Origin of the sequence: Tenacibaculum sp. Bg11-29, assembly GCF_002836595.1 — a bacterium.
Lineage (GTDB): Bacteria > Bacteroidota > Bacteroidia > Flavobacteriales > Flavobacteriaceae > Polaribacter.
In genome coordinates this window covers 2,959,075-3,016,745 of record NZ_PJBB01000003.1, presented here as the reverse complement: position 1 = coordinate 3,016,745, position 57,671 = coordinate 2,959,075, and the positions used below count along the sequence as shown (strand labels likewise).

Sequence of the window (57,671 nt, the reverse complement as noted above, 5' to 3'; positions counted from 1 at the left end):
TGAATTGTTAATGTAGCTAAAGCAAATAAACCTAAAAGAGAAATTAAAATTACCAATATAGATAATATTAAAAACATTGTCTGTTGCTTTTGATATTTATCATAAGTTTCTGCAAAGTTTTTATCTAAAAACTTATACGAAAAAGGATGTTTGGCGTCTACATTTTGTTTCCAAAAAGTTTCGATTTCTGCAATTGTTTGGTCAATATTATTTTTTTTTATTTTAAATTGAATTGCAGGCATCCACGTTTTTCCAAATTCAAAAGTATTCCATAATCCTAAAAACATTGGTGCAATTTTAGCATCAAAACCCTCAAAATGATAATCTTCAACTACTCCAATAATTTCAAAATTTACGTTATCAGACCAACCAACATCTACAATCTCACCAATTGGTTTTTTAGAAATACCCAACTTTTTTGCAGCTGTTTCATTTATAATTAACTTATTTATAGAATCTGATGCAATGTTTTTTGAAAAATTTCGTCCTTTTAAAACCTTTATTTTTGCAAAATCTATATAGTTATAATCTACTAGATTAGAGGCAGCGTTAAAACCAATGTCATTAATTTTATGGTTTAAAGAAGTTCCATTCACAAAACCATCTCCTGGCACAAACATACTAGATGTAACTGCTATTATATTTTCATTTTTTGATAAAACTTGTTGTGTTAATAAGAATTTTTCATACTCATTTTCGATACTAAATACTTCTACAGAAAGTACTTGCTCTTTATCGAAGCCAAGATCTTTTTGCATCATATAATTAATTTGATTTCCTACAATTAACATACTAATAATAAAAAATCCTGATATTAAAAATTGAAAACCAAGCATTATATTTCTTGCAAAATTTCCTTTCTTACTTTTAGAAATACTTCCTTTTAAAACTTCTATTGCTTTAAAATTCGATAAGTAGATTGCAGGAATACTTCCAACAAAAAATGAAGTAAGTACGGCTACTAAAAATAACGTAAATAATGAACTCGTATGCAAAATTGAAATATCTTTATCTACAAATTGATTAAAAAAAGGCAATACCAACTCTACAATTACAAGCGCAATAACAAAAGAAATGATTCCTTGAAAAACAATTTCAAATACATATTCAAATAATAATTGCTTTTTTGATAAACCTAATGTTTTCTTTACTCCAACTTCTTTAGCTCTCTGACTTGCAGATGCTATTGATAAATTGATGAAATTTACACAAGAAATTACAATTAACAAAACTGATAAACTTAACAAAACCATTAATAATTGATAATTTCCGGTTCCACTTGGTCCTGCTTTTTTTGCAGAACTGTGCAAATAAATAGTATCTAATTTATCTAAAAGAACTGTTGGTATTCCATAACGGTTATCAAATTCCTCTATTGAAATACCAGCCTCATTAGCATAGGGTTTATATGCATTTATAAAAATTTGATTCATCTTTAACTTTAAAGCAGCTAAATCTGTACCTTCTGTAATTCTACAAAACAATTCGTTATTATGGTTTCCCCAGTTAACTTCAAAAGCTTCAGAAAACTGCATCAATAATTCTGGCTCTTGATGTGTATTTTTTGGCAGTTCGTAAACACAAGTTATTGCATAATCTTTACCATTAATTTTAACCAAATTACCAATTGCTTTCTCACCTTTAAAAAGACGATCTGCATACTTTTTTGACAATGCTATATTTGTTCTTGTTTCCGCAAATTTCCCAGCAGAACCTTCTAAAATTTTAAATGGAAAAAATTCAAAAAACTGTGGCTCTGTAAAAATTAATTTATCTGTAAATTCAAACGCATCTTTAAATTGTAAAACTCTACTTCTATAATGTAAACCCACCATTAAAGCTTCTGTAACTTCTGGTAATTCTTTAGGATATGTAAGATACATTCCAGCATTTACAGAGTTCCAAACTTCGCCAGATTTTGGTTGTTTTATATTTACTCTATAAACATCTTCCTTATTTGGGTTCCATTGATTGTAACTCTTTTCTTCATTTAGATATAATAAAATGATTAATAAACCTGCCAAACCAAGCGTTAATCCGCTAATGTTAATTAATGCATTAAGCCAGTTTTTCTTACTATTTCTAAAAAATATTTTAAACCAAATCTGTAACATAATTTTTGCTTTTTATAATGACTTATTGAACTAAAATATCAACTTTATGCTCGTTTGTTTTTTCTGAAATTATTTCTCCATCTTTTAAAGTAATAATTCTTGATGAAAATTGAGCATCGTAAGAAGAATGAGTTACCATTACAATAGTGGCTCCTGTTGCATGTAATTCAGTTAATAATTCCATTACATCATTACCACTTTTACTATCTAAATTACCTGTAGGTTCATCAGCTAAGATTAATTTTGGGTTTGTTATCAAAGCTCTAGCCACAGCAACACGTTGTTGTTGACCTCCAGATAATTGTAACGGAAAGTGTTTTGCTCGATGTGCTATACCAATTCGTTCTAAAATCTCATTAACACGTTGTTTTCTTTCTGATGCTTCTACCTTATTGTAAATTAATGGCAACTCTACATTTTCGTATACTGTTAATTCATCAATTAAATTAAAATTTTGAAACACAAAACCAATATTAGCTTTACGTAAACCCGCTCGTTGTTTTTCATTAAAACGTGCAACTTCAGTTCCATCAAAAAGATAACTTCCGTCATTTGGAGCGTCTAATAAACCTATAATATTTAATAAGGTAGATTTTCCGCAACCTGAAGCTCCCATAATAGATACAAATTCTCCTTCTTTTACTTCTAAACTTAAGCTGTTTAATGCTGTAGTTTCAACTTCTTCTGTTTTATATACTTTTACTAAATTTGTTATTTTAATCATTTTGTATGTTTTAAATTTTGTTTTTATAATTGTTCTCGATACAATTTTTCTTCCTACGTCATAAAAATTACTCGAACTGACATTAGCTTTGCTACTTTGAGACTCTTTTGCTTTGAAACTTTTTTTCTTATTCAATATTTATTTCTTCTACTTTTTTATAATCATCATAACTAGATGTTATTATCCTATCTCCTTCTTTTAATCCCTCTAAAATTTCGTAATAAAAAGGGTTTTCTCTACCAATTTTAATAGTACGTTTTACCGCTTTATTTTTTGTGCTTAATACAAAAACCCAAATCCCATTGGTACTTTGATAAAACTGACCTTTAGGTATTAACAAAGCTTTACTGTTATTAGATAAAAAGACTTTTGTTTTTAAAGACATTCCTCTTTTAATACTCTTAGGAAGTGAATCATTCCTAAAAAGAAGCTCAACTTCAAATTGCCCACTTACAACTTCTGACAATACTTTTGATAATACAATATCGTAATTTTTAGTATTTACAGTAACACTTCCATTTATGTCTTTCTTTAATTTTGAAATGTAATACTCATCTACTCTTGCAGTTAATTTATAACCATCTAAAACATCCATTTTTCCAATTGGTTGACCTTGATTATAACTTTCTCCTAAAATTGGATTGAATGATGATAACAAACCGTCTACTGGAGCTTTCACTACAAAATTCTCTTTATTCTTGCGTAATAATTCTAAACTTTTTTGCATATTAGTAATAGAAACATCTATTCTAGCTAATTGTACATCTCTGCTCTTTTTTTCCTCTGAAACACTTCTTTTAATAACTCCGCTTCTTTCTTTTTGAAACGTATATTCTTGATTCGATTTTTGATAATCATTCTTTGCTACCACTTCTTTCGTGTACAAGGTTGAATCTAATTTATATTGGCGTTTTGCACTTCTAAAATCATTACCAATTCTTAACAATTGTTGATCTAAATTTAATTGTTGGTTCTTAATATTTACTCTAATATTTCTCAAATTATTAATTTGTTCAACAATAACTGTTTCTTGAGTTAAGTAATTTAGTTCAGCATTCGGATTGTATACCTTTAATAATGGTGTTCCCTTTTTTATCATCTGTCCACTTTCAACAAAAATTTCTGAAACAGAACCGCCTTGAATTACATTTACTAAGACTGAAGTTTTTGGCTCTACAGTAGCATTAAATAAAATAACATCTTCAAAGTTTCCACGAGTGACTTCTCTAATACTTAAATTATCTTTTTTTATGTTTGTTTGCTTTTTACGTGTTAAATTCATTAAAATAACACTTAATAATAACACGATTGGAATTCCCCACAATAACATCTTTTTAGTTGTTTTATTCTTTGTTTGTATCTGCTTATCCATTATAGTTTGTCTTCGTTTGGCATAGTTAAGTCCATAAATATGCCAATAGAAAACAAATACCTAAAACACTGATAATTAATTAATTAAATTTAACGTGTTTTTTTAAGGTGTTCAAAAACGAACATTTTTTTGTTCATATTCAAACAATTGATTAACTATGTCGTATGAGAAAAAAAGAAGCTACCATATTAATAGTTGACGATGATGATGATATTTTATTTTCTGCAAGAATAAGTTTGAAAAAATATTTTACTGAAATTACCACCGCTAATAATCCGAAGAAAATAAGTAATCATTTAACCACTGCAACTATAGATGTTGTTTTGTTAGATATGAATTATCGTATTGGATATGAAGACGGTAAAGAAGGTTTATATTGGTTAAACCATATTAAAGAAATTAGTCCAGAGACTACTGTTATTTTAATGACCGCTTTTGGTAGTGTAAATTTAGCTGTTGATGCCATAAAAAAAGGAGCAACTGATTTTATTTTAAAACCTTGGAACACTGAAAAATTATATGGAATTGTAAATGCCGGTGTAGAATTGGCTCGCTCTAAACGAAAAAATACGCAATTAGAAACTGTTCAAAAACTAAATGACAAAGATTTTCATCAACAAACAGAACATATTATTGGTAATTCTTTAGCAATGAAATCTGCTGTTGGTTTAGCTAAAAAAGTAGCTCCAACTGATGCTACTATTTTAATTTTAGGTGAAAACGGAACAGGGAAATATGTTTTTGCTAAAGAAATACATTTGAATTCAGAACGTAAAAATCATCCTTTTATTCACGTTGATTTAGGTTCTTTAAATGAAAATTTATTTGAAAGTGAGTTATTTGGTTATACAAAAGGAGCGTTTACAGATGCGCATAAAGATACTATTGGACGATTTGAATTGGCAAAAGGAGGAACCATTTTCTTAGATGAAATAGGCAACCTTCCACTCCATTTACAATCAAAATTATTAACAGTTGTTCAAAATAGAAAAGTAACTCGTTTAGGTGAAGGGAATGAACGTGCTATAGATGTCCGTATTATTTGTGCTACAAATGCGAATATTCATAAAATGGTAGATGAGCAAACCTTTCGTCAAGATTTATTATTTAGAATAAATACTATTGAGTTGAATTTACCACCTCTTAGAGACAGGGTTGGTGATGTTGAGTTACTAGCCAGCCATTTCTTAAAAAAACTAAATCAGAAATACAGAAAAAAAATAGACGGATTTAGTAAACAAGCTCTCAGTGGATTAAAGAAATATCATTGGCCAGGAAATATTAGAGAAATTGAACACATAATTGAACGTGCCGTTATTATTACTGACAACATTCAAATTCAAACTGAAGACTTACATTTTTCAACTAAAAAATTAGATATATCATTATCTACAAGTCTAAATTTAGAAGAAACAGAGAAATTATTAATTGAACAAGCATTACAAAAACATCAAGGTAATATTTCTAGAGCAGCTAAAGACCTAGGTTTAACTCGTGCTGCTTTGTATAGACGATTAGAAAAACATCAATTATAAATGGGGAAAGCTCAATTTATTCAGATACTTATTAGAATACTGTTATTAATAGTTAACGCTATTTTAATTTTCTTTACCTATACTAAAGGATACGCTATCAATGCTATTGGGTGTTCTCTTTTATTTTTATTTCAATTATTTTTATTTTTTGACTATTTAAAAAAAAAATTTGCTGATATAGAAAAATCGATAGATTGCTTATTATATGATGATTATTCTAATACCATTTCTTCAAAAAAAAGAAAAAACTCATTACACAACAAAACCGCTTTGTTATTAGAAAAACACAGAAAACAAAGTCTTTTAAATACTTCTGAGGCTTTAATTCTTACAAATATTATAGAAAGTTTAAGTATTGGGATGCTTATATTAAGAAAAGATGCGAATCAACAAATTGAAGTTTTTCAAATTAATAAAGCTTTTACTGATTTTTTAAAAATTCCTAAGTTTTATAATTGGGGATTATTAAAAAATAAAATTGGAAATCTTTTAGATTTTATTTCAAAATGGGATGCTATAAAACATACTATTAGTATTGATGTAAACGATACTGAAGAAAGTTTTTTCTTAAAAACATCAGTAACGCAAACAAATGAATACGAATACTTAATTCTTTCTTTAGAAACTATTCAACAATTAATTGATAAAAAGGAAAAAGAAGCTTGGTATAAGTTAATGAATGTAATGTCTCATGAAATTATAAATACCATTACTCCTATTAGTAGTTTAGCCGAAAATTTAGATTCACTTTTACAAGAAAATGAAACAGATGAAGAAACTATTCAAGAATTATCTCAAGGATTACAAATAATAAAAAGACGATCATACCACTTAACTTCGTTTGTTGATACTTATAGAAAATTAGCTGAATTACCATTACCTCAAAAAGAAAACATCAATTTAACACAGGTATTGCAAAACACTTTACTCTTATTTGAACAAGAATTAAAATTAAAGGGTATTATAATAGTATTTAATGCAAATGATAGTATAATTGTAAATGCTGATAAAAAACAGATAGAACAGGTTATTATAAACTTACTCTCTAATTGTTTATATGCTTTAACAGCTATTGAGAATCCTAAAATTAAAATTGAGCTTATAAAAGAAAAAAATAGGACTCATTTTTCTATTACCGATAATGGCATTGGTATTTTAAATGAAATAAAAGACAATATATTTATTCCTTATTTTACTACACGTAAAGATGGTTCTGGTATAGGCTTAACTTTAAGTAAGAGTATTATAGAATCACATAATGGTAGTATTAAATTTACTTCAAAACCACAAAAAACTTGTTTTACTGTTACTTTTTATTAATTTACAATTGTAAACTTATTTGTTTATTCATAATTATTTGTTTAAAAATCAATGGTCTCGTAAATAATATCTTTGATATGTCTTTTAATAAAAAGAGCTGTTTAATAAATCATTAATTATGCTATTTATATCTTTTTAAAGTGCTTATAGAGGTTAATAACTTATAAAATTAGCTATAAATGAAGAGTTTTTACTTCAATAGTGTAGTTTACATTTGTAAATGATTTATATTTTAAGGAATATATTACTTTATCTATTATGATTTCCATAATATGGGAGATTTATGCTTTAATAGACCTATATAATCCATGATTTAAGCTGTTTACATCTTATATTGAGACAATAACCTAATATTTTGATCTTATTAAACAAATTACAATACTCCCCCTATTCTTCATGTAAGGTAGTTAACAAATGTAAATAATGTTTTATCATTACTTCTAATTGACATTTGTACTCACTGCAAACAGGTGTTTATTTCAATTAGTTTTATCACTTACAATAGCTTTTTATTATAATAAACACTTAATTACCTATACTAGAGGGTGTTACATTGACTTATCTACATCTTTAATTCACTTAAAAAGTAATATATTTACTTAAAAACACAATGATTTCACTCTTGCTTATTAATTTACAATTGTATATCTTTGTATTAAATAACCTTAGTTTACAATTGTAACATTTATGGAGCTATTACCAAGATTAAAAAGAATTATTGAACACTATAATTTAACATCATCAACATTTGCAGATACTATTGATGTGCAACGCTCTAGTATATCTCACCTGCTCTCTGGTAGAAATAAACCGAGTCTTGATTTTGTTATGAAAATAATAAACAAATTTCCTGAAGTAGATTTGTACTGGCTATTATACGGAAAAGGTAGTTTTCCTAAAATTGAAGGAATTATTGAACCTAAAAATCAAAATGATATTATTAAAGAAAAAAAGACAGCTCCTTCTCTTTTTTCTGAAAATGAAACATCTGAACAAGAGCCTGAAATAAAATCAAATATGCAATTCTCAGCGGTTGAAAATAAGCAAGCAAATACAAAAAAAATAAGTAGAATTATTCTATTTTTTGAAGATGGAAGCTTTGAAGCTTATAACCAATAATTTTATTAATTTACTTTTTCAACTAAAAAAGTAGTTCGTGTAAACTCTAATAATTCTTAATAATTATATTTTTTGTATATCTCATCTACTCTGTGATAGAAATAAACCGAATCTTTATTTTGTTAAAAAATTAATAAACAAATTTCCTGAAGTAGATTTGTACTGGCTATTATACTTAAAAGGTAATTTCCCTAAATTGAAGGAATTATTCAACCTAAAATAAAAATGATGTCATTAAAGGAAAAGACAACTCCTTCTCTTTTTTCTTAAAATGAAACATATCAACAAGAGCCTGAAGTAAAATCAAATACGCAATTCTCAGCGATTGAAAATAAGCAAGCTAATGCAAAAAAATAAGTAGAATTATTCTATTTTTTGAAAATGGAAACTTTGGAGCTTGCAACCAATAATTTTATTAATTTACTTTTTACTAAAAAAAGTTACTGTAAACTTTAATTACTTTTAAAAATTATCCCTTTTTTTCTTTAAAAATTTGTTAACCAAAAAGTAATAAAAAAAACTATTGTTATAATAATAATAGATTTGAGCTCAATCATGAAAAGGATATATAAATTTTTATAAATAACAAAACCCTGCTATTTAATAATAGCAGGGTTTTATTGTAAAAATATATTTTTGAATATCTTACGTTAACATTCCTCCATCAACAGATAAAGTTTGTCCAGTAATATATGCACTCATATCAGATGCTAAAAACACACAAGCATTTGCAATGTCTTCTGGAGTTCCTCCTCTTTTTAGAGGAATTTCATTACGCCATCCTTCAACTACTTTTTCATCTAATTTTGCTGTCATTTCAGTTTCAATAAATCCAGGAGCAACTACGTTACTTCTAATATTTCTTGAACCTAACTCTAAAGCCACCGATTTAGAAAAACCAATAATACCAGCTTTTGAAGCTGCATAATTTGCTTGACCTGCATTTCCTTTTAATCCAACAACCGAACTCATATTAATAATTGAACCTTTGCGTTGTTTCATCATCGGACGAATAACTGCTTTAGTTAAATTAAAAACAGATTTTAAGTTTACTTCAATAACCTTATCAAAATCATCTTCAGAAATACGCATTAATAAATTATCTTTTGTAATACCTGCATTGTTTATCAATACATCAATACTTCCAAACTCAGTATGTACTTCTTTCGCTAATTCTTGAGCTGCATCGAAATCAGCTGCATTTGATTGATATCCTTTGGCTTTTACACCTAAATCTGTCAATTCTTTTTCTAAAGCATTTGCCGCATCAACAGAAGAACTATATGTAAAAGCAATATTTGCTCCTTGTTTTGCAAACTCTAAAGCTATTCCTCTACCAATACCTCTTGAGGCACCTGTTATAATAGCTGTTTTATTTTCTAATAATTTCATTATCTAGTTGTTTTGATAGTTCAAATATAAAAAGAAAAATCCTGCTAAAGAATACTCTTTAGCAGGATTTTAAATAGTTGTAAAGATATCTTATTAAGATTTTATCTTTTTCTCATTTACATAGTTAAATAAGTAATCAACATCTAATTCTTTAATCTTACCTAATTTTTGTAAAGACTTAATATCTAGATCTTTCTTGTTACCAATAACCATAACATTATAAGATTCTCCTTTTACATTTTTATCAAAGAAAGCTTTTAAATCTTCTATTGTCATTTCTTTAATCGTGTTATACATTTGCTCACGATTATCGTTGTCAATTCCTAATTTCTTTAATCTTTCATAAGACCAAAAAATACTAGATTTTGTAATACGCTGTGCAGCTATCTTTTTTAATGTAGATTCTTTTGCTGCATTAAATTGCTTTTCAGCTTCTGGCATGTTATTCATTAACTCTAACATTGCATCAACAGCTTGCGTTAGCTTATTTGCTTGCGTACCAACATAAGCCATAACGTAATTATTACCATCTTTTTTACGAGCATTGCTATATGATGCAAATGCTGAATAAGCTAATGATTTACTTTCACGAATTTCTTGAAATACAATTGATGATAATCCGCTACCAAAATAGGTATTAAATAATGTTGAAGCTGCTAAGTTTTCTGGTTTAAAAGGTTCACCTTTTGCTAAAAATAATAATTCAGATTGAACCATATCGTAGTTTGTAAAAAACACGTTACCTCCTGTTTCTGTTTCAATATATTTTTTTGCTTCAGGATATTCTTTTAACTCTCCATATATTTTATGATGTGTGTCTAAAGCACTAACCGCAGATTTTACATCTTTACCGTAGTAAAAAACACGTTGCTTATAGTTTTTTAAATCTTTAAGAATACTCACTAACTCAACTGGATCAATTGCTTTTAACTCATCAACTTGCATTATGTTACGTAAACGAGAATCTTCACCATACTTACCATAATTCATTAAACCATTCCAAAGAATATTTTCTTTTTGAGTTTTTCCGTTTTGACGGCCTTTAAAAATCTTCTCTACATATTTATCAAATGCTCTTTGATCTGCTTTTGCATTATCCCATAAATGTTCTAATAACTCTAATCCTTTAGGTAAGTTTTCTTTTAAACCTCTTAAACCTACATACGTTTTATCATCTTGAGCACTTACATAATAATCTACTCCTAATTTATAAAACTCTTTTTTGATGTCTTCAGCTGAATATTTATCAGTCCCTAAAAATTCTAAATAACCAGCAGCAAGACTTAACTTTTTATCGTTGTCTTTACCCATGTCAAAAATAATATTTAAATCAAATAAATCATTATTCTTATTTTCAACATAAGATACTGAAATATCATTTTTAGTTTTCAACTCTTTAATCGCTGTTTTATAGTCAACAAATTTAGGCGCTAATGGAGCCGATTTTTGTTTGTTAAATTCAGTAATAAATTCAGAGCTTTTACCTCTATTTAAATTAACAGGTGTAATTCCTGGGTTTTTAACCTTTACAATATTTTTATCTTCTCCTTTACGCTTGTAGGTTACAACATAGTTATTTTGATAAAATGTATTAGCAAAATCAACTAATTCTACTTTTGTGATTTTCTTTAAATCATCTAAAAATTTAACTTTATCATTCCAATTTTCATGGTGAATAAATGCATTAAAATAAGCGCTTGCTAATGCAGTGTTACTTTCATACTGGCGAGTTTGACTTAATTTTAAATCATTTACCACTGCTTCAATCATCCATTCGTCAAATTCACCTTTCTTTAATTTTTCAATCTGTTCTAATAACAAATCTTTAACCTCGTCTAAAGTTTGACCAGTTTTTGGAGAACCATTAAAAGAGTGATATCCATAATCATTTAAAAATGTTGGCGAACAACCAGCTCTTTGTACCGCTTGCTTTTGATTTAAATTTAAATCAATTAAACCTGCATTACCATTTGCCATAATCATATCGCAAAGTGTAACCATTTTTTCCTCTTTAGTATTTACACCTTTTGAACGGAAAGCTATAGAAATACTTTCTGATGTTGGCCCAAATACTTCTTTAACTATTGATTCTGTAATTGGAGACTCTTTTGGTAAAACAGGATGTGCTAATTCTTTTCTTTCAAATTTACCAAAAGCAGCATTCACTTCTTTAATAGTAGCTTCAAAATCTAAATCTCCAACCAATACAACAGCCATATTATTTGGTACATAGTATTTATCGAAATAATTATGAATATCGATCATTGAAGGATTCTTTAAATGCTCCGCTTTACCAATAGTTGATTGTTGACCATAAGGATGATTAGGAAATAAACCTTTTAACATTGCAGCATAACTCTTTCTGAAATCACTATCCTGACCACGGTTAAATTCTTCAAAAACAGCTTCTAACTCAGTATGAAATAAACGTAATACTAACGAACTAAAACGTTCTGATTCTAAATCTAACCATTTATTTAACTCATTAGCAGGAATTTTGTTTTTATAGACTGTTTCTTCAAACCAAGTATGTGCATTAGTACCTGTAGCACCTAGTGATTCTATAATTTTTTTATATTCACCTGAAGAACCATGTTTAGAAGCTTCTAAAGAAACTTTATCAATTTCTTTATAAAGAACTAATTTTTTGGCTTCGTCTTTTTCTGCTCTATGTTTTTCATATAAATCAGATATTTTATCCAAGAAAACTTTCTCTTTATCCCAATCAAGAGCTCCTATTTTATCCGTTCCTTTAAATAACATATGCTCTAAATAGTGTGCTAAACCTGTAGATTCTTTAGGATCGTAATTTGAGCCTGCTCTTACCGCAATATAAGTTTGAATTTTTGGTTCGTCTGTATTTTTACTTAAATACACTTTTAAACCATTATCTAAAGTATATAAACGTAAGCCTGTTGGATCATTTGTAACAGTTTCGTATTTAAAACCGTCCACACTTTTATGTTCTTCTGTCTTCACTTCATCATTTGAAGTTGCTGATTTCTTACAACTGACAACAGAAATAAGTAACATGCTTACTAAGAGTAATTTAATTTTTTTCATTTTATTTTATTTAGTTAAATTAAAAAACCCGTTGAATTAGCAATTCAACGGATTTTAAAGAAATATATTTTGATATTTTAACAGTTTTTTCCAATCCAAGATATCTATTTATCAGTTCCCTTAAAATACTCTAAATATCAAATTATTCTATTGATTTTTAAGCTCTTTAGTTTTGAACTTTCACAAACTGTAATACATATTTTATTTTTGGGTTTATCAGTGCTTTTATTTTTTATATACTTTTAAACCATTGTCTAATAGTATATAAACAATACGAAACAAACTTATAAAATTTAACAATTAAGTTTAGAATCCTTTAAAAAAATAAAGAACATAGTCTTTATTTTTTTTAGCACACTGATTTTTATAACTTAAAATTATTAAAAAGGTACAGGCCCACCATCTGTTGGTTCTGAAGTAGCTTCGCTTCCTTTAACATATGTTATAAAACCTCCTCCAAGGCCACAAGCATTAGCTATTTCTTGACCAAAATTAGTAGTTAATGAATTACCTCTAATTGATCCACTTCCTCCTCTTGTACAACTATAATAAATAATTAAGTCACCTCCTTTAACTAAATTTAATTCCTCTTTCGTTAATTCTTTTCCTAAATTTTTAATTTGATTCAATTTCATTTTTTTAATTTTATGTTAATAATTTAGCTAATCTAATAAAAAAAGCCTTAATCTTTTAAAAGATTAAGGCTTTTTTTATTAGATTATATTATAAAACTATGCTAAAACTTTTGCTACCATTTCACCAATTTTAGCTGGTGATTCAACAACATGAACTCCATTTTCTGCCAAAATCTTCATTTTTGCTTGAGCAGTATCATCATCACCACCTACAATTGCACCTGCATGCCCCATTGTTCTACCAGCTGGTGCAGTTTGACCTGCAATAAAACCAATTACTGGTTTACGATTACCATCAGCTTTAATCCAACGAGCAGCTTCTGCTTCTAAGTTTCCTCCGATTTCACCAATCATTACGATTGCTTCAGTTTCATCATCATTCATTAATAACTCAACAGCTTCTTTTGTTGTAGTTCCAATAATTGGATCTCCACCAATACCAATTGCTGTGGTTATACCAAATCCTTGTTTTACAACTTGATCAGCAGCTTCATAAGTTAAAGTACCTGATTTAGAAACAATACCTATTTTACCTTTTTTAAAGATAAACCCTGGCATAATACCAACTTTAGCTTCATCTGGAGTAATTACTCCAGGACAATTAGGTCCTACTAAAGTACAATCTAATTGATCTACGTAAGCTTTTACTTTTACCATATCAGCAGTAGGAATTCCTTCAGTAATACAAATAATTACTTTAATTCCTGCTTCAGCAGATTCCATAATAGCATCAGCAGCAAATGCTGGTGGTACAAAAATAATAGAAGTATCTGCTCCTACTTTTTGTACAGCTTCATCAACTGTATTAAAAACTGGTTTACCTATGTGTTCTTGCCCTCCTTTACCTGGTGTTACACCTCCTACGACGTTTGTACCGTAATCGATCATTTGACCAGCGTGAAAAGTACCTTCACTACCTGTAAAACCTTGAACTATAATTTTTGAATCTTTATTTACTAAAACACTCATTGGTATATTTTTATTTAATTTTAAGCTTCACAAAAATAGTTTTTTGTAATTGATTTGTGAAACTTTTATATCTTTTTTTGTTCTTTTACTAATCGTTTTATTTCAGCTAATTCTTTTAACTTACTTCTAGATTCTGAAACTGGTGTTCCGAAATACGATTTACCCCCTTCTACAGATTTTGTAACACCTGTTTGACCGAGTATTACAGCTCCTTTACCTATAGTAATTCCACTGTTTGTTCCAACCTGCCCCCATATAGTTACTTCGTCCTCAATAATAACACAACCAGCAATACCAGTTTGTGATGCTATTAAACACTTTTTACCTATTACAGTATCATGCCCTACATGAACCTGATTATCAATTTTTGTTCCTGCACCAATAGTAGTATTACCTGTTACACCTTTATCAATAGTACAAGAAGCTCCTAAATCTACATTATCTTCTAAAATAACGCTTCCTCCAGAAATTAATTTATCAAAAGCATCAGGCCTGTTTTTATAATAAAAAGCATCAGCTCCTAAAACGGTATTCGCATGAATTGTAACATTATTACCAATAATAGCATTGCTATAAATAGTAACGTTAGGATGAATCACACAGTTTTTACCTATAGATACATTATCGCCTATAAAAACATTTGGCTGAATAATGGTTCCTTCTCCAATAATTGCACTTTCAGAAATACTTTCTTTTGATGCTATAAACGGATTAAAATGTTTTGTTATTTTATTAAAATCTCTAAAAGGATCCTCTGATATTAATAATGACTTTCCTTCTGGACAAGCTACTTCTTTATTAATTAAAATAGTCGTTGCTGCCGAGTTTAAAGCTTTACTATAATACTTGGGGTGATCTACAAAAACAATATCCCCCTTTTCTACAACATGAATTTCATTAATCCCTGTAATAGAAAAAGAAGATTTACCAACAAATTCACAACTTAAAAGTTGCGATATTTGTTGTAATGTTTGTGTTTTTTTGAATTTCATATTTTAGAATTGTCATTGCGAACATAGTGAATCAATCTGTTTCCTTAAGAAGAGATTACTTCGTATATACAAAGCTATCGCTTTGAAACTCTTCGTAATGACGAAATTTATTCTTTAACACGTTCTTGATACGTACCTTTTGTCGTTTCGACTTTAATTTTATCTCCCTCATTTATAAAAAGAGGTACATTTACGATTGCTCCAGACTCAACAGTAGCTGGTTTTGTTGCATTCGTTGCTGTATTTCCTTTTATACCTGGTTCTGTATGAGTAACTTCTAAAACTACACTTGCAGGCATATCAACTGATAAAGGCATATCATCTTCAGAATTGATAATAATTGTTACCACTTCTCCTTCTTTCATTAATTCAGGTGAATCTAAAGCACTTTTTTCTAATGTAATTTGAGAATAATCTACTTCGTTCATAAAGTGATACGTTTCTCCTTCTTTGTATAAATATTGAAATTTATGTGTTTCAACTCTAACATCATCAATTTTTCTTCCTGAAGGGAAAGTATTATCTACTACTTTACCATTAGTAACACTTTTTAATTTTGTTCTTACAAAAGCAGGTCCTTTTCCTGGTTTTACATGTAAAAATTCAACGACCTTATATATGTCATTGTTGTATTTCATGCATAATCCGTTTTTAATATCTGATGTTGTAGCCATTGTATGTATTTCTTTATATTTTTATTTATTAAAACGCGAGCTTATTAAACTATTTACTAGTTTAAGTCTATAATTAATTTGATTTGAAGTATCCTTTCATGATACCACGATGTGAGTCTTTTATAAATTGAATAATTTCATCACGTTCTGAAGTTGCACTCATTTCCGCTTCAATAATATCAATCGCTTGAGTGTTATTAAAGTTTTGCTGGAATAAAATTCTAAATATATCTTGAATTTCTCTAATCTTCTCTATAGCATAGCCTCTTCTTCTCAATCCTACTGAATTAATACCAACATATGATAATGGCTCACGAGCAGCTTTTACATACGGTGGAACATCTTTACGAACTAAAGACCCCCCCGTTACAAAAGCATGTTTCCCTACTGAAGCAAATTGGTGTACAGCTACCATACCTGCTAATACAACGTCATCACCAATAGTAACATGACCTGCTAAAGTTGTGTTATTTGAAAAAATACAGTTATTACCTACAAAACAATCGTGTGCAATATGACAATATGCCATTATTAAACAATTGTTTCCTATAACAGTTTTCATTCTATCTGAAGTACCTCTGTTTATCGTAACACATTCTCTTATAGTAACATTATCACCAATTACAACTGTAGTTTCTTCATCATCAAACTTCAAATCTTGAGGGATTGCCGATATAACAGAGCCTGGGAAAATTCTACAATTTTTACCAATTCGAGCTCCTTCCATGATAGTAACATTAGAACCTATCCAAGTTCCCGAACCAATTTCTACATTTGAATGTATTGTTGTAAAAGGTTCTATCACTACATTTCTAGCAATTTTAGCTTGTGGATGTACGTATGCAAGTGGTTGATTCATAAAATTATTGTTTTTTTGCGATTTGTGCCATTAATTCTGCTTCAACAACTATTTTGTTATTTGCATATCCATAAGCTTGCATATGACAGATACCTCTTCTTATAGGTGTTATTAACTCACATTTAAAAGTTAGCGTATCTCCTGGAAGCACTTTTTGTTTAAATTTAACTTTATCCATTTTCATAAAATAAGTTAAATAATTTTCAGGGTCTGGTACTGTATTTAATACTAATACTCCTCCACACTGGGCCATTGCTTCTACTTGTAAAACCCCTGGCATTACTGGAGCACCAGGAAAATGTCCTGTAAAAAAAGGTTCGTTCATAGTCACATTTTTCATACCAACAACATGTGTGTCAGATAATTCTATAATACGATCTATCAATAAAAATGGAGGCCTGTGTGGTAATATGTCCATTATCTGATGAATATCCATTAAAGGTGGTTTATTCAAATCATATTGAGGAACATTATTCCGTTTCTCTTGTTTTATGATTTTCGCCAGTTTTTTTGCAAATAATGTATTTACTAAATGCCCTGGTTTATTTGCAATAACTTTACCTTTAATACGAATACCTACTAAAGCTAAATCACCAATTACATCTAACAGTTTATGACGTGCTGCTTCATTTGCCCAATGCAATTCTAGATTATCTAAAATTCCGTTAGACTGTACTTTTATATCTTCTTTATTAAAAGCTTTTTTTAATTTTTGCATTGTGCTTTCTGATAATTCTTTATCAACATACACAATTGCATTATTTAAATCTCCACCTTTTATCAAATCATTTTCGAGTAACATTTCAATTTCGTGTAAAAAACTAAATGTTCTTGCTGCAGAAATTTCTTCTTTAAAGTCAGAAATATGACTTAATGTAGCATTTTGAGTTCCTAAAATTTTAGTTCCAAAATCTACCATTGTAGTTATTTGATATTCATCTGAAGGCATTAAAATAATTTCACTTCCTGTAGCTTCATCTTTATAAGATATAATATCTTTTACAACATATTCTACAATATCAGCACCTTGTTCTACAATACCTGCTTCTTCTAACGCTTTAATAAAAAACTTAGAAGATCCATCCATAATAGGAGGTTCAGAAGCATTTATTTCTATAATTAAATTATCAATATCTAACCCAACAGCTGCTGCTAAAACATGTTCAGAAGTTTGAATTTGCACTCCATTTTTCTCAAGATTTGTTCCTCTTTGAGTATTAGTTACAAATTCTGCTTTAGCTTGAATAATTGGCATTCCTTCTAAATCAACTCTTGTAAAAGCAAATCCATGGTTTATTGGAGCTGGTTTAAATACCATTGTTACTTCATTACCTGTATGTAACCCTACACCAGTTAATGTAATTTCATTTCTTATTGTTCTTTGCTGTTTACTCATTTTTTATTTTTTGAGTATTTAACTCTTTTTCTATTTTATGTATTGTTGATGCTAATTTTGGCAACTTTTTAAAGTAAACATATGATTTACTGTAATCTGAATATCCAAAAGCTGGTGTTCCTTGAACTACATCATTATCTTTTATGCTTTTCCCTATACCTGATTGTGCTTGTATTCTCACATTATTACCTATAGATATATGCCCTACAATACCTACTTGTCCTCCAATCATACAGCTTTCTCCTATTTTAGTAGAACCTGCAATTCCTGTTTGAGAAGCAATTACAGTATTTTCACCAATCTCTACATTATGTGCAACCTGTATTTGGTTATCTAACTTTACTCCTTTTTTAATAATTGTTGATCCTAATGTTGCTCTATCTATAGTAGAATTAGCTCCTATATCAACATTATCTTCTATAATAACATTTCCTATTTGAGGTATTGTTTTATATTCTCCACTTTCTGTTGGTGCAAAACCAAATCCATCAGAGCCAACCACACTTCCCGAATGAATTTTACAATTCATACCTATAATTGTTTCTGAGTAAATTTTTACGCCAGCAAATACAGTTGTATTATCACCTATTTTTGTGTTGTCACCAATATAAGTATTTGGGTAAATTTTTACATTTTCTCCAAGAATAACATTTTCTCCAATATATGCAAATGCACCAATGTATTCATTTTTTCCTACAGAAGCAGAACCGGCAATAAAATGAGGGTTTTCTCGCCCTTGTTTATTATTTTTTACTTCATTATAAAACTCTAATAATTTTGTAAATGCCTGATAAGCGTCATTCACTTTTATTAAAGTCGTTTTCAACTCTTTTTCTGGTTTAAAAGATTCATTTACTATAACAACAGATGCCTCTGTTGTATATAAGTAAGAATTATACTTCGCATTAGATAAAAAACTTAATGCTCCTTTAGTGCCTTCTTCTATCTTAGAAAGTTTAGAAACTTCTGCTTCTGGGTTACCTTCAACTTCACCTTCTAAAATATCTGCTATTTGTTTTGCTGTAAATTTCATTGAATGCAAAAGTAATTATTTTTGTTTAATTACATCTTGTTAGAATTGTTTAACAATTAAACTATTTTTTTTGGATAACATAAATAATGTTTTATCACTGGCTTAGATAATGCTTTTAAATTTAATTGATCTGATGCTTTTGCTATATCTTTTAACTCACCTTTTTTCGTGTAAATCTTTATCGGATCATTGGTATTGTACGCTTGATGTTTAATCTTATTTGATAAAACAAAATAATTTAAATCACTTTCTTTAATATTACTATTCTCTAAAATATTCTTATGAATAGCTGCTATATATGTATTTGCAAATGGCTCTTCTTGAATTTCAATTTTTAAAAGATTTCTATGAATAATCATTTTTGCTAAAGATGAAAGTACAAAATCTTCATGATGTACCCAATCTTTTATTGCAGACATCACATCATAATCATCTAATTCTGAGAATATTTTTAATGTATTGTTCGTGAAATTATTTTCAGATATAGGAGTATACAAAAAGTACTTTAATGCCCTACTAGCATACAATTCAACACCTTTTAAAGCTAACTCTTTTGCTCTTTTTAATACATTAACCAATGTAATTTCTGCAACTAAACCTGTTTTATGTAAATATACTTGCCAATACATTAAACGACGAGCTATGATAAATTTTTCAACAGAATAAATTCCTTTTTGCTCAATTACTAATTCATCCTCTACCACATTCATCATAGCTATTAACCGTTCTGATGAAATGTTTCCTTCAGCTACGCCTGTGTAAAAGCTGTCTCTTTTTAGGTAATCTAACCGATCTATATCTAACTGACTAGATATTAATTGATATAAAAATTGTCTATGGTATTTTCCTTCAAAAATTTGAATAGCTAAGCTTAATTTACTATTAAATTCATCATTTAAAGCTCTCATAAACTTTAACGAAATTTCTTCATGTGTAATTCCGTTTACAATACTGTGTTCTAATGCGTGAGAAAATGCTCCATGTCCTATATCATGTAACAAAATAGCAATATATAATGCATTTGCTTCTTCGTCAGAAATTTCAACATTCTTATTTCTTAAAACATACACTGCTTTTTGCATTAAATGCATGCAACCTATTGCATGATGAAAACGGGTATGATTTGCTCCTGGATATACCATATTTGATAATCCCATTTGTGTTACCCTTCTTAATCGTTGAAAATAAGGATGCTCTATAATATCAAAAATTAAAGAATTAGGTATTGTTATAAACCCATAAATAGGGTCGTTTATAATCTTTAATTTATTCGTTTTTTGATTGTTCAAAATGTATAAATACTTCAATTTAAAACAAAATAATCATAATTTATCAACAAAACCAAATTAACAAATACTTTATTAACGTATTTTTAGCTTTTAGAAATACAACAAATACATTTTGGAGCGTTATTTTTATATGTAAACATAGAAAATTAGATGAAAAATATAGATATACTTTGGGTTGATGATGAAATAGATTTATTAAAACCTCACATTTTATTCTTAGAAAAGAAAAACTATTCAGTAACCACTTCTACAAACGGTGCTGATGCCATAGATTTAGTAGATGAACAAAATTTTGATATTGTTTTTTTAGATGAAAACATGCCCGGAATAACAGGGCTAGAAACCCTAGCTGCAATTAAACAAAAAAATGCAAATCTTCCTGTAGTTATGATTACTAAAAGCGAAGAAGAGTATATTATGGAAGAAGCTATTGGCTCTAAAATTGCTGATTATTTGATAAAACCTGTAAATCCTAATCAAATATTATTAAGTTTAAAAAAGAATTTAGATCATTCACGGTTAGTTTCTGAAAAAACAACTTCCAACTATCAACAAGAATTTAGGAAAATTTCTATGGATTTAGCGATGGTTAATTCTTATGAAGAATGGACAGAACTTTACAAAAAACTGGTGCATTGGGAATTAGAATTAGAAAACATTAACGATACAGGAATGTTAGAAATTTTGGAATCTCAAAAATCTGAAGCTAATTCACAATTTTTTAAATTTATAAAAAAGAATTATCAAAAATGGCTTACTAGTGATGATAAGCCTACCTTTTCACATACACTTTTTAAAAACTATGTAGTTCCTAATATTTCTAAAGATCAAGGTCTATTACTTGTTGTAATTGATAACCTTCGTTATGATCAATATAAAATATTAGAACCTTTTATTAATAATTATTACAAAAAGGAAGAAGAACATTCATATTACAGTATTTTGCCCACAGCTACACAGTATGCTCGTAATGCAATATTTTCAGGATTAATGCCTTTAGATATGGAAAAAAAACATCCTGATCTTTGGAAAAATGATACAGATGAAGGTGGGAAAAATCTGTATGAACCTGACTTTTTAGATGCACAAATAAAAAGATTGAATTTAAAAATTCAACACGAATACTATAAAATTGTATCTCTTAAAAGCGGAAAAGAATTAGCCGATAATTATAACGGAACAAAGCAAAATGATTTAACTGTAGTTGTATATAATTTTGTTGATATGTTATCACATTCTAAAACAGAAATGGAGGTTATTAAAGAACTTGCTGGAGATGACAAAGCTTATAGATCATTAACGGTTAGTTGGTTTAAAAACTCACCTTTATATGATATTATTCAAAAAGCACAAAAACTTGGTCAAAAACTTATTATTACGACTGATCATGGTACAATAAATTCTAAAACTCCTACTAAAGTTGTTGGAGATAAAAATATTAGTTCTAATTTACGTTATAAAACAGGTAGAAGTTTAAGTTATGAAGACAAAGATGTTTATGCTGTTAAAAATCCAAAAGATATATTTTTACCTAGTATAGCTATAAATAGCCCATTTATTTTTGCTAAAGAAGATTTATTTTTTGCGTACCCTAACAATTATAATCATTTCGTTAAATATTTTAAAAACACGTATCAGCATGGTGGTATTTCGCTAGAAGAAGTAATTATACCGTGTGCTATTTATAGCCCTAAGTAAGAAACATTTTTTTATTTTAATATTTATCATGAAAATTAAATTTATAATCTTTTTGTTTTTTTTTGTTAAACTTAGTTTCTCACAAATAAAAGAAAATAGATTAAGTATAGCTGCCCTAGAACTAACTAAGTATAAAGTAACTTATGATCCAAGTTATTTTTCTATTTCGTACCCTAATGGTGATGTTCCATCAGACAAAGGTGTGTGTACTGATGTTGTTATTAGGGCTTATAGAAAATTAGGTATCGATTTACAAAAGGAAGTTCACGAGGATATGTTAAAAAACTTTTCTCTATATCCTAAAGTATGGGGATTAAAGAGAACTGACAAAAACATTGACCATCGTAGAGTTCCTAATTTAATGACCTTTTTCAGTAGAAAAGGAACTGTAAGTATAAAATCTAAAAAGTCAGAAGATTATATACCTGGTGATATTGTTTGCTGGAATTTACACGGAGGAATTACTCATATTGGTATTGTTGTAAATAAAAAAACGAAAGATAATAAACGTTATATGATTGTACATAATATTGGTAATGGTCAGGTACTTGAAGATTGTCTTTTTGATTTTAAAATCATTGGCCACTACAGTTATAAAAATTAAATTTCTTTACCTTTTAACAGTTTTTTATTTTTGCATCTATGAACAAAAATTATTCTTTAGACAATTTACCTCAAATAGCCGAAGACATTATTAAAAATGCCCAGAATAAAGTATTACTTTTTCATGGCGATATGGGAGTTGGTAAAACCACTTTAATAAAAGAAATCTGTAAAACGTTAGGAGTTTATGATGTAGCACACTCCCCTACTTTTTCTTTAGTTAATGAATATCAAACTAATAACAATGAAATTGTTTATCATTTTGATTTTTATCGTATCGAGCATGAAGAAGAAGCTTATGACATAGGTGTTGAAGATTATCTTTACAGTAATAACTGGTGTTTAATTGAATGGCCAGAAAACGTTAAAAATTTATTACCTTTAGATGCTGTTGATATAAAGATTAGTCTTTTAGAAAACGATCAACGTAACATTCAAATAAAAACTAACTAAACTAAATGGGCTACACCTCACCTTTTACTAAAGAACAATTAATGCCTCAACCTGAAATGCTTGAAATAAAAAAGCAAAAAGGTGAATTATTAATAGGTCTACCCAAAGAAACTCATTTTGAAGAAAAACGCATCAGTTTGTCTCCCGATGCTGTTTCTGCTTTAGTTGCTCATGGTCATAGAATTGTTATTGAGACTGGTGCTGGTGATGGAGCTAATTATAGTGACAAAGAATATTCTGATGCTGGTGCAAAAATAGCATACGATATAAAAGAAGCATTTGCTTGTACTATTGTTTTAAAGGTTGAACCTCCTTCTTTAGAAGAAATTAAAATGTTAAATCCACAAACAGTTTTAATATCTGCATTACAATTAAAAACTCAGGATAAAAAGTATTTTGAAGCATTAGCTAAAAAACGAATTACCGCTGTAGCTTTTGATTATATAAAAGATGAACATGGTGTATATCCTATTGTAAAATCACTAAGTGAAATTGCTGGTATTGCTGCTATGCATATTGCTGCCGAATTAATGACAACTGCTAATGGAGGTAATGGATTATTATTAGGTAATATTGGTGGTGTTCCACCTAGTGATGTTGTTATTTTAGGTGCTGGTACCGTGGGTGAGTTTGCTGCTAAGATCGCCATTGGTTTGGGAGCGCGTGTTAAGGTATTTGACAATTCAATTACCAAGCTTCGTAAACTACAACACTTCGTTCATTCGCCCGTTTACACATCTACAATTCAACCAAAAACTTTAGCAAAAGCTTTAATGAGATGTGATGTTGTTATTGGAGCTATTAGAGGTAAAAAAAGATCGCCAGTAATTGTTACAGAAACTATGATTGAACAAATGAAAGATGGTGCTGTTATTGTTGATGTTAGTATAGATCGTGGAGGATGTTTTGAAACTTCAAAAATTACAACTCATAGTAAACCTACTTTTAATCAACATGGTGTAATTCATTATTGTGTACCAAATATACCTTCAAGATACGCTCGTACAGCTTCTGTTTCTATTAGTAATATATTTACACCTTATTTATTAAATATAGCTGAGGAAGGTGGCTTTGAAAATTCTGCTCGTTTTGATAAGAGTTTACGAAATGGCATCTATTTTTATCACGGTATTTTAACAAGTAAAACTGTAGCTGATTGGTTTGACTTACCTTATAGAGATATTAATTTATTAATATTATAAATAAACATATCTAACATCGAGTTAACTTCTTGTAAATTTTATTTATCTTTATGTGGTGTATTTATTAAGCTTATTTTGTAGCTGAATACAATAAATATGACTGTTTCTACCTAAACAATCATATTTAATATAATATCTGAGATTATTTTTAAAACCCATCCTAAATCATAGGTGTTTTCAGAATCAAATATTTAGAATCAACGAATAACTATATGTACCTTCCAAAAATAACATGAACCTTCTAATTACTTACTTAAGAGTTGATTTTTAGTCGTTTTTATAGAAAATAATAGAATTACATTGTTTTTAACATAGTAACAATATATTTAATTCTCACAAAATAAAGAAAACTTAAAACAGGTTCCTTTATTTTCATTGTTTGATACCTCTAAATTGGTTTGATGTAATTCCATAATTTTTTTTACTATTGATAAACCTAAACCAATCCCTTTATTTTCATTTGAGATGTTAACTTGAGTATAACTATTAAAAATATCCTGTTGTTTTAATTTAGGTATTCCTTCACCTGTATCAATAATTTTAAGAGTTACATTATTCGTATTTTCTTTATATATTTCTATAATTATTTTTCCATTTAAAGGAGTAAATTTAATAGCATTTTCAAGAATATTTTGAAGAGCTCTTTCTATTAATAATACATCAGCATACACAAGTTGTATTTCATTTTTTATTTCAACCAATATTTCAATTCCTTTTAATTCAGAAATAAGATTGTATCTTTTTTGTAAATCAAACACCAAATTTGTGATATTAAAAAAATCTTTTTTTACATCTATTTTTTGAGCTTCAAATTTGGTATATTCAAAGAGTTCATTTATCATATTTTCAAGATGACTAGCACTTTTTTCTATAATTAGCATAAAGTCTTTTCTATCACTAACAGCTATATCTTCTTTTATTTTTAAAGTTTCAATATAACCTTTGATTACAGTTAAAGGTGTTCGTAAATCATGAGATACGTCTGCTATTAATTCTTTTCTAAATTTATTAACAGCATGTATTTGTTGAATATTAAGTTCTATTGTTTCTGCCATATTATTATAAGTTAATGCTAATACGGATAAATCTGATTTTGCAGGATTAGGAATTCTACTAGTTAGATCTCCTTCTTTAAATTTATTAACATGATAAATTATAATACGTAAATTTCGTGTTAAAAACCAAACACTTAACCAACCAACCAACATCGCAAATAGCATTGTTAAAAAAATAGTGTGTATGCATAAATTAAAAAAAAAAAGCTGGAATAATTTTTCACAAATTTGTTGATATTTTTGACTTGCTAATATGACATATATATACCCAGTTTGTCCGTTTTTTTCAAAATAAGCGGCAGAAAATATTTTTTTCTTCTCTTTATCTCTAGGATCATCTCCTAAAATATAAAGTTGATTATTTTTAATGAAATTTTTTATTGGTTTTAAATCAACTGATTGAAGTTTTTTATCTTTTTTTGAATGTTCTAATACTACAGAATAAATTATTTCTCCTTTTTTATTTAATAAATAAACTTCAATAGCTCTATTTACAGCCATCATATCGTGCATTATACCATCAAATAAACCCTTATTAACTAATCCATTTTTTAAAAAAGGAGCGTCATTTTTAAACTTCTCTTCTACTAAGTATTTAGCTACATTATTATTTAATTGTTGTGTTGTTTGGCTATAAAATTGTTTTATAAAAAAAAAGGCAGCATATATATATATACCGCCCATAATTAATATAATTGTTAAAAAAAAAATACTTAGTTTTTTAATTAATTTATTTGAAATTGTTCTGTAAAGACTCACTCGTAAGGTATTTTAATTCTTCATTAAATTTATAACCAACGCCCCAAGTTGTTAATATAAATTTAGGTTCGTCAGTGTTTTTTTCTATTTTATTTCTTAATCTATTTATATGTGAATTTACAGTATGTCTATAACCTTCAAACTCATATCCCCATATAATCTCTAATAAAGAATCTCTACTATATACTTTACCAGGAGTTGAAGCCATTAAAACTAAAAGTTCAAACTCTTTAGGGGAAAGATTTATCTTTTCTGAATTAATAATAACTTTTCGTTGTTCTATATCAATAAATAACTCTTCAAATAGTATTCTATTATAAACATCCTTTGTTTGTTGGTTTTTACGTATTGTATTTCTTCTAATAACAGCAGAGACTCTAGAAAGTAATTCCCTTACACTAAAAGGTTTAGTCATGTAATCATCAGCTCCTAATTCAAGCCCTAAAATTTTATCAATTTCATTACTTCTTGCTGTTAGCATAATAATTGGTGTCTGTTTTTGTCTTCTTATATTTTTACAAACTTCTATTCCATTTAAGTTAGGTAAAGTTAAATCGAGTATGATTAAAGAAAAATCTTCCTTGAGAGCTAACTCTAAACCTCTTTTACCATCTAAACAAGTAGTAACATTATAATGATTATCTACTAAGTTAAACTCAATTAATTTCGATATATCAATATCATCTTCAATAATAAGTATTTTTTTCATTCTATAGAGTTTCGGGGTGTTCATTAGCTAACTTAAAGAAATATACCGTGATTTAAAAATGATTTTTTTGTGATACTTCTGTGATAGTATTAAAAGTTATTTACATCATTGAAATAAAGCTGCAGCTGAAAACAAATATTAACTTAATTATAATATCATGAAAAAAACAGTATTTAATGATAATATTCTATATGAAAAAGACATAGAAAATGATGAAAACAAATTATTTTATTTAAAACCATTAATAGATAAAAAAGCTATAAGTAGTTTATCTATTGAAGATCAGATAAAGTTTATTGAGTATGGAATAGCATCATCAGTTCCCCCGAAATATAAAAACATTTTAGAGGCCTTTGAATGTTGGGTTTCAAAAACTCCAAATACTATTGCGGCTATTCATATTAAAAAAGAAATAACCTATAAAGAACTTGACGATGAAGCTACAATATTAGCGCTTATACTAAAACAAAGAGGAATATCTTCTGGAGATAGTATTGCTTTATACATGCATCGATCTATAGATATGTTAATCGGTATTATAGCCTCTTTAAAACTAGGTGCTATTTATATACCACAAGACCCTCGAATCGTTCCTGAAAAGATGCTTCAATCTATTTATAAAATAAGTAATTCATCTATAATTATTTCAAATTCTAATTACCAAGAATTAAATTATTTTAAAGAAGCCGCAAAAATTATTTTTATAGATAAAGAATTATCTAAAGATACTTATCGCCATTTGTATGGTAATGTTAAACTTATCAATCAAAAGGGAAATACCCCTAATGATACTTGTTTTATTCTCTTTACATCAGGAACAACAGGAATTCCTAATGGTGTTCAGGTAACCAATAAAAATTTATGCAACATATTATATACATCTCCTGGTGATTTAAATATTCGACCAGGTACTAAGGTTGCTCAAATACTTAATATTTCATTTGATATGGCAGCGTGGGAAATTCTAGGTTGCTTAGGTAATGGAGGAACATTACTTATTAGAGGAAAAAGTATTCAAGAAACAGCACAAAAAGCTCATGTAATTATTGCGACTCCAACAGTACTTACAACAATAGACATAACTAAATGTAAATCACTTAAAACAGTTGCTGTTGCAGGTGAGCCTTGCCCTGAAATTTTAGCAAATAAATGGGCAAAAGTTTGTGATTTTTACAATTCATGCGGACCTACCGAAACGACTATTGTAAATACGATGAAAAGGTGTGGTTTTAAAAATAAAGAACTCTCAATAGGTAAACCTACCCCCAATAACACAGTATACATATTAAATGACAATAGGGAACCCTGTAAGATTGGAGAAGTTGGGATTATGTGGGCTGGTGGAGATTGTGTAACAAAAGGTTATGTAAATAATAATACATTAAATCAAAAACGTTATGCCGTTGACCCTTTTTTAAAGAAAGAAAAGAAAATGTTTAATACAGGTGATTTAGGTAGATGGAATCTAGAAGGTGAATTAATTCATTATGGAAGAATTGACGATCAAGTAAAAATTAAAGGTTTTAGAGTTGAATTAGATGCTATTTCAAAAATAATTGAGCGTATTTATAATGTTAAAAGGGCTGTTACAATAAAACATAAGAATTCCTTAGTCTCTTTTATTAGTGGAGAATTTCAAAATAAAACGGAAATATTAGATCAATTAAAAATGGATCTTTCTAATGAACTCCCCTACTACTATTTACCCAGCGAATTTATTTTTATGAAAGAACTTCCTAAAACATCTAGAGGAAAAATAAATAAATCAAAATTAAAAGAGATTTTAAGTTAAACACTGTAAAATGGAAACGATAGTATTACCTCCGAAAAAAAACTTTTTATATCGCTTAGGAAAACACCCATGGCTGATTCCTTATCGTAGATTATTTATACTTATTGTATTTATAAATTTAGGTTTAATGATAAAAGCCTTTACAACATGGAATTGGTTCTCTCCTGAAAATATACAGCTTGGAAAAATAGCAAAAATTATTTTATATAATTTCTCTTTAGCTATATTAATAAGGCAACAGTATATTATTAATATACTGTTTAGAATAGCTACAAATGTACCTAAAAACTGGCCTTTAATTATTAGAAGAGTTTGTGCTAAAGTATATCATTTTGGTGGATTACACAGCTCTAGTGCTACAATGGGAACAATTTGGTACGTCATTTTTGTAGCTAGTTTATACTATCATTATTTAAATGTACTCCCAGGTGTAAACCTATCAATTATAATAGTAACATCATTAATATTAATCCTTTTGATTGTAATAATTATGATGGCATTACCTAAGGTGAGAACAAAGTATCATAATCAATTTGAAATCACTCATAGATTAGGTGGTTGGACTGTTCTTATCTTATTCTGGGCTCAAATGATCTTATTTTTAACTCTAGAACATTCATTACTAAACATAACTAAAACCTTAAATTTTTGGTTACTTATAATACTTACTATAAGTGTTATACTTCCTTGGTTACGCTTAAAAAAAGTGAACATCAATATTGAAAAACCTTCAAATCATGTTGCGTTAACTTCTTTTGATTATGGGGTTACTCCATTTGCAGGCTCAGCTACAGCATTAAGTAGAAACCCTTTATTAGAGTGGCATTCATTTGCAAATGTTCCATCACCTGAAAAAGATGGATTTAGATTAACTATTTCTAGAGCTGGGGATTGGACAGGAAAGTTTATAAATGATAGACCAAAAAAGGTGTGGGTTAAGGGAATACCTACAGCTGGTGTTGGAAATGTAGATAAAATATTTAAAAAAATCATATGGATAGCTACTGGTAGCGGAATAGGTCCTTGTATACCTCATTTACTATTAAACGAAACACCTTCATTATTAATATGGGCAACTAGAAATCCCGAAAAAACATATGGAGAAGATTTAGTTAACGAAATTAAGGCTGTACAACCTAATGCTATTATTTGGAATACTGATACTCATGGAAAACCAGACCTTGTTAAGTTAGCCTATAAAGCCCATGTAGATTTTAAAGCTGAAGCAGTAATCTGTATTTCTAATCAAAAATTAACTCAAGAAGTAGTGCATAATATGGAGTATTTAGGTATTCCTGCATATGGAGCTATTTGGGATTCTTAAATAACAAAAAACTAAAAATTTTAATATGAATATATTATTTAAACAAATAGACAGGGTTCTTATTGCGCAACTAAATCGACCAAAAGCATTAAATGCATTGAATTCTGAAATAATGCACGAGCTATTAATTGGGCTAGAAATGTATGATTTAAAACCTGAAATAGGCTGTATTGTTCTTACAGGGAATGAAGATTTTTTTTGTGCTGGCGCAGATATTAAAGAAATGATTTCTATGAGTGCGAATGAAATGGTTAATGAAGATTATTTTAATCATTGGGAACGTTTAGCTAAAATTAAAACACCAATAATAGCAGCTGTAGCTGGATATGCTTATGGAGGTGGTTGCGAATTAGCAATGATGGCTGACATTCTATATACTACAGAAACAAGTACTTTTAGTCAGCCAGAAATAAAACTAGGTGTTATACCAGGAATTGGCGGTACACAAAGACTTACGAAACTTGTGGGTAAATCTAAAGCAATGGATATTATTCTAACAGGTCGAAATATTTCTGCTGAAGAAGCATACACAGCAGGATTAGTCTCTAGAATTTTCCCAAAACAGAATTTCATGCAACATGTAATGAACCAGGCTCAAATTATAGCCAATTTTTCTAAAATAGCTTTAAAAACAGCAAAAGAAACCATTAATCAATCTTTAGAAACAGGCTTAAATTCTGGAATTGTGTTCGAAAGAAAATTATTTCATTCTCTATTCAATACTTCCGATCAAAAAGAAGGTATGAACGCTTTTATAGAAAAAAGAGTTCCACAATTTAACCAAATTAAATAAAACATTTATAACATGAAAAAATCATATATTATAACATTAATTAGTTTACTATTTACTTTTACTTTTCTTGCTCAAGAAAAAAAAGAGACTAAAACCACCTTCGCTATTATGCCTATACACAATAGTGGTGCTGGCTTTAATAATGTTTTTTTAGGCTCTTATGAGTTAAAGCCTCGAAAAAAATTAACTTTTTACAGTGTTTTTTGGGTAAATCCATCATTTGGAAATCAAGGAAAAGATTTATTTTTAGAAACAGGAATTGGATTAGGTTTTACATCTAAAAACAAGAAATGGTACATCAATCCTAGTTTAGGTTTTGGTCATGGTAAGTTATTATCACAAACTTCTGGTACTAAAATAGCTGAAAGTATTATCCCTAGTTTATTCTTAGTTCATAACTCTGGAAGGTTTGAATTTGAAGCTTACACTGCATATTATAAAAGTTTACGAGGTCAAGGTAATTCACAAGACCTAATGCTTAATTGGGTAATTCCAGGTTTTAAAGTTAATAAACATTTTTCTCTAGGAGGTTTTTACGAACACTTAGGGCAAACGAGGGTTGATAATGGTAAAAAGGTAACTTTATATCAATTTTTAGGAGGTTATTTAAAAGCTACTATGAATAATGGTGTTTGGTTTCGTTTTGCATTTGGGCCTAATATTTCAGGCGATAATGTTAATGCCAATGAATTCTATAAAATTCAAGCTTTTATACCTATTTAATAATCCTTTTATAGAAAGGACTACTAATAAAATGATGCAGATTATAACGGAGTTATCTTTAAAAAGATTGCTCCGTTTTATTGTGAATACTTTTTTTATCGATACTTTTGCCATCATAAAATTTTACTATGCAATTTTTAAAACGTTTTGGTTATTATTCTGTTGGATTAATCTTTGGATCTTTAGTAGTACTTTTTATTTGGAAAGGTAAAAATGTCTCTTTTGATTATGGAATGGATGCTCGTACATTGAAAACGATTAGAATTAGAAAACGTTTATTTTCTGATAACGTGAAACAAGTTTTCGAAAATTCAAAAGTAGATACAGCTACAGTAACTGCAATATTAAAACATGCTGATGTTGATTTTGGAAAAAGTAAAGCTCAATTAAAACCTTGTGCTGAATACTTTATAACTGGAAAAGACAGCTTAAAGCATATTGATTTATATGTAATTAGATGTGATTCTACTACAACTATTAAAAAAATAACAATAAACTAACAATTTATATATATTTAAGGGAAGACTTGGGGTTACCTAAACTGAACTTATTTACATTTTATAGATAGACTTTAAATATTGAGTGATTTTTAAAAAAGTTAAGAATAGTTTATATTCAAACCCAAAAAAAGTTTCTATTTCTTAATAGTTTTCTATAATAATTATTATACCAAAACAAAAAAGCAAGAGATAAATCTCTTGCTTTTTTGTTTTTCACCTATAATGTTTTAATATTATTTCTATAATCTTCTTTATGAAGAACTATTTTCTAAAGACAACATCCATCTAATTCCAAATTTATCTTGTAACATTCCAAATTTTCCGCCCCAAAAAGCATCTTCTAGAGGCATCATTACAAATCCACCTTCTACTAAACCATTAAAAACTGTAATAGCCTCATCTTCATCTTCAGAATTTAAACTAACTGCAAAATTATTACCTGCTTTAAATTTTTCTTTATCATTAAAAAAATCGGATGCATTAATTGCCAAATCACCAACTTCTAATGTACAATGCATCGTTAAGTCTAATATTTCCTTAGGAAAACTCTTACACATTTCTTCAGGAGCTTCTTTAAACTGCATAAGCATTGTAATATCTCCTCCTAAAACATCGGCGTAAAAAGTCATCGCTTCTTTGCAGTTTCCGTTAAAATGTAAATAAGTTCCTGTTTTCATATGAATCGGGTTTAATTTGCTATTTCACTAGTAAATTTAATACGCATTAAACGTAATTCATCATCATCATAATCACCATCAAACTCATCTAATGCTTCTTGAATTTTATCTGTTTCCGCTTCCATAAAATAATCATGAATTTCTTCTTGTTGATCATCGTCTAACAAGTCTTCAACTGCATAATTAATATTTAATTTTGTTCCAGAAAACACAATTGCTTCCATTTCCTTAATTAGCTCAGACATATTTAAACCTTTAGATTTAGCAATATCTTCTAATGGTAATTTCCTATCTGTATTTTGAATAATAAAAAGTTTTAACCCTGAATTTACTCCAATACTCTTCACTATTAAATCATCAGGTCTAACCACATCATTATCATCAACATAATTAGTTATTAGCTTTATAAATTCTTTTCCGAATTTTTTTGACTTTCCTTCCCCAACTCCATGAACTTTCGATAACTCTTCTAATGTTATTGGAAATTTCAATGCCATATCATCTAATGAAGGATCTTGAAACACTGCAAATGGAGGAACTCCTAAGCGCTTACCTACACTTTTACGTAGGTCTTTTAACATATCTACCAGCTTATTATCTACACCTCCTTTTACCTTGGTATCCGCTATTATCGTTCCGTCATCATGTGTTGCATATACATGGTTTTCAGTCATCATAAATGATGATGGATTCTCAATAAATTTCCTACCTCTTGCTGTTAATTTTAAAACACCGTACTGTTCTATTTCTTTTCTAATTAAATCGACTACTAATATTTGACGAATTAAAGCTATCCAATAATGATTATCCTTTTCTTTTCCTATTCCGAAAAAAGGTTGTTCCGTTGTTTTGTGAGATTTTAATAATGCATTTCCTGCCCCTATAATTGTATTTACAACTTCTTTAGGCTTATACATCTCATTAGTATCTCTAATTACAGTTAATAATGTTTTAACTTCGCTTTGTGCTTCATGTTGTTTTTTAGGGTTTCGCATGTTATCATCTAACTCTGCTCCTTCTCCATTTACGCCATCAAATTCTTCACCAAAATAATGAAGTATATATTTACGTCTATTCATAGACGTTTCTGCATACCCAACAACTTCTTGCAAAAGAGCATGCCCTACTTCCTGTTCTGCAACAGGTTTATTGGCCATAAACTTTTCAAGTTTTTCAATATCTTTATATGAGTAGAAAGTTAAACAATACCCTTCTCCTCCGTCACGTCCTGCCCTACCTGTTTCTTGGTAATAACTTTCTAAACTCTTAGGAATATCATGGTGAATTACAAAACGAACATCGGGTTTATCGATTCCCATACCAAAAGCAATAGTTGCAACTACTACATCACAATCTTCCATCAAAAACATATCTTGATGTTTAGCTCTTTTCTTTGCATCTAATCCTGCATGATAAGGGAGTGCATTAATACCGTTAACTTGTAAAACTTGAGCAATTTCCTCAACCTTTTTACGACTTAAACAATATATAATACCCGTCTTTCCCATTCGTTGTTTTATAAAACGAATAATATCTTTTTCTATATCTACTGTTTTTGGACGAACTTCATAAAATAAATTAGGTCTATTAAATGACGCCTTAAAAATATTTGCATCACTCATTCCTAAAGTTTTAAGAATATCTTCTTGCACCTTTTCTGTAGCGGTAGCAGTTAAACCAATTATAGGTACATTATCAATCTGCTTAATAATTGTACGTAAATTTCTATATTCAGGTCTAAAGTCATGCCCCCATTCTGAAATACAATGGGCTTCATCAATTGCAACAAAAGAGATTTTCTGTTGTCTTAAAAACGCTGCATATTCCTCTTTAACTAATGATTCAGGAGCAACGTATAATAATTTTGTTATTCCTGATTCAATATCTTCTTTTACCTGAGCTATTTCAGATTTGTTTAAAGAAGAGTTTAATACATGCGCAATTCCATGATGCTCAGAAATACCCCTAATAGCATCTACTTGATTTTTCATCAATGCTATTAAAGGTGAAACAACAATAGCTGTTCCCTCTTTCATTAATGCAGGCAACTGATAACAAAGGGATTTCCCTCCACCAGTTGGCATTATTACAAAAGTATTTTCGTTGTTTAAAATACTTTTTACAACTTCTTCTTGTAGCCCCTTAAATTGGTTAAAACCAAATATTTTTTTTAATGACCCATATAACTCCGACTGCTCTATATTCATCTCCTAGTATCAAAAATTAAAAATGAGAACTAAATTACAAAAAACATTTATACTAATTGAAGTAAACTTTCTTTTTATTAAAAAGTTTTTCTTCTTAAATATTCCTACTTTTACACTTTAAACTTACTTAAAAAAAATTTAAACTTGAAAAACGCAAACGCAATCCTCTCAACTGCAAAAGAAACCATACTTTTAGAAAGTAACGCTATTGCTAATTTAGCAAATTTATTAGACAGTTCGTTTGTTGAGGCAGTAAATTTTATATTCAACTCAAAAGGACGCGTAATTGTTACTGGAATTGGTAAAAGTGCTAATATTGCTAATAAAATGGTTGCTACTTTTAATTCTACAGGAACACCTGCTGTTTTTATGCATGCAGCTGACGCTATACACGGAGATTTAGGAAACGTACAACGAAATGATGTAGTTATTTGTATTTCAAAAAGTGGAAATACTCCTGAAATTAAAGTTTTACTACCTTTAATAAAAAATTCTGATAATAAAGTTATCGCTATAACTGGTAATCCTGATTCTTTTTTAGGAAAAAATGCAGATTTTTTATTAAACTCTTATGTAGAAAAAGAAGCTTGCCCTAATAATTTAGCTCCTACTACAAGTACCACTGCTCAATTAGTATTAGGTGATGCTTTAGCTGTTTGTTTATTAGATCTTCGTGGTTTTACAAGTAGTGATTTTGCTAAATATCATCCAGGTGGTGCTTTAGGAAAACGTTTATACTTACGAGTTTCTGATTTAATCAAAAATAATCAATTACCTAAAGTAAAAAGTACAGATAAGGTAACAAGCGTAATTATTGAAATTTCTGAAAAAAGATTAGGTGTAACAGCTGTAATTAACGAAAATAATAAAATATCAGGGATTATTACTGATGGTGATATTCGTAGAATGCTTAGTAAAACAACTAAAATTGATGAATTAACTGCTCATGATATTATGAGTAATAATCCAAAAACGATAGATGTAGATGCTATGGCTGTAGAAGCTTTAGATGCTCTTGAAAATAGTAGTATTACACAAATTTTGGTTACCAATAAAAATAATGATTATGTAGGTGTTGTTCATTTACACGATTTAATTAAAGAAGGTATATTTTAATATGGCTGTAAAAGAAATGTCTTTTTTAGATCATCTTGAAGAATTAAGGTGGCATTTAGTTAGAAGTTTTGCTGCTATTTTTATTTTTGCAATTCTTATTTTTATAAATATTAATTTTGTTTTTAATGAAATTTTATTAGCACATTTAAAACCTGATTTTTCTACTTATCAATTTTTTTGTAAAGTATTTACTTCTATTGGTATTGATAGTAGTTTTTGTAGCATAGAATTTGCACAAGAGTTACAAGTATTAAACCCTACAGAAGAACTAATGACTGGTATTTGGTCAGCCCTTATTCTTGGTTTTGTAATCTCTTTTCCTTATATACTATGGGAATTTTGGCGTTTCATTGCTCCGGGGTTACATAGTTCTGAAAGAAGGAAATCAAGAGGATTTATTTTTATTTCTTCTCTTTTATTCTTCTTAGGAATACTTTTTAGCTATTATGTAATTTTACCTATGTCTGTATTTTTCTTCTATAATTTTTCTATTGGAGACGCTATTGTTAAGAATTTTAAATTAGGTGCGTATATTAGTCTTATTACTAACACATTAATTGGGGTTGCTATATTTTTTGAACTTCCTGTTGTTATTTTATTTCTTACCAAAATAGGATTAATAACACCTCAATTTTTACGAAAATACCGTAAACACGCATTAGTCGTTGTTTTAGTACTCTCTGCAATTATAACACCACCAGATATCGCAAGTCAAGTAATAGTCTCGGTACCAATTATGATACTCTACGAAATAAGTATTTATGTATCGCAATATGTCTTAAAAAAACAAAATAAAAATGTCTCAAAAAGTCCAAGAGTTTAACGACTACCGAGCTAAAATGAATGATAAAATTTTAGCAGGTGATAATAAAATTATCAAACGTATTTTTAACTTAGATACAAATGCCTTTAAAGAAGGTCATTTACCTGAAAAAACTAAAGAGTTACTTGGTTTAGTTGCATCAGCAGTTTTACGTTGTGATGACTGCATTGCTTATCATTTAGAAACAGCTCATAAAAAAGGGGTAACTAAAGAAGAAATGATGGAAACCATGAGTATCGCTACGCTAGTTGGAGGAACCATTTTAATTCCACACCTACGTCGTGCTGTTGAGTTTTGGGATGCTATAGATGAAGATAATTAACAGCTCATTATTTTAGAATCATAATACTTTAGTGTCCTTATTTATTAAAAATGAACTAATCCTTTATAAATGAAATTAAGAGCAGAAAACATACAAAAGATTTACGGTAGTAGAAAAGTTGTAAAAGGAATTTCTTTAGAAGTAAAGCAAGGAGAAATTATAGGTTTACTAGGTCCTAACGGAGCTGGAAAAACGACATCTTTTTATATGATTGTTGGAATGATTAAGCCAAACTTTGGAAATATTTTTCTTGATGATAATGAAATCACCACAGATGCAATGTACAAACGTGCTCAAAAAGGTATTGGTTATCTAGCACAAGAAGCTTCTGTATTCAGAAAACTTTCTGTAGAAGATAATATTATGTCTGTTTTAGAATTTACAGACAGATCAAAAGCAGAGAGGAAAAAACGTTTAGAAGAATTAATTAATGAATTTAGTTTAGGTCATGTTCGTAAAAATAAGGGAGACTTACTTTCTGGAGGAGAACGTCGTAGAACAGAAATAGCTAGATGTTTAGCTTCTGATCCTAAATTTATTTTATTAGATGAACCTTTTGCTGGTGTAGATCCTATTGCTGTTGAAGATATTCAAGGAATTGTAGCGCAACTTAAAACTAAAAACATTGGTATTCTTATTACCGATCATGATGTACAAGCGACATTAGCAATTACCGATAGAACCTATTTAATGTATAATGGAGAAATTCTTAAAGAAGGAACTCCCGAAGAATTAGCAGAAGATGAAACTGTACGACGTGTTTACCTTGGTAAAGATTTCGAATTAAAAAAGAAGAAGTTTTAGAAAATTCAAAATAAAAAAAGAGAAGTTATTTTATAACTTCTCTTTTTTTATTTTGAATAACTTAATGTACTGCCCCTTAAACTTTCTTTAGATTATTAATTACTGAAAGCATTACATATATAAAAATTATTAAAGGAATTGCTACAAATTTAAATACGACTAACAATATAATAGAAAGCAGTAAAAAAAAGTATTTTAATCCATTTTCTTTAAAACCAAAAGTTTTAAATTTTAAAGCAAATAAAGGAATTTCTGCATTCATTAAAAAAGTTAATAATACTGTTATTCCTATTAAAAAATACTCATTACACATTAAATTAACAAAGAATAACTGACTTCCAAACTCTGCAATTAACGGTAAAGAAATTACAAATAATGTCATTGCTGGTGTTGGCAGCCCTATAAATGAATCTGATTGACGTGTATCTATATTAAAATTAGCCAATCTATAACAAGCTCCTAAGGTTAATAATAATCCAATATAAGGTAAATTGCTTCCTGTTGCTCCGTATGAATCAATTCCAAAATAACCTGAAGCATCTAAATCTATTGCATTTATCAAAAGTTGTAACATTACAATACCAGGCACTACTCCACTGGTAACCATATCTGCCAAACTATCAAGCTGTTTTCCTAATTCTCCTTGAACATTTAATAATCGAGCAGCAAAACCATCTAAAAAATCAAAACCAATACCTATTGTAACTAAAATAGCTGTCCCTACAAAATCACCTTTTATAGCGCTAATTATAGCTAGTGTACCACATAATAAATTTCCCAAGGTTAATAAATTCGGAATATGTCTTTTCATTTATATAAAAATTTATAGCGAAAATAAGAAATCATTTTATCAGTTCTACATTTTACTTTTTTTTTATCATATTTGTTAATCATAGTAATACCCTCCAAAAAATGCCTATTCTTTCTTGTAATTTCAATCCTACTTTGCCATTTAAAAGTGCACACTTTAACACTATGTATCGTCCTTTATTTATGAAAGACACCATAAAATATCAGCGAAAAAGAATAACAACTTGGGATAATGATTTTATTGATTTAGACTTTTCAGCTATAGGTTCAGAAACACTAGTGTTATTAATTCATGGTTTAGAAGGGAGTTCATATTCAAATTATATGATTACAACTTCAAATTACTTAAATAATACTGGTTTTGATACTGTTTGTATGAATTTACGAAGTTGTAGTGGTGAAGATAACGCTCTCTTAGAAACCTATCATAGTGGAAAAACTGATGATGTAGACTTTATTGTTAGACATCTTACAACAAATTATAAATATAAAAATATCATTATTGTAGGTTTTAGTCTCGGTGGTAACTTAACATTAAAGTATTTAGGAGAATACATTAATATGCCTATAGAAGTTAAAGGAGGAATTGCTGTTTCTGTTCCTATTGATTTAACTACATCACAAGCAGAACTATCTAAACTAAAAAATAAAATATACTTAAATGAATTTTTAAAAACTTTAAAGCTAAAAATATTAGAGAAATCAGAAAAATTCCCAGAATATAAAATAAATAAAAAATTATTGTTTAATGCTACAAAATTTCGTCACCTAGAGAAACAATACACAGTTCCTGTATTTGGGTTTAAAAATTCAGAAGATTATTGGTTAAAAGCTAGCTCTAAACCTTACATTTCTAAGATAGAAGTACCTACATTACTAATTAACTCACTTGATGACACTTTTTTATCTAAAGAGTGTTATCCTTTTAAAGAGGCTGAAAACTCAGCTAATTTCTATTTATTAACACCTAATTATGGTGGTCATGTAGGTTTTACATCTTCTTTTAATAATGATGAGAATAAATGGGTTGAAAAAAAAATTACTAAATTCATTCAAGAAAATATTGGAATATGTTCTTAAAAAAACAATTATTATAATCTTAATTAAGATATTTGTAATAATTAATTATCTCTTATTAGATTTAAATTATGCTAAAAAAAAACATTGCTATTTTCTTTATTCTTTTCTGTATTAATATAGCTGAATCTCAGGTCTCAAAAACAGTTAATCTATCTACTTTCTCTAAAATAAGTATTATAACTTCAGGCCCTGGAGAAGCTTTATATGAAAAGTTTGGTCATACAGCAATACGTGTTAAAGATCCTGTTTTACAATTCGATTTAATTTATAATTATGGAATTATTAATTTTGAAAACCCAAATTTTTATATTGATTTTACTAAAGGGTTTATGAAATATAAATTAGTTCGATATCCTTTTTATTTAGCTTTAAAAAGTAACCAACAAGATAAACGTTGGGTTAAAGAACAAATATTGAACTTAACTGAAGAGCAAAAAAATGAAATTTTTCAATTTTTAGAAATAAACGCTGACCCAAAAAATGCAAGTTATTTTTATGATCCATATTTTAATAATTGCGCAACTAAACCTCGTGATATTATTAAAAAAGTACTAGGTGAAAACTTAGTTTTTAATGACAATTTCGTATCTGAAAACTTATCTTTAAGAGCATTAATGAATAAAGAAATTCATCCAAATACTTGGGGAAGTTTAGGTATTAATATTGCTTTAGGTAGTAGATTAGATAAAACTGCAACAGCTAATGAATACCTATATTTACCTGATTATGTATATGAGGCTTTAAATTTATCTAAAGTAAAAAAAGAGAGAAAAGAAGAGAATTTAGTTTTAAAAACGAATATTTTATTAGATTTTGATGAAAAAAAGTCACAAAGCGATACAGTGAGTCCATTTTTGGTAATTTTATTACTTTCCTTAATAGGATTATTTATAACATATAAAGATTATAGAAACAACAAAAGAAGTAAATGGTTAGACTTTACATTATTCTTTTTTACTGGAATAATAGGTATATTAATTGTTTACATGTGGTTTTTTACAAATCATTCAACTGCCCCTAATAATTTTAATATCTTATGGGCTTTTGCACCTAATTTTATTATAGCCTTTTTATTATTAAATAAAAGACCTCCTAATTGGATAGCTAAATATTGTCTTATTCTATTAATATTTTTGCTAATAACCTCTTTTATCTGGATAATAAAAATTCAAATACTTTCGTTTACTTTAATACCTTTACTGCTTTTATTAGGGTTTAGATATTGGTTTTTACAAAAAACTTTGAATCGCTAATTTATAACTTTGTAAGCCAAAACCTGTAATAACTCCTTTTGTATTAGGTGCAAGGTAACTTATATGTCGAAAAGTTTCACGCGAATGTACATTAGAAATATGTACCTCTACCACTGGTGTTTCAATCCCCTTTACAGCATCAGCTATTGCAACTGAAGTATGTGTATAGGCAGCAGCATTTAAAATAATACCATCGTATTTAAACCCTACTTCATGTAATTTATTTATGATTTCACCTTCAACATTAGATTGAAAATAATATAATTCAATAGTATTATAGGTTTCTTTTAATTCATTAAAAAACTCATCAAAAGAACTAGCTCCGTATATTTCAGGTTCACGCTTTCCTAATAGATTTAAATTGGGTCCGTTTATAACAATTAGTTTTTTCATTTCATTTATTTAAAATACAAAAATACTCTTTTTAATTTTTAAGTATAAAAAAGGGAAGCAAAATAAACTGCTTCCCTTTTTATAATATCTAAATTTAGATTATCAGACGTAAACTAAAGATAATCCTAATTTAGGTAAGAATCCTTCAATACCTGTTAATAAAATAGAACCACTTGTGTTAATTTAAGCATATTGAGCTCCAAAATTTAAATCTAAACTTAAGTCTCCTCCACCAAATACTCATTGGTATCCAACAACAACTCCAGCTCAAAAGAAATAAAAACCACCAGCTGAATCTAAAGAAGTACTAGAGTAAGATACAACAGAAGCTGTGTACACCATCCTCTAAGCCTTTATTCATCAAAGTAAAATTTATATTTTCCTTCTACACTCCAAATCCCTCTGATTTAGCGTCAACTTACCCCCTACTGTGTTTACTTTTAAACTTGAATAAGCTACAGCCAATTCAACAGAACTTGATTCTGAAATAATTTTTTCATATCCTATTTCAAAAGAACCTAAAGCCAAAGGGGGGGTGCTTTAACTACTAAACCCTAACCTTACAATAGCAATTAATAATAATAATTTTAAATATTTTTCAAAAAAAAAGTACTGTTATATTTCTATAACAGCACTTTTTTATATAATTATAATAGTAATTTCTTATTATAAAGAAAAAGAGTAAGTTCCACCTAAACCAAAAGTTGAAAAAGTAGAATTTACATCAACACTTAAAGTTCCTAATAAAGGAAGAGTTTGGCTTATAGTTTGGCTTACACTAGCAGCAGAATAATCAAGGTGTAACGTAATTTTGTCAGTTACTTTGTAACCAACAAGAGCACGATAATAAAAACCTCCATCATTTGAACCAGAAGGTCTAACTCCAATTCCATATCCTAAATCAGCACCAATAGTAACTTTTTCAGCTACAGCATAACGTGCAGCAGCAGCTAATGGTAAAAAAGCAACATCAGCTCCTTCTCCATTAAAGTGTAAATAAGACACAGATGGTCCTACTTGAAACTTTTCAGAAACCTTAAATAAGTAATTTGCCTCAATAGCACCTGTAACATCAAAAGCATCACTAGCATCACCTACTGGTAAACCAATTGTACCTCCAACATTAAGTTGTCCTTCTTGTGCGTTAACAGCAATACCAAATGCCATCATAGCAACTAATAATAATTTTTTCATAATTTTAAATTTTAAATATTTTTTTTTTAATGTTCGGCAAAAGTAAATATATTTATAACTTCCACAAAATTTATTTCAAAAAAATTTTTTTTTTTTGAAATGAAACCGTTGTTTATTTCTATTTTATAGAGTAAAAGAATAAGTTCCACCTAAACCGATAGTTGCAGGTGTAGAGTTTTCAAGAACAACTGCTGAATAATCAACATGAATTGTAATTTTTTCTGTTGCTTTATAACCTACCATTGGTCTGTAGTAAAAACCATCTTGAGTATACTCAGAAGGCCTAACTCCAATTCCATATCCTAAGTCTAAACCTAAAATAAATTTCTCAGACACATCAAAACGACCAGCAGCTCCTATAGGTAAAAAAGCAGCATCGGCTCCATCACCTTGAAAATGTAAATAAGAAACAGTTGGTCCTACTTTAAACTGAGGAGAAACTTTAAATAAATAGTTAGCTTCAATTGCTCCAGTTATGTTAGCCGTATCTGCATCACCTACAGGTAAACCGATAGTACCACCTACATTTAATTCTGCCTCTTGTGCATTCACAGCTATACCAAAAGCCATCATTGCAACTAATAATAATTTTTTCATTACTTTTTAATTTTATTAATTATTTTTGTCCTGCAAAACTAGTAATATTCTGGTCCTCTCCCCTCTTATTTCATGTTAAAAAAACATATTTTTCATAATGAATTGGAAACAAGCAACATCTGATTATACAAACTATTTAAAAATTGAAAAAGGGCTCTCTAAAAACTCTATTGACAGCTATAATAGAGACATAAAAAAGCTTGTTTTGTTTATTAACGACCTAGCTAGTTCTTATAGTCCTATATATATTACTTCAGAAATTATTCAGCAATTTATATATGTTACTAGTAAAAATATTAATCCACGAAGTCAAGCTCGTTTAATTTCAGGCTTACGTAGTTTCTTTGATTATTTAGTTTTTGAAGACTATAGAAAAGATAACCCTACTGATTTAATAGAAAGTCCTAATATTACGAGAAAACTTCCTGATACTTTAGAAAAAGAAGAAATTGATGCTTTAATTGCAGCTATCGATTTAACACATTCGCAAGGAGAACGAAACAAAACAATTATTGAAACTATTTATAGTTGTGGTTTGCGAGTAAGTGAGTTAATTAACTTACAATTATCTGATTTATTTTTTAATGATGGCTATATACAAATACTAGGAAAAGGAAATAAGTATCGTTTTGTACCTATACACATTACAACAATTCGTCGTTTAAACTTTTATATTAATGATATTCGTTCTAAAATTACACCCAAAGAAAAAGAGGAAGATATTATTTTCTTAAATAGGCGAGGAAAACGTTTAACCCGTCAAATGATCTTCATTATACTTAAAGAATTAGCAATAAAAACAAATCTTAAAAAAAGTATTGGCCCGCATACTTTACGACACTCATTTGCTACCTATTTATTAAAGAATGGTGCTGATTTACGTGTTATACAACAATTGTTAGGTCATGAAAGTATTACAACTACTGAGATTTATGTACATTTAGATACTAGTTATTTGAAAGAAGTAGTAGAATTACACCACCCAAGAAGTAATATTAATTTAAAAGAAGAGTAGTTTTACGAAAGTATTGGGTACAAAAAAAGGCAAGCTACCTACATCACACTGCTACAACCTAATACCCTTGCTGCGTTCCCGCCCTGGGGGATTCAAAGGGAGCTAGTTGTGTAGGACTTGCCGCTGCAAATCTACGTCCTTGTTTTGATAAAACAATGAAAAAAAGTTAGTTTTTTTTGTAACATTTTTAACTATTTGAATACTAACATATTGTTAAATAACTTTTTTTGAGATAACTTCGATTCAAAAGCAAAATAATACATTTGTTAAACTAACTAAATTCATAAAATGGAAAATCAAGCAAATAGTAAAAACATTATTTTAAATTACGGATTAATTTATGGTGGCATTATAATTTTCATCAATTTAATAATATATGCATTAGGAATGACATTTGATACAATAGGTGGTGTAATTAATATGATTGCCTTAGCTGTTTGTATTATAGGTCTACCTACTTTAGCAATCAAAAAATTCAAAAAAGAAAATTATGGCTTTTTAGCCTGGGGACAAGCTATAAAGATTGGTGTTGGTATTGTTGCTTTAGGTGCTCTTATTAGTATTTTATATACTCATATATTTACAGGTGTTATTGAACCAGATTTTTATAACCAACTTAATGAATTTCAAACAGGAAAATTTTTAGATGCTGGTTTAACAGAAGAACAAATTGAAGCTCAATTAGCTATGCAATCTAAATTTCAAGGAACAATTATTGGTGATGCTTTAGGTTTATTATTTTATGTCTTTTTAGGTTTTGTAACTTCAGCTATTGCAGGGGCAATTATGAAAAAAACTGAAGAGGATCAATATTAAAGAATACTTTTAAAAAGGTAAAGTTATAAAGTTTACGAAAGACTTCGTAACTTTACCTTTTTAAATTTTGTACCAAATAAATATGAATATATCGGTAGTAATACCACTTCTTAACGAAGAAGAATCTTTACAAGAATTACACAATTGGATTGCAACGGTTATGCAATCCAATAATTATTTATATGAAATTATATTTATTGATGACGGTAGCACCGACACTTCTTGGCAAGTAATTGAACAATTATCAGAAAAAAATAAATCAGTAAAAGGAATTCGTTTTCAAAAAAACTATGGTAAATCTCAGGCTTTAGATGCCGGTTTTGGTTTAGCCAAAGGAAGAGTTGTTATAACAATGGACGCCGACCTACAGGATAGTCCTGATGAAATCCCTGGTTTATACAATTTAATAAATGATAAAAATTTCGATTTAATTTCTGGATGGAAAAAGAAACGTTATGATAATGTTATGACGAAAAACATTCCATCTAAATTATTTAATTGGGCAGCCCGTAAAACATCTGGTTTAAAATTAAATGATTTTAATTGTGGTTTAAAAGCCTACAAAAACGAAGTCATTAAGACAGTAAAAGTAAGTGGTGAAATGCATCGTTATATTCCCGTATTAGCGAAAAATGAAGGTTTTAATAATATTGGCGAAAAAATAGTGCAACACCAAGCTCGTAAATATGGTGTTACTAAATTTGGTATGGATCGTTTTATTAACGGGTTTTTAGATTTAATTACTATTTCTTTTCTTTCTAAGTTCGGAAAACGCCCAATGCATTTCTTTGGCCTTTGGGGTAGTTTAATGTTTATATTCGGTTTTTTAGCCGCTTTTTTTATTGGGGTGTTAAAAATCTACCATTTATCTACTAGTGTAAAAACCATTTTGGTAACAAACAATCCTTGGTTTTACATTGCTTTAACATCAATGGTTTTAGGAACACTTTTATTTTTAGCTGGTTTTTTAGGTGAATTAATTATAAAAAGTAATCCGCAACAAAAACATTATGCAATTAAAGAAAAATTGAATTTTTAAAACATGTACTTTTGTACTTTATAAATTTGACATATGAAAGAGACATTAAATAAAGCAAAATTATGGCTTTCTGACTCATTTGATTCAGAAACTAAAAATGAGATTCAACGATTAATAGAGATTAACTCTAGTGATTTAGCTGATCGCTTTTATAAAAATTTAGAATTTGGTACTGGCGGAATGCGTGGTATCGTCGGAGCAGGAACCAATCGAATAAATAAATATACTTTAGGTAAAGCAACGCAAGGTTTAAGTAATTATTTACACCAAATTTATCCTAAGAAAGAATTAAAAGTAGCCATTGGTTATGACTGTCGTCATGATAGTAAATGGTTATCTAAAGTTGTTGCGGATGTTTTTTCTGCAAATAATATTAAAGTTTTTCTTTTTGAAGACCTACGCCCTACCCCCGAGTTATCATTTGCGGTAAATCATTTAGGATGTGATGTTGGTATTGTATTGACAGCTTCTCATAATCCTCCAGAATATAACGGATACAAAGTATACTGGTCTGATGGTGGTCAAATCGTACCTCCAGAAGATAAAGGAATTATTAACGAAGTAAATTCTTTAGAATATACAGATATTAACTTTAACTCCAATGAAAACCTTATTTCTTCTATAGGAAATGAAATAGACGAAGCTTTTTGGTTAGCATCTATTAAAAACGGAACTTTTAATGTAAAAGGCCGTGAAGATTTAAAAATTGTTTTTACTTCTTTACATGGTACTGCTATTAAATTAATTCCTGAAGTTTTAAAACGTGCTGGATATGCACAAGTTCATATTGTTGAAGAACAAGCTGAGCCTAATGGAAGTTTCCCTACTGTAAAATCACCAAATCCAGAAGAACCGGAAGCATTACAAATGGCTGTTGATTTAGCGAATAAAATTGATGCTGATATTGTTTTAGGAACTGACCCTGATTCGGACAGAATAGGTATTGCTGTTCGTGACTTAGAAGGTAATATGAAATTATTAAACGGAAATCAAACTATGAGTATGATGACCTATTTTTTAATTAATGACTGGGAAAAGCAAGGTAAATTAAACGGAAAACAATTTGTAGGATCTACAATTGTATCAACTAATTTAGTAAATGAAATTGCTGAATCTTATGGTGTAGAAACTAAAGTTGGATTAACAGGTTTTAAATGGATAGCTAAGATGATTAAAGACCACCCAGAACTTGATTTTATAGGTGGTGGTGAAGAAAGTTTTGGTTATATGGTTGGTGATTTTGTTCGTGATAAAGATGCTGTAACTGCTGCTTTATTAGCTTGCGAAATTGCCGCAAATACAAAAGCAAACGATAGTTCTTTTTACAATGAATTATTAACTTTATACACACGTCATCATTTTTATAAAGAACACTTAATTTCTATTGTTAAAAAAGGAATGGATGGTGCTAATGAAATCAAACAAATGATGGCAGATTTACGTAGTGCTCCTTTTACTGAAATAGACGATAAAAAAGTGGAGTTTTTATATGATTATCAAGCGTCTATTAGAAAGAATTTGATTACTGGTGAAGAGGTAATTATGGATATTCCTAAATCGAATGTACTAATTTATCAAACTACAGATGGTACAAAAATAGCAGCTCGTCCTAGTGGGACTGAACCAAAAATAAAATTCTATTTTAGTGTAAGAACAACCTTAGACACTATTAATAATGCAGTTGCTGTTGAAAAAGAATTAGACACTAAAATTCAAAGAATTATCAAAGGATTAAATTTATAGATGAATTATTTTAAAAGATTTTTTAATTACGCACGTCCTTATAAATCAATTGGAATATTAAGTATTATTCTTAATATTTTGTATGCGTTATTTACCACTCTATCATACGTTATTTTAATGCCTACTTTAAATATTTTATTTGGCGAAACACCCAAAGTTTTTATAAAACCTCAATTTTTAGGTTTTAGTAATTCTCTAAATAAAGAATATTTAAGTAATTTATTAAATTATTATGTTACCCACACAAATGAAAATTATGGACAGGAAAAAACGCTGCTATATGTAGTACTATGTGTAATTATTGTTTTTTTACTTAAAAATTTATTTAGTTATTTAGGACAACTAACCATGGTTTTTTTAAAAAATAATGTATTAAAGGATCTTAGAACAATTATTTATCAAAAAATAATAACGTTACCACTTTCTTTTTTTTTGAAACAAAACAAAGGTGATATTATTGCTCGTAGTACTAATGATGTAAATACTATTAATAATTCTTATCTTAATTTAATCATCACTTTTATAAGGGAACCATTAAATATTATTTTTACATTGTTTGTAATGGTAAAAACAAGTTGGGAATTATCTATTTTCATTTTTACTTTTATTCCTGTTTCTGGTTTAGTTATTTCATTTATAAGTAAAAAAATAAAAGAACAATCTGGTGAAATTTCTTATAAAATCGGTGGGCTCTTAGGAATTTTAGAAGAAAGTATTTCTGGATTAAAAATTATTAAAGCTTTTAACGCTGAACAATTATTTACCTCAAAATTTAATACTCAAACAGAAGATATTAGATTATTATCTAACAAAATGAGTAAAAAAGAAACCCTAGCTAGTCCTATGAGTGAGTTTTTAGGAATTGTTACAATTGCAGGGCTTCTTTGGTATGGTGGTAAAATGGTTTTGATTGATAAAACATTACTAGGTGGTACTTTTATTGGTTTTATGGCTGCAGCTTACAATATACTTACACCAGCAAAAGCAATTGCAAAAGCTAATAATAATATTAAGATCGGAAACGCCGCTGCACAAAGAATTTTTGAAGTTATCGATACCAAAAATGAATTAATCGAACTTGATAACCCTAAAGAGTTAACCATTTTTAAAGAGGAAATTCAATTTAAAAACATTTCGTTTAAATATGACGAAAGCTATATTTTAAAAAACTTTTCATTAACAATTCCTAAAGGAAAAACAGTTGCTTTAGTAGGACAATCTGGTAGCGGAAAATCTACTTTAGCAAACTTAATTACTCGTTTTTATGATCTAAACAAAGGTGATATTTTTATTGATGGTAATAATATAAAAGACGTTTCTAAAAAATCACTTCGAGGATTAACAGGAGTTGTAGCACAAGATGCCACTTTATTTAATGATACAATTGCTAATAATATAAAATTAAGTAAACCTTTTGCTACTGATAAAGAAATTGAAAACGCGGCTATAATAGCAAATGCCGCTGATTTCATCAATGATTTCCCTCTGAAATACCAAACTATAATTGGTGATAGAGGTAGTTCATTGTCTGGTGGTCAGCAACAACGAATTGCTATCGCAAGAGCTGTTTTAAAAAACCCTCCAATTATGATTTTAGATGAAGCAACTTCCGCTTTAGATACCGAATCTGAACAGTTAGTTCAAATAGCTTTAGAAAAAATGATGAAAAATAGAACATCTTTAGTTATTGCACATCGATTATCTACCATTCAAAATGCTGATAAAATAGTTGTTATGAAAAAAGGCCAAATCGTAGAACAAGGGAAACATGATGAATTATTAGCTAAAAAAGGTGAGTATTATAAATTAGTGAGTATGCAATCACTAGCTTAAATATTTATAATTAATAAAAAAAAAAGGAAAGTTCATAAACTTTCCTTTTTTTTATATTTTAAAATTTTAATTACATATTTCTAAACCTAGCTTCTTCCCTTTTACTATCATAAAATCATAACAAGCTTCATGTTCATTCGGTATTTCACCTTCTAAAATAGCTTCTTTGATAGCTTCTTTTATCTCTCCTATTTCTCTACACGGTGTTAAATTAAAAGCTTTCATAATTTCTTCACCTGTAATGGGTGGTTGAAAATTACGTACTTTATCTCGCTCTTCTACTTCTTTAATTTTATCACGAACGAGTTCAAAATTTTTATGATAACGACTAAATTTTTTAGGATTTTTTGTTGTTATATCTGCCTCACATAGAGTCATTAAAGAATCTACGTCATCTCCGGCATCAAAGACCAACCTTCGAACTGCTGAATCGGTTACATCACTTGCTAAAACAATTGGTCGAGAACTTAACATTACCATTTTTTGAACAAATTTCATTTTATTGTTCAATGGCATTTTTAATCGCTTAAATAATTTATACACCATTTTAGAACCTACAAATTCATGTGCATGAAATGTCCATCCTTGTTTTTTATGATAACGTTTTGTTGGTGCCTTACCTATATCGTGCAACAATGCTGCCCAACGAAGCCAAACATCCTCAGTGTTTTTAGAGATATTATCAACAACTTCTAAAGTATGATAAAAATTATCTTTATGTTTTTGCCCTTCTAGTTCCTCAACCCCTTTTAAAGCTATCAGTTCTGGGATAATTCGTTCTAATAATCCTGTTTCCTCTAGCAATAAAAAACCAACAGAAGGCTTAGATGAATCTAATACTTTATTTAACTCAACAATTATTCGTTCTTTGGTAATAATATCTATACGTTTTGCATTTTTTGCAATAGCACTTAAAGATTCAGCTTCTATTACAAAATTCAACTGTGCTGCAAAACGAATGGCACGCATCATCCGTAACGGATCATCTGAATATGTAATATCAGGATCTAAGGGGGTTTTTATTATTTTAGATTCTAAATCTGACATTCCATCAAAAGGATCTAATAATAAGCCGAATGTTTCCTTATTTAAACTTAAAGCCAATGCGTTTATAGTAAAATCACGCCTATTTTGATCATCTTGCAACGAACCTGCCTTTACTTCTGGATTTCTACTATTTTCTTTATAAGATTCTTTGCGAGCTCCTACAAACTCTATTTCAATATCTTTATATCGTAACATTGCTGTTCCGTATGTTTTAAAAACTTGAACCTTTGGTTTGTTTGGTAACAAAGAAGCTACTCTTTCTGCTAATTCTATTCCGCTACCAACAGCAACTACATCTATATCTTTTGCAACACCTCTTTGTAAAATAAAATCACGTACAAAACCTCCAATTACATAACTTTCTAATTGTAATTCTTCTGTTGCTTTACTTATGTATTGAAATATTTCAGCAGAAATGGCCTCTTTATAGTATTGTTCTTGCATCTAATTATTCTGTAAAGATGATTATTAAATTATTTTTTATTATTAAAATATAAATATTTTGTACTATGATAAAAGGAACTAAGCAAATCATCCATCTTTTTAGTTAGTTCTTTATTTTTTTTACTAATATCTTTTAATGAATTATTTTTCAAATTTATTAATTGATACTTTTTATTATAAACTGTTTTATAATAATATAATGAATCTTTAATAATACCAGAAGCTGGTTCTCCTTTTATATTTCTACAGATAAAAGAAAAAGGTTTTTTTTGTAAACTATCTAAAACATTACGCCCCAATGTATAATTAATATGATCTTGCTTTATTAAACTCATAACTGTTGGAACAACATCTACTAAATGAGCATTTTTTGTTATTTCTTTAGGTGCTACTAATTTTGGTGCATGAATAATAAAAGGAACATTATGCATTAAAAGACCTAATTGAGCATGAGTTGGTCTAAAATGTGTTACTGTATTCATTGCTGTTTGATGATCTCCAAAAAAAACAAAAATAGTATTATCGTAATATCCTGATTTTTTAGCTCTCTTTAGAAATTCATTTATATTAAAATCTAAATATCTAAGCGCATTTAATTGTGCTACTGATTTAAATCCAGACTCTTCAAGTACCTTTTTATCAATATCTTGTTCTTTCAAAGGAATATAACTTTCTTTTTTTTCGGGCACCGTAAACGGCATATGATTGGTAGCCGTTTGTAAATATGCTACAAATGGCTTCTTTGAATCATGTATTTTCTTAAATATTTTATCAGCTTCTTTAAATAAATCATAATCATCTATCCCCCAAACATCAGCTCTATTCTCCTCTTCATAACTACCTTCTTCATAAATTTTTAAATCATTAATATTTGCCTGAAAAACTGCTCTAATATTCGCCCAATTAGCACTACCACCTAATAAGTATAATTTTTGATAATCCTTAAACTGATTAAATAATACTCGTTGGTTTATAATCATCGGGTTTCTTGAAGCAGATTTTACATTATCAATATCTGGTAAACCTGTTATACTACTAAAAACACTTCCTGCCGTTGTTGCTTTATGTACATAATGATTGGTAAAACTGATACTCTCTTTCATTAAACTATCTAATACAGGTGTACTCTTAATAGGGTTGCCATAGTAACTTAAAGATGCATTACCTACAGACTCTAGCATTACAAAAACAACATTTGGTTTATTTTTTATAGTATCCTTAAAGATACTTTTTCTTTCAAAATTAATAGAATCAGAATTAACACCTAAATAATTATTAATTATAGGAGCGTATTTTTTTGTTTTCTCAATACTGTAACTTTCATTTCTAAACTTAAAACTATCAAAAAAATATAATACAGGGTTCAATGAAAATTGATTCAAATCTTTATTACTCGAAAAAAAAGCTTGACTCCACCTTAATGGATAATGCTGTAAACTGCTATATACTCCAAAAGTCAATACTAATAATGTAATTATTGAAAATATAACTTTATTCTTTTTTGTTGACACAAAATTGGTTTTTGAAAATTTAGTATAAAGCCAACTATGATATTTTATCAACAATAAAAAAAATACTAAAATTACAGTTATTCCCTTATAAACAGGATAGCTTTCCATAAAAACTTGAGTAGAAATTTTTAAATTTTCCAAAAAACGTAATGCACTTGCATTGACTCTTAAATTTAAATAACTATAATGACCAAAATCAAACAAGTAAAAAGATAAAATAATCAAATACAAAAGACTCGTATATATAAGATAAATAATTTTACCAATTTTCTTAACAAAAAAATATTTGGATATAAAGTAACCGAAAGCTATCGGTACAAAAGCTAATATTGCTAACTTTAAATCGAATCGAATACCAAAAGAAATAGCTTGGATTAAATCACTGAAATCAACAGTTAATTTACCAATAAACAAACTATAAAAAGCAATTCTTAATAGAGTAACAAAAATGAACAAACTTAAAATGTTTACATATAAAAATTTTAAGTAATTGGGTGTTTTATAACGCATAATAGTATTAGGTGTAAATAATCAAAAAATAAATTTTAATAGAAATTCTAGAGGTGATTATCACAAAGAAATTAAATTTTACTCTCGGATTATTTTAATTTCATTAGTTGTTGTTAATTTTAAAATTGTAGATGATTTAACTACTTTTTTATTTAACTGCAAAGCTACTACATAATCTACACTTTGTAAAATAGCGTCACTTATTTCTGTAAATGATTTTGGAGTTGGTAATCCACTAATATTTGCAGAAGTAGAAACAATGGGTTTCCCAAACTCACTTATTAGTTTTAAACAAAAATCATCCTGTGGTATTCTAATAGCAATGGTATTATCAGAAGCTATTGTATTTTTTGCCAATTTTTTGGGGTTGTTATAAATAATTGTAGTTGGCTTCTCTACTGTTTTTATAAGTTCTATTGTTTCTTCAGTAAGTATCTCTATGTAATTTTTTAACATAGCTATTGAATCTACCAAAATAATTAAGCTTTTAGATTCCTTTCTGTTCTTTATTTTATAAACCTTCTTTACAGCATCTTCACTTGTAGCATCACAACCTATACCCCATACAGTATCTGTTGGATATAATATTGTTTCTCCATTATTTAAAGTTAATAATGCTTTTTGAATATCTGCATGCATAATTAATAATTCAATTGAATAAAATCAATGTACTTTTTCTGATATTCATATATTTCATGAATATCTTTCCTTTTATCTTTTATAACTTTAGATTCGTCAAAATTAAAATACTCTACACGAATGTCTTTTTTATAAATCAATTTTAATGTTATTAACGCTGTTGTAATAGTTCCTACAACATGAACTGGGTATTCATTACGTAATATAAAATCTAGCTCAATATTAAACTCATTCCTTCTTATTTCGCAATTAACATATTGCTTTATTTCTTCAATTTCAGCATTAGACTCTCTACCATGTGGTATATATATAAGTTTTTTTTCTTTATATAATTCTGCTATTTTCTTTAAGGTTATTAAATAATCTTTCAAATTAACAATACCAGCGCCTACTATATCTGTACCTATAATATACACTTCGTTTGAAGATTGTGGAATAGCATTTACTTTTAATGATTTAAACCAATCTAATTCATTTTCAATTATAACTTGATTAGGGTAATTTGGTAAATCATAAAACGTATAAAAACCAACTTTACTAACTTGTTTTTCTATTTTTACACCATAAACATTATAAATAAACTTAACAAAATCATACTTAAATCCCTTTTTATTTTTCCCTTTAAACAGAGAAAATCTTTTTGTTAAATTATTTGTGTCTCTAAATTCTTTAGCTATATTAATAGTTGCATTTCCATCATCTAAAAGGTATAGATGATTATAATTTAAATTATTCACAAAATAAGAAGCTATAGGAAAAGCCCTTGTAAATAAATAATCATACTCTTTTTTTTGTAATTTTAAAATTAGTTTTAGCCAAGATAAACCGTATGACGATTTTCTTTTAGTTCTAATTATTTCATTCCAGTCCCCTGATTTTTCAATTAAATAATTAATGGTACTCTCATCACTCTTACTTGCTTTAATGATTAGAATCGTTTTTTTTATATTAAATTGATTTCTAGCTTCAATAGCCCCCAATAATTCTAACGGTTTTGAAATAAAAAAAATTGAACGCATTATTTAGGGAATTGAGTTGAACGAAAACTTAACCAAGTTTTATTTTTTAATGCTTGAAAGTAATAATTCTTCATATTAATTAATAAATGATATTGAATGTTTAATTTAGGGACAAAGAAGAAAATAAAACCTAAAAATCCTAAAATTAATTTTGAAAAGATATTCTGACTAATTAATAAAACTTGACTAATACTTTTAGATAAACCCTTAAAGTGAGTATTAACATATATATGTTTTGAAATTAACACTTGAGATTTTGTTAACGCTGTTGTTATAACATTTATTCTTGAAGCTCCTCCATGATTATGGATAATAGAGACATCTTTTAATAAACAGATTTCCCCCCCTAAGTCAGTTACTTTTTTACATAAATCTACATCTTCAAAATACATCCAATAATTTTCATTCCACTTACCTATTTTATGAAACCAAAGTTTACTAATAAAAATAGTTGAACCTGATACCCAATCAGGAAATATCTTTTTCTCATCTGAAATCACTATTTTTTTATAACGATCATTAACTAACCTGAAAACAGCTCTCGATAATCCAAATAAAGTAAACATCTGAGGAAAAATTCGTATTGAGTCTTCTAATTTACCTTTACTATTTGTTTGACTAGAAGAAACTATTCCGAAATTAGAATTCTCTTTTAAAGTCTTTAACATTTTCTCCAGTGCTTCTACATTTACTATTGTATCTGGATTTAAGAATAATAAATAATTACCTTTACTCTTATTTGCACCTGTATTACACCCATTAGAAAAACCGTTATTCCCTGAATTTTCAAAAAACAAAACATTTTCATGATTTTTAGAAAAATCAGTTAACTTATCATCATTAGAACAGTTATCTATAACAATAGTCTCAAAAGAGAATGTCTTTTGAGTTATTTTCTTTAATGAATTTAAACAATTTTGAAGATCACTCCAACTTTTATAATTAACAATTATAATAGATACATCTACGTTGTTTTCATCTTTATTAAAATTTGAAGGATCTTCAATAATCATTTTAAATATGTTTTGCTATACTTTTATACCGCTACATCATACTCTCTAAGAGCATCGTTTAACGAAGTTTTCTTATTTGTACTTTCCTTACGTTTACCAATAATTAATGCACACGGTACTTGATACTCACCTGCAGCAAATTTTTTAGTATAACTACCAGGAATTACTACTGAACGAGCAGGAACTACTCCTTTCGTTTCAACAGGTGTATCACCAGTAACGTCTATAATTTTGGTACTCATTGTTAAAACTACGTTTGCTCCTAAAACAGCCTCCTTCTCTACTCTAACACCTTCAACAACAATACAACGAGAACCTATAAAAGCTCCGTCTTCAATAATTACTGGAGCTGCTTGTAATGGCTCTAAAACACCACCAATTCCTACTCCACCAGATAGGTGTACATTTTTACCTATTTGAGCACAAGAGCCAACTGTAGCCCATGTGTCAACCATTGTACCTTCATCTACATAAGCTCCAATGTTTACATAACTAGGCATTAAAATTGTTCCTGATGAAATATATGCTCCATGACGTGCAACTGCATTTGGTACCACACGTATTCCTTTTTCTTTAAAGTTTCTCTTTAATGGAATTTTATCATAATATTCAAAAATACCAGCTTCTAAAGTTTCCATTTTTTGAATAGGAAAATATAATACAACTGCTTTTTTAACCCATTCATTTACTTGCCATCCATTATCTGTAGGTTCAGCTACTCGTAACTCACCAGCATCTAATAAATCAACAACTTTTCTTATTGTATTAATCGTATTATCTTCTTTTAACAAATCACGATTATTCCACGCTTTTTCTATAATAGATTGTAATTCTGTCATCTTTAAAATTTTCTTCAAATATAAAATCTCTATTTCTATATTACGCGAATATACATTTTTTAAACAACTCTTTTTTTCTTGTTTAAATTACTTGTTTTACGTTTAAAAAACGTAAATAATTAGCATATACTTTAACTAATTTTAAAATTAGCAATTTTATAGAAACTTAACTATTATTTTTGTAAAAAATTAAAAACAAATTTGGGAAGAGTTTTAGCCATAGATTTCGGAAAAAAAAGAACAGGAATAGCTGTTACAGATGAACTACAAATTATTGCTTCTGGTTTAACAACAGTCAATACAAAAGAATTAATTCCTTTTTTAAAAGAATATATTAAAAAAGAAAGTGTAGATTTATTTATACTAGGTAAGCCGAAGCAAATGGATAATACAGATAGTGAAAGTGAAGCGTTAATTATACCTTTTTTACAGAAATTAGAAAAAGCTATTCCTAATATTCCAATAAAACGAGAAGATGAACGTTTTACCTCTAAAATGGCTTTTCAAACAATGATAGATAGTGGATTAAATAAAAAACAACGTCAAAACAAAGCTTTGGTTGATGAAATAAGTGCTACAATCATTTTACAATCATATTTGTACAATAAATAATTTTATAGACAAACCATTCTTTGTATTTTCGCATTCTTAAAAAAATTAAAAAAACATGATTTTACCCATTGTTGCATACGGAGATCCCGTATTACGTAAAGTAGGACAAGAAATCGATAAGGAATATCCTGAGTTAGAAAAATTGATTGCTAACATGAAGGAAACCATGTATAACGCTAATGGTTTAGGATTAGCTGCTCCACAAATTGGAAAAGATA

At 28.5% G+C, this 57,671-nt stretch carries 52 protein-coding genes, 1 other RNA gene and 1 pseudogene (2 of these 54 only partly in view); 26 read left to right on the top strand and 28 right to left on the bottom strand.

Features of this window, described 5'->3' with window-relative positions:
- From CXF68_RS13805 to CXF68_RS13795, 3 genes are all read right to left on the bottom strand, one after another.
- A protein-coding gene (locus tag CXF68_RS13805; RefSeq protein ID WP_101045615.1) for an ABC transporter permease crosses the window boundary here: on the bottom strand, window positions 1–2,114 show its 5' portion. 298 nt of this gene lie to the left of the window's left edge; 2,114 of the gene's 2,412 nt are visible here — the first part of the coding sequence; it begins with the start codon at window positions 2,112–2,114; its stop codon lies beyond the left edge, outside the window.
- A 22-nt stretch (window positions 2,115–2,136) separates the two neighbouring features.
- Window positions 2,137–2,838, bottom strand: a complete 702-nt coding sequence (locus CXF68_RS13800) for an ABC transporter ATP-binding protein (RefSeq protein ID WP_101047535.1) — start codon at window positions 2,836–2,838, stop codon at window positions 2,137–2,139.
- A 127-nt stretch (window positions 2,839–2,965) separates the two neighbouring features.
- On the bottom strand, window positions 2,966–4,210 hold the full coding sequence (locus CXF68_RS13795) for an efflux RND transporter periplasmic adaptor subunit (RefSeq protein ID WP_101045613.1): 1,245 nt from the start codon (window positions 4,208–4,210) through the stop codon (window positions 2,966–2,968).
- Between the two features lie 164 nt (window positions 4,211–4,374).
- On the opposite strand from CXF68_RS13795, the gene CXF68_RS13790 reads away from it, so the two are divergent.
- The 4 genes and pseudogenes from CXF68_RS13790 to CXF68_RS21030 form a co-directional block, all read left to right on the top strand.
- A complete protein-coding gene (locus CXF68_RS13790) occupies window positions 4,375–5,745 on the top strand; it encodes a sigma-54 dependent transcriptional regulator (RefSeq protein WP_101045611.1) in 1,371 nt (456 codons plus the stop codon).
- On the top strand, window positions 5,746–7,065 hold the full coding sequence (locus CXF68_RS13785; RefSeq protein ID WP_101045609.1) for a PAS domain-containing sensor histidine kinase: 1,320 nt from the start codon (window positions 5,746–5,748) through the stop codon (window positions 7,063–7,065). It begins immediately after the preceding gene.
- 687 nt (window positions 7,066–7,752) lie between these two features.
- A complete protein-coding gene (locus CXF68_RS13780; RefSeq protein ID WP_101045607.1) occupies window positions 7,753–8,184 on the top strand; it encodes a helix-turn-helix transcriptional regulator in 432 nt (143 codons plus the stop codon).
- Window positions 8,185–8,260: 76 nt separating this feature from the next.
- Window positions 8,261–8,404, top strand: a pseudogene (locus tag CXF68_RS21030) (transcriptional regulator); the annotation flags it as partial.
- Window positions 8,405–8,829: 425 nt separating this feature from the next.
- Here the strand turns inward: CXF68_RS21030 and fabG are convergent.
- From fabG to CXF68_RS13725, 10 genes are all read right to left on the bottom strand, one after another.
- Window positions 8,830–9,576, bottom strand: coding sequence for a 3-oxoacyl-[acyl-carrier-protein] reductase (gene fabG / locus CXF68_RS13770; RefSeq protein ID WP_101045605.1), 747 nt, complete (start codon window positions 9,574–9,576; stop codon window positions 8,830–8,832).
- 93 nt (window positions 9,577–9,669) lie between these two features.
- Window positions 9,670–12,639, bottom strand: a complete 2,970-nt coding sequence (locus CXF68_RS13765; RefSeq protein ID WP_101045603.1) for a pitrilysin family protein — start codon at window positions 12,637–12,639, stop codon at window positions 9,670–9,672.
- Window positions 12,640–13,019: 380 nt separating this feature from the next.
- Entirely contained in the window at window positions 13,020–13,274 is a 255-nt protein-coding gene (locus CXF68_RS13760) for a hypothetical protein (RefSeq protein WP_101045601.1), read from the bottom strand.
- Window positions 13,275–13,370: 96 nt separating this feature from the next.
- Window positions 13,371–14,243: a succinate--CoA ligase subunit alpha gene (sucD, locus tag CXF68_RS13755; protein WP_101045599.1), complete on the bottom strand. Its 873-nt coding sequence runs from the start codon at window positions 14,241–14,243 to the stop codon at window positions 13,371–13,373.
- Between the two features lie 65 nt (window positions 14,244–14,308).
- Complete coding sequence (locus CXF68_RS13750; protein ID WP_101045597.1) at window positions 14,309–15,235, bottom strand: UDP-3-O-(3-hydroxymyristoyl)glucosamine N-acyltransferase; 927 nt, start codon at window positions 15,233–15,235, stop codon at window positions 14,309–14,311.
- A gap of 107 nt (window positions 15,236–15,342) precedes the next feature.
- Window positions 15,343–15,909: an elongation factor P gene (efp, locus tag CXF68_RS13745; RefSeq protein ID WP_101045595.1), complete on the bottom strand. Its 567-nt coding sequence runs from the start codon at window positions 15,907–15,909 to the stop codon at window positions 15,343–15,345.
- Window positions 15,910–15,982: 73 nt separating this feature from the next.
- On the bottom strand, window positions 15,983–16,768 hold the full coding sequence (gene lpxA / locus CXF68_RS13740) for an acyl-ACP--UDP-N-acetylglucosamine O-acyltransferase (RefSeq protein WP_101045593.1): 786 nt from the start codon (window positions 16,766–16,768) through the stop codon (window positions 15,983–15,985).
- A 4-nt stretch (window positions 16,769–16,772) separates the two neighbouring features.
- Window positions 16,773–18,164 carry a bifunctional UDP-3-O-[3-hydroxymyristoyl] N-acetylglucosamine deacetylase/3-hydroxyacyl-ACP dehydratase gene (locus tag CXF68_RS13735; protein ID WP_101045590.1) on the bottom strand — a complete coding sequence of 464 codons (1,392 nt, stop codon included), beginning with the start codon at window positions 18,162–18,164 and terminating at the stop codon, window positions 16,773–16,775.
- Entirely contained in the window at window positions 18,157–19,197 is a 1,041-nt protein-coding gene (lpxD, locus tag CXF68_RS13730; RefSeq protein ID WP_101045588.1) for a UDP-3-O-(3-hydroxymyristoyl)glucosamine N-acyltransferase, read from the bottom strand. Before lpxD ends, CXF68_RS13735 begins: the two co-directional genes overlap by 8 nt.
- A 56-nt stretch (window positions 19,198–19,253) precedes the next feature.
- On the bottom strand, window positions 19,254–20,486 hold the full coding sequence (locus CXF68_RS13725; protein ID WP_101045587.1) for an HD domain-containing protein: 1,233 nt from the start codon (window positions 20,484–20,486) through the stop codon (window positions 19,254–19,256).
- A 150-nt stretch (window positions 20,487–20,636) separates the two neighbouring features.
- On the opposite strand from CXF68_RS13725, the gene CXF68_RS13720 reads away from it, so the two are divergent.
- Genes CXF68_RS13720 through CXF68_RS13705 form a run of 4 tightly spaced genes read left to right on the top strand, consistent with a single transcriptional unit; the run spans window position 20,637 to window position 24,442 of the window.
- Entirely contained in the window at window positions 20,637–22,184 is a 1,548-nt protein-coding gene (locus CXF68_RS13720; protein WP_101045585.1) for a bifunctional response regulator/alkaline phosphatase family protein, read from the top strand.
- Window positions 22,185–22,212: 28 nt separating this feature from the next.
- Window positions 22,213–22,788 carry a DUF1287 domain-containing protein gene (locus CXF68_RS13715; RefSeq protein WP_101045583.1) on the top strand — a complete coding sequence of 192 codons (576 nt, stop codon included), beginning with the start codon at window positions 22,213–22,215 and terminating at the stop codon, window positions 22,786–22,788.
- A gap of 38 nt (window positions 22,789–22,826) precedes the next feature.
- Window positions 22,827–23,240, top strand: coding sequence for a tRNA (adenosine(37)-N6)-threonylcarbamoyltransferase complex ATPase subunit type 1 TsaE (tsaE, locus tag CXF68_RS13710; protein WP_101045581.1), 414 nt, complete (start codon window positions 22,827–22,829; stop codon window positions 23,238–23,240).
- A 5-nt stretch (window positions 23,241–23,245) separates the two neighbouring features.
- Window positions 23,246–24,442, top strand: a complete 1,197-nt coding sequence (locus CXF68_RS13705; RefSeq protein WP_101045579.1) for an alanine dehydrogenase — start codon at window positions 23,246–23,248, stop codon at window positions 24,440–24,442.
- Window positions 24,443–24,768: 326 nt separating this feature from the next.
- On the opposite strand, the gene CXF68_RS13700 is transcribed toward CXF68_RS13705, so the two are convergent.
- Window positions 24,769–26,181, bottom strand: a complete 1,413-nt coding sequence (locus CXF68_RS13700; RefSeq protein ID WP_101047533.1) for a HAMP domain-containing sensor histidine kinase — start codon at window positions 26,179–26,181, stop codon at window positions 24,769–24,771.
- A gap of 46 nt (window positions 26,182–26,227) precedes the next feature.
- Entirely contained in the window at window positions 26,228–26,965 is a 738-nt protein-coding gene (locus CXF68_RS13695; protein ID WP_101045578.1) for a response regulator transcription factor, read from the bottom strand.
- A 157-nt stretch (window positions 26,966–27,122) separates the two neighbouring features.
- On the opposite strand from CXF68_RS13695, the gene CXF68_RS13690 reads away from it, so the two are divergent.
- From CXF68_RS13690 to CXF68_RS13670, 5 genes are all read left to right on the top strand, one after another.
- Complete coding sequence (locus CXF68_RS13690; RefSeq protein ID WP_101045576.1) at window positions 27,123–28,757, top strand: AMP-binding protein; 1,635 nt, start codon at window positions 27,123–27,125, stop codon at window positions 28,755–28,757.
- Window positions 28,758–28,767: 10 nt separating this feature from the next.
- Window positions 28,768–30,081: a hypothetical protein gene (locus tag CXF68_RS13685; protein WP_101045574.1), complete on the top strand. Its 1,314-nt coding sequence runs from the start codon at window positions 28,768–28,770 to the stop codon at window positions 30,079–30,081.
- Between the two features lie 25 nt (window positions 30,082–30,106).
- Window positions 30,107–30,874 (top strand): enoyl-CoA hydratase-related protein, encoded by a 768-nt coding sequence (locus CXF68_RS13680; RefSeq protein WP_101045572.1) that lies wholly within the window; start codon window positions 30,107–30,109, stop codon window positions 30,872–30,874.
- Between the two features lie 12 nt (window positions 30,875–30,886).
- Window positions 30,887–31,597: a DUF6733 family protein gene (locus CXF68_RS13675; protein WP_101045570.1), complete on the top strand. Its 711-nt coding sequence runs from the start codon at window positions 30,887–30,889 to the stop codon at window positions 31,595–31,597.
- Between the two features lie 128 nt (window positions 31,598–31,725).
- Window positions 31,726–32,097, top strand: coding sequence for a hypothetical protein (locus CXF68_RS13670; RefSeq protein WP_101045568.1), 372 nt, complete (start codon window positions 31,726–31,728; stop codon window positions 32,095–32,097).
- Window positions 32,098–32,348: 251 nt separating this feature from the next.
- Here the strand turns inward: CXF68_RS13670 and CXF68_RS13665 are convergent, their stop codons facing one another.
- The gene (locus CXF68_RS13665) at window positions 32,349–32,774 is read right to left on the bottom strand and encodes a VOC family protein (protein WP_101045566.1); all 426 of its coding nucleotides are present in this window, start codon (window positions 32,772–32,774) and stop codon (window positions 32,349–32,351) included.
- An 11-nt stretch (window positions 32,775–32,785) separates the two neighbouring features.
- Window positions 32,786–34,981: a RecQ family ATP-dependent DNA helicase gene (locus tag CXF68_RS13660; protein ID WP_101045564.1), complete on the bottom strand. Its 2,196-nt coding sequence runs from the start codon at window positions 34,979–34,981 to the stop codon at window positions 32,786–32,788.
- A gap of 144 nt (window positions 34,982–35,125) precedes the next feature.
- On the opposite strand from CXF68_RS13660, the gene CXF68_RS13655 reads away from it, so the two are divergent.
- From CXF68_RS13655 to lptB, 4 genes are all read left to right on the top strand, one after another.
- On the top strand, window positions 35,126–36,097 hold the full coding sequence (locus CXF68_RS13655) for an SIS domain-containing protein (protein ID WP_101045562.1): 972 nt from the start codon (window positions 35,126–35,128) through the stop codon (window positions 36,095–36,097).
- A 1-nt stretch (window position 36,098) separates the two neighbouring features.
- Window positions 36,099–36,920 (top strand): twin-arginine translocase subunit TatC, encoded by an 822-nt coding sequence (gene tatC, locus CXF68_RS13650; RefSeq protein WP_101045560.1) that lies wholly within the window; start codon window positions 36,099–36,101, stop codon window positions 36,918–36,920.
- Window positions 36,895–37,242, top strand: a complete 348-nt coding sequence (locus tag CXF68_RS13645; RefSeq protein ID WP_101045558.1) for a carboxymuconolactone decarboxylase family protein — start codon at window positions 36,895–36,897, stop codon at window positions 37,240–37,242. The genes tatC and CXF68_RS13645 overlap by 26 nt, the downstream gene beginning before the upstream one ends.
- 69 nt (window positions 37,243–37,311) lie before the next feature.
- Window positions 37,312–38,046: an LPS export ABC transporter ATP-binding protein gene (lptB, locus tag CXF68_RS13640; RefSeq protein ID WP_101045556.1), complete on the top strand. Its 735-nt coding sequence runs from the start codon at window positions 37,312–37,314 to the stop codon at window positions 38,044–38,046.
- A gap of 76 nt (window positions 38,047–38,122) precedes the next feature.
- Here the strand turns inward: lptB and CXF68_RS13635 are convergent, their stop codons facing one another.
- Window positions 38,123–38,857, bottom strand: coding sequence for a phosphatidylcholine/phosphatidylserine synthase (locus tag CXF68_RS13635; RefSeq protein WP_101045555.1), 735 nt, complete (start codon window positions 38,855–38,857; stop codon window positions 38,123–38,125).
- A 101-nt stretch (window positions 38,858–38,958) separates the two neighbouring features.
- Between CXF68_RS13635 and CXF68_RS13630 the strand changes: the two genes are divergently transcribed.
- Both CXF68_RS13630 and CXF68_RS13625 read left to right on the top strand, forming a co-directional pair.
- A complete protein-coding gene (locus tag CXF68_RS13630; RefSeq protein WP_101045553.1) occupies window positions 38,959–39,936 on the top strand; it encodes a YheT family hydrolase in 978 nt (325 codons plus the stop codon).
- Window positions 39,937–40,004: 68 nt separating this feature from the next.
- A complete protein-coding gene (locus CXF68_RS13625; protein ID WP_101045551.1) occupies window positions 40,005–41,189 on the top strand; it encodes a DUF4105 domain-containing protein in 1,185 nt (394 codons plus the stop codon).
- Here the strand turns inward: CXF68_RS13625 and aroQ are convergent.
- From aroQ to CXF68_RS13610, 3 genes are all read right to left on the bottom strand, one after another.
- Window positions 41,166–41,582: a type II 3-dehydroquinate dehydratase gene (gene aroQ, locus CXF68_RS13620; protein WP_101045549.1), complete on the bottom strand. Its 417-nt coding sequence runs from the start codon at window positions 41,580–41,582 to the stop codon at window positions 41,166–41,168. The two genes, CXF68_RS13625 and aroQ, sit on opposite strands and share 24 nt — an antisense overlap.
- Window positions 41,583–42,248: 666 nt before the next feature.
- Window positions 42,249–42,776: an outer membrane beta-barrel protein gene (locus CXF68_RS13615; RefSeq protein WP_101045547.1), complete on the bottom strand. Its 528-nt coding sequence runs from the start codon at window positions 42,774–42,776 to the stop codon at window positions 42,249–42,251.
- Window positions 42,777–42,899: 123 nt separating this feature from the next.
- A complete protein-coding gene (locus CXF68_RS13610) occupies window positions 42,900–43,373 on the bottom strand; it encodes an outer membrane beta-barrel protein (RefSeq protein ID WP_101045545.1) in 474 nt (157 codons plus the stop codon).
- Window positions 43,374–43,470: 97 nt separating this feature from the next.
- Between CXF68_RS13610 and CXF68_RS13605 the strand changes: the two genes are divergently transcribed.
- The gene (locus tag CXF68_RS13605) at window positions 43,471–44,388 is read left to right on the top strand and encodes a tyrosine recombinase (protein WP_101045543.1); all 918 of its coding nucleotides are present in this window, start codon (window positions 43,471–43,473) and stop codon (window positions 44,386–44,388) included.
- A 24-nt stretch (window positions 44,389–44,412) separates the two neighbouring features.
- Here the strand turns inward: CXF68_RS13605 and ffs are convergent.
- Window positions 44,413–44,511, bottom strand: an RNA gene (gene ffs / locus CXF68_RS13600) — signal recognition particle sRNA small type.
- A 165-nt stretch (window positions 44,512–44,676) separates the two neighbouring features.
- Here ffs and CXF68_RS13595 point away from each other — a divergent pair.
- The 4 genes from CXF68_RS13595 (at window position 44,677) to CXF68_RS13580 (ending at window position 49,819) form a co-directional block, all read left to right on the top strand.
- The gene (locus CXF68_RS13595) at window positions 44,677–45,204 is read left to right on the top strand and encodes a DUF4199 domain-containing protein (RefSeq protein ID WP_101045541.1); all 528 of its coding nucleotides are present in this window, start codon (window positions 44,677–44,679) and stop codon (window positions 45,202–45,204) included.
- An 82-nt stretch (window positions 45,205–45,286) separates the two neighbouring features.
- Entirely contained in the window at window positions 45,287–46,243 is a 957-nt protein-coding gene (locus tag CXF68_RS13590; protein WP_101045539.1) for a glycosyltransferase family 2 protein, read from the top strand.
- Between the two features lie 33 nt (window positions 46,244–46,276).
- The gene (locus CXF68_RS13585; protein ID WP_101045537.1) at window positions 46,277–47,986 is read left to right on the top strand and encodes a phospho-sugar mutase; all 1,710 of its coding nucleotides are present in this window, start codon (window positions 46,277–46,279) and stop codon (window positions 47,984–47,986) included.
- Window positions 47,987–49,819 carry an ABC transporter ATP-binding protein gene (locus CXF68_RS13580; protein WP_101045535.1) on the top strand — a complete coding sequence of 611 codons (1,833 nt, stop codon included), beginning with the start codon at window positions 47,987–47,989 and terminating at the stop codon, window positions 49,817–49,819. It abuts the gene before it with no gap.
- Between the two features lie 66 nt (window positions 49,820–49,885).
- Here the strand turns inward: CXF68_RS13580 and CXF68_RS13575 are convergent, their stop codons facing one another.
- The 6 genes from CXF68_RS13575 to CXF68_RS13550 all read right to left on the bottom strand — a co-directional run bounded on the left by CXF68_RS13575 (window position 49,886) and on the right by CXF68_RS13550 (window position 56,841).
- On the bottom strand, window positions 49,886–51,310 hold the full coding sequence (locus CXF68_RS13575; protein WP_101045533.1) for a CCA tRNA nucleotidyltransferase: 1,425 nt from the start codon (window positions 51,308–51,310) through the stop codon (window positions 49,886–49,888).
- A 29-nt stretch (window positions 51,311–51,339) separates the two neighbouring features.
- The gene (locus tag CXF68_RS13570) at window positions 51,340–52,821 is read right to left on the bottom strand and encodes an LTA synthase family protein (RefSeq protein WP_232771659.1); all 1,482 of its coding nucleotides are present in this window, start codon (window positions 52,819–52,821) and stop codon (window positions 51,340–51,342) included.
- Window positions 52,822–53,409: 588 nt separating this feature from the next.
- A complete protein-coding gene (locus tag CXF68_RS13565) occupies window positions 53,410–53,970 on the bottom strand; it encodes an L-threonylcarbamoyladenylate synthase (protein WP_101045529.1) in 561 nt (186 codons plus the stop codon).
- A 2-nt stretch (window positions 53,971–53,972) separates the two neighbouring features.
- Entirely contained in the window at window positions 53,973–54,989 is a 1,017-nt protein-coding gene (locus tag CXF68_RS13560) for a hypothetical protein (RefSeq protein WP_101045527.1), read from the bottom strand.
- Complete coding sequence (locus tag CXF68_RS13555) at window positions 54,989–56,002, bottom strand: glycosyltransferase family 2 protein (protein ID WP_101045526.1); 1,014 nt, start codon at window positions 56,000–56,002, stop codon at window positions 54,989–54,991. The genes CXF68_RS13560 and CXF68_RS13555 overlap by 1 nt, the downstream gene beginning before the upstream one ends.
- A 23-nt stretch (window positions 56,003–56,025) precedes the next feature.
- Entirely contained in the window at window positions 56,026–56,841 is an 816-nt protein-coding gene (locus CXF68_RS13550) for a 2,3,4,5-tetrahydropyridine-2,6-dicarboxylate N-succinyltransferase (RefSeq protein ID WP_101045524.1), read from the bottom strand.
- A gap of 201 nt (window positions 56,842–57,042) precedes the next feature.
- Here CXF68_RS13550 and ruvX point away from each other — a divergent pair, with 201 nt between their 5' ends.
- Window positions 57,043–57,453, top strand: coding sequence for a Holliday junction resolvase RuvX (gene ruvX / locus CXF68_RS13545; protein ID WP_101045521.1), 411 nt, complete (start codon window positions 57,043–57,045; stop codon window positions 57,451–57,453).
- Between the two features lie 55 nt (window positions 57,454–57,508).
- On the top strand, window positions 57,509–57,671 hold the 5' portion of the coding sequence (gene def / locus CXF68_RS13540; RefSeq protein WP_101045518.1) for a peptide deformylase. Its footprint extends 425 nt past the window's final position; 163 of the gene's 588 nt are visible here — the first part of the coding sequence; the start codon lies at window positions 57,509–57,511; the stop codon falls past the right edge of the window.

Coding starts and splice junctions, on each gene's coding strand:
- CXF68_RS13800 (WP_101047535.1), bottom strand. CDS start 2,838: ATGATTAAAATAACAAATTTAGTAAAAGTATATAAAACAGAAGAAGTT.
- CXF68_RS13795 (WP_101045613.1), bottom strand. CDS start 4,210: ATGGATAAGCAGATACAAACAAAGAATAAAACAACTAAAAAGATGTTA.
- CXF68_RS13790 (WP_101045611.1), top strand. CDS start 4,375: ATGAGAAAAAAAGAAGCTACCATATTAATAGTTGACGATGATGATGAT.
- CXF68_RS13785 (WP_101045609.1), top strand. CDS start 5,746: ATGGGGAAAGCTCAATTTATTCAGATACTTATTAGAATACTGTTATTA.
- CXF68_RS13780 (WP_101045607.1), top strand. CDS start 7,753: ATGGAGCTATTACCAAGATTAAAAAGAATTATTGAACACTATAATTTA.
- fabG (WP_101045605.1), bottom strand. CDS start 9,576: ATGAAATTATTAGAAAATAAAACAGCTATTATAACAGGTGCCTCAAGA.
- CXF68_RS13765 (WP_101045603.1), bottom strand. CDS start 12,639: ATGAAAAAAATTAAATTACTCTTAGTAAGCATGTTACTTATTTCTGTT.
- CXF68_RS13760 (WP_101045601.1), bottom strand. CDS start 13,274: ATGAAATTGAATCAAATTAAAAATTTAGGAAAAGAATTAACGAAAGAG.
- sucD (WP_101045599.1), bottom strand. CDS start 14,243: ATGAGTGTTTTAGTAAATAAAGATTCAAAAATTATAGTTCAAGGTTTT.
- CXF68_RS13750 (WP_101045597.1), bottom strand. CDS start 15,235: ATGAAATTCAAAAAAACACAAACATTACAACAAATATCGCAACTTTTA.
- efp (WP_101045595.1), bottom strand. CDS start 15,909: ATGGCTACAACATCAGATATTAAAAACGGATTATGCATGAAATACAAC.
- lpxA (WP_101045593.1), bottom strand. CDS start 16,768: ATGAATCAACCACTTGCATACGTACATCCACAAGCTAAAATTGCTAGA.
- CXF68_RS13735 (WP_101045590.1), bottom strand. CDS start 18,164: ATGAGTAAACAGCAAAGAACAATAAGAAATGAAATTACATTAACTGGT.
- lpxD (WP_101045588.1), bottom strand. CDS start 19,197: ATGAAATTTACAGCAAAACAAATAGCAGATATTTTAGAAGGTGAAGTT.
- CXF68_RS13720 (WP_101045585.1), top strand. CDS start 20,637: ATGAAAAATATAGATATACTTTGGGTTGATGATGAAATAGATTTATTA.
- CXF68_RS13715 (WP_101045583.1), top strand. CDS start 22,213: ATGAAAATTAAATTTATAATCTTTTTGTTTTTTTTTGTTAAACTTAGT.
- tsaE (WP_101045581.1), top strand. CDS start 22,827: ATGAACAAAAATTATTCTTTAGACAATTTACCTCAAATAGCCGAAGAC.
- CXF68_RS13705 (WP_101045579.1), top strand. CDS start 23,246: ATGGGCTACACCTCACCTTTTACTAAAGAACAATTAATGCCTCAACCT.
- CXF68_RS13700 (WP_101047533.1), bottom strand. CDS start 26,181: ATGGGCGGTATATATATATATGCTGCCTTTTTTTTTATAAAACAATTT.
- CXF68_RS13695 (WP_101045578.1), bottom strand. CDS start 26,965: ATGAAAAAAATACTTATTATTGAAGATGATATTGATATATCGAAATTA.
- CXF68_RS13690 (WP_101045576.1), top strand. CDS start 27,123: ATGAAAAAAACAGTATTTAATGATAATATTCTATATGAAAAAGACATA.
- CXF68_RS13685 (WP_101045574.1), top strand. CDS start 28,768: ATGGAAACGATAGTATTACCTCCGAAAAAAAACTTTTTATATCGCTTA.
- CXF68_RS13680 (WP_101045572.1), top strand. CDS start 30,107: ATGAATATATTATTTAAACAAATAGACAGGGTTCTTATTGCGCAACTA.
- CXF68_RS13675 (WP_101045570.1), top strand. CDS start 30,887: ATGAAAAAATCATATATTATAACATTAATTAGTTTACTATTTACTTTT.
- CXF68_RS13670 (WP_101045568.1), top strand. CDS start 31,726: ATGCAATTTTTAAAACGTTTTGGTTATTATTCTGTTGGATTAATCTTT.
- CXF68_RS13665 (WP_101045566.1), bottom strand. CDS start 32,774: ATGAAAACAGGAACTTATTTACATTTTAACGGAAACTGCAAAGAAGCG.
- CXF68_RS13660 (WP_101045564.1), bottom strand. CDS start 34,981: ATGAATATAGAGCAGTCGGAGTTATATGGGTCATTAAAAAAAATATTT.
- tatC (WP_101045560.1), top strand. CDS start 36,099: ATGGCTGTAAAAGAAATGTCTTTTTTAGATCATCTTGAAGAATTAAGG.
- CXF68_RS13645 (WP_101045558.1), top strand. CDS start 36,895: ATGTCTCAAAAAGTCCAAGAGTTTAACGACTACCGAGCTAAAATGAAT.
- lptB (WP_101045556.1), top strand. CDS start 37,312: ATGAAATTAAGAGCAGAAAACATACAAAAGATTTACGGTAGTAGAAAA.
- CXF68_RS13635 (WP_101045555.1), bottom strand. CDS start 38,857: ATGAAAAGACATATTCCGAATTTATTAACCTTGGGAAATTTATTATGT.
- CXF68_RS13630 (WP_101045553.1), top strand. CDS start 38,959: ATGCCTATTCTTTCTTGTAATTTCAATCCTACTTTGCCATTTAAAAGT.
- CXF68_RS13625 (WP_101045551.1), top strand. CDS start 40,005: ATGCTAAAAAAAAACATTGCTATTTTCTTTATTCTTTTCTGTATTAAT.
- aroQ (WP_101045549.1), bottom strand. CDS start 41,582: ATGAAAAAACTAATTGTTATAAACGGACCCAATTTAAATCTATTAGGA.
- CXF68_RS13615 (WP_101045547.1), bottom strand. CDS start 42,776: ATGAAAAAATTATTATTAGTTGCTATGATGGCATTTGGTATTGCTGTT.
- CXF68_RS13610 (WP_101045545.1), bottom strand. CDS start 43,373: ATGAAAAAATTATTATTAGTTGCAATGATGGCTTTTGGTATAGCTGTG.
- CXF68_RS13605 (WP_101045543.1), top strand. CDS start 43,471: ATGAATTGGAAACAAGCAACATCTGATTATACAAACTATTTAAAAATT.
- CXF68_RS13595 (WP_101045541.1), top strand. CDS start 44,677: ATGGAAAATCAAGCAAATAGTAAAAACATTATTTTAAATTACGGATTA.
- CXF68_RS13590 (WP_101045539.1), top strand. CDS start 45,287: ATGAATATATCGGTAGTAATACCACTTCTTAACGAAGAAGAATCTTTA.
- CXF68_RS13585 (WP_101045537.1), top strand. CDS start 46,277: ATGAAAGAGACATTAAATAAAGCAAAATTATGGCTTTCTGACTCATTT.
- CXF68_RS13580 (WP_101045535.1), top strand. CDS start 47,987: ATGAATTATTTTAAAAGATTTTTTAATTACGCACGTCCTTATAAATCA.
- CXF68_RS13575 (WP_101045533.1), bottom strand. CDS start 51,310: ATGCAAGAACAATACTATAAAGAGGCCATTTCTGCTGAAATATTTCAA.
- CXF68_RS13565 (WP_101045529.1), bottom strand. CDS start 53,970: ATGCATGCAGATATTCAAAAAGCATTATTAACTTTAAATAATGGAGAA.
- CXF68_RS13560 (WP_101045527.1), bottom strand. CDS start 54,989: ATGCGTTCAATTTTTTTTATTTCAAAACCGTTAGAATTATTGGGGGCT.
- CXF68_RS13555 (WP_101045526.1), bottom strand. CDS start 56,002: ATGATTATTGAAGATCCTTCAAATTTTAATAAAGATGAAAACAACGTA.
- CXF68_RS13550 (WP_101045524.1), bottom strand. CDS start 56,841: ATGACAGAATTACAATCTATTATAGAAAAAGCGTGGAATAATCGTGAT.